The 57,543-nt window shown below is 54.1% G+C and carries 57 protein-coding genes and 2 riboswitches; of the genes, 11 read left to right on the plus strand and 46 right to left on the minus strand.

Going from position 1 to position 57,543, the window contains the following annotated elements; translation table 11 throughout:
- Positions 1-306: 306 nt before the first annotated feature.
- Both NR121_RS18240 and NR121_RS18245 read right to left on the minus strand, forming a co-directional pair.
- Entirely contained in the window at positions 307-681 is a 375-nt protein-coding gene (locus tag NR121_RS18240; protein ID WP_309144126.1) for an XdhC family protein, read from the minus strand.
- Entirely contained in the window at positions 639-794 is a 156-nt protein-coding gene (locus tag NR121_RS18245; RefSeq protein WP_256831665.1) for a hypothetical protein, read from the minus strand. The genes NR121_RS18240 and NR121_RS18245 overlap by 43 nt, the downstream gene beginning before the upstream one ends.
- 384 nt (positions 795-1,178) lie before the next feature.
- On the opposite strand from NR121_RS18245, the gene NR121_RS18250 reads away from it, so the two are divergent.
- Positions 1,179-1,403 carry a hypothetical protein gene (locus NR121_RS18250; RefSeq protein ID WP_054818689.1) on the plus strand — a complete coding sequence of 75 codons (225 nt, stop codon included), beginning with the start codon at positions 1,179-1,181 and terminating at the stop codon, positions 1,401-1,403.
- Between the two features lie 39 nt (positions 1,404-1,442).
- Positions 1,443-2,327 (plus strand): 5'-3' exonuclease, encoded by an 885-nt coding sequence (locus tag NR121_RS18255; protein WP_256831666.1) that lies wholly within the window; start codon positions 1,443-1,445, stop codon positions 2,325-2,327.
- Between the two features lie 68 nt (positions 2,328-2,395).
- On the opposite strand, the gene NR121_RS18260 is transcribed toward NR121_RS18255, so the two are convergent.
- On the minus strand, positions 2,396-2,587 hold the full coding sequence (locus NR121_RS18260) for a hypothetical protein (RefSeq protein WP_054818688.1): 192 nt from the start codon (positions 2,585-2,587) through the stop codon (positions 2,396-2,398).
- A gap of 57 nt (positions 2,588-2,644) precedes the next feature.
- Here NR121_RS18260 and NR121_RS18265 point away from each other — a divergent pair, with 57 nt between their 5' ends.
- Together NR121_RS18265 and NR121_RS18270 are read left to right on the plus strand one after the other, a co-directional pair.
- On the plus strand, positions 2,645-2,905 hold the full coding sequence (locus NR121_RS18265; RefSeq protein WP_054818687.1) for a hypothetical protein: 261 nt from the start codon (positions 2,645-2,647) through the stop codon (positions 2,903-2,905).
- Between the two features lie 165 nt (positions 2,906-3,070).
- A complete protein-coding gene (locus NR121_RS18270; RefSeq protein ID WP_256831669.1) occupies positions 3,071-3,349 on the plus strand; it encodes a hypothetical protein in 279 nt (92 codons plus the stop codon).
- A 91-nt stretch (positions 3,350-3,440) separates the two neighbouring features.
- Here NR121_RS18270 and NR121_RS18275 read toward each other — a convergent pair whose 3' ends face one another.
- The 3 genes from NR121_RS18275 to NR121_RS18285 all read right to left on the minus strand — a co-directional run bounded on the left by NR121_RS18275 (position 3,441) and on the right by NR121_RS18285 (position 6,166).
- A complete protein-coding gene (locus tag NR121_RS18275) occupies positions 3,441-4,625 on the minus strand; it encodes an aminotransferase class I/II-fold pyridoxal phosphate-dependent enzyme (RefSeq protein ID WP_074728853.1) in 1,185 nt (394 codons plus the stop codon).
- 65 nt (positions 4,626-4,690) lie between these two features.
- Positions 4,691-5,767 carry a site-2 protease family protein gene (locus NR121_RS18280; RefSeq protein WP_054818685.1) on the minus strand — a complete coding sequence of 359 codons (1,077 nt, stop codon included), beginning with the start codon at positions 5,765-5,767 and terminating at the stop codon, positions 4,691-4,693.
- 18 nt (positions 5,768-5,785) lie between these two features.
- A complete protein-coding gene (locus tag NR121_RS18285) occupies positions 5,786-6,166 on the minus strand; it encodes an arsenate reductase family protein (protein WP_054818684.1) in 381 nt (126 codons plus the stop codon).
- A 215-nt stretch (positions 6,167-6,381) separates the two neighbouring features.
- On the opposite strand from NR121_RS18285, the gene NR121_RS18290 reads away from it, so the two are divergent.
- Entirely contained in the window at positions 6,382-7,128 is a 747-nt protein-coding gene (locus NR121_RS18290; protein ID WP_256831672.1) for a YdcF family protein, read from the plus strand.
- A gap of 56 nt (positions 7,129-7,184) precedes the next feature.
- Here the strand turns inward: NR121_RS18290 and NR121_RS18295 are convergent, their stop codons facing one another.
- The 22 genes from NR121_RS18295 to NR121_RS18405 all read right to left on the minus strand — a co-directional run bounded on the left by NR121_RS18295 (position 7,185) and on the right by NR121_RS18405 (position 28,584).
- Positions 7,185-8,117 carry an RluA family pseudouridine synthase gene (locus NR121_RS18295; protein WP_054818683.1) on the minus strand — a complete coding sequence of 311 codons (933 nt, stop codon included), beginning with the start codon at positions 8,115-8,117 and terminating at the stop codon, positions 7,185-7,187.
- Positions 8,114-8,680: a cob(I)yrinic acid a,c-diamide adenosyltransferase gene (locus NR121_RS18300; RefSeq protein ID WP_054818682.1), complete on the minus strand. Its 567-nt coding sequence runs from the start codon at positions 8,678-8,680 to the stop codon at positions 8,114-8,116. The genes NR121_RS18295 and NR121_RS18300 overlap by 4 nt, the downstream gene beginning before the upstream one ends.
- A 3-nt stretch (positions 8,681-8,683) precedes the next feature.
- Positions 8,684-11,353: a cobyric acid synthase gene (locus tag NR121_RS25195; protein ID WP_174351672.1), complete on the minus strand. Its 2,670-nt coding sequence runs from the start codon at positions 11,351-11,353 to the stop codon at positions 8,684-8,686.
- Positions 11,354-11,357: 4 nt separating this feature from the next.
- The gene (gene cobS / locus NR121_RS18315) at positions 11,358-12,188 is read right to left on the minus strand and encodes an adenosylcobinamide-GDP ribazoletransferase (protein ID WP_137671156.1); all 831 of its coding nucleotides are present in this window, start codon (positions 12,186-12,188) and stop codon (positions 11,358-11,360) included.
- Complete coding sequence (cbiB, locus tag NR121_RS18320; protein ID WP_256831674.1) at positions 12,161-13,168, minus strand: adenosylcobinamide-phosphate synthase CbiB; 1,008 nt, start codon at positions 13,166-13,168, stop codon at positions 12,161-12,163. The genes cobS and cbiB overlap by 28 nt, the downstream gene beginning before the upstream one ends.
- A gap of 20 nt (positions 13,169-13,188) precedes the next feature.
- Positions 13,189-13,755, minus strand: coding sequence for a bifunctional adenosylcobinamide kinase/adenosylcobinamide-phosphate guanylyltransferase (cobU, locus tag NR121_RS18325; RefSeq protein ID WP_054818681.1), 567 nt, complete (start codon positions 13,753-13,755; stop codon positions 13,189-13,191).
- Entirely contained in the window at positions 13,752-14,831 is a 1,080-nt protein-coding gene (cobT, locus tag NR121_RS18330; RefSeq protein ID WP_174351707.1) for a nicotinate-nucleotide--dimethylbenzimidazole phosphoribosyltransferase, read from the minus strand. Before cobT ends, cobU begins: the two co-directional genes overlap by 4 nt.
- A complete protein-coding gene (locus tag NR121_RS18335) occupies positions 14,831-15,616 on the minus strand; it encodes an ABC transporter ATP-binding protein (protein WP_174351675.1) in 786 nt (261 codons plus the stop codon). Before NR121_RS18335 ends, cobT begins: the two co-directional genes overlap by 1 nt.
- A gap of 15 nt (positions 15,617-15,631) precedes the next feature.
- Positions 15,632-16,669 carry a FecCD family ABC transporter permease gene (locus tag NR121_RS18340; RefSeq protein ID WP_062409430.1) on the minus strand — a complete coding sequence of 346 codons (1,038 nt, stop codon included), beginning with the start codon at positions 16,667-16,669 and terminating at the stop codon, positions 15,632-15,634.
- Positions 16,670-17,692 carry an ABC transporter substrate-binding protein gene (locus tag NR121_RS18345; RefSeq protein WP_256831676.1) on the minus strand — a complete coding sequence of 341 codons (1,023 nt, stop codon included), beginning with the start codon at positions 17,690-17,692 and terminating at the stop codon, positions 16,670-16,672.
- A gap of 160 nt (positions 17,693-17,852) precedes the next feature.
- A riboswitch (cobalamin riboswitch) is annotated at positions 17,853-18,060 on the minus strand.
- A 25-nt stretch (positions 18,061-18,085) separates the two neighbouring features.
- Positions 18,086-18,613 carry a hypothetical protein gene (locus tag NR121_RS18350; RefSeq protein ID WP_256831679.1) on the minus strand — a complete coding sequence of 176 codons (528 nt, stop codon included), beginning with the start codon at positions 18,611-18,613 and terminating at the stop codon, positions 18,086-18,088.
- 221 nt (positions 18,614-18,834) lie between these two features.
- Entirely contained in the window at positions 18,835-19,104 is a 270-nt protein-coding gene (locus NR121_RS18355) for an aspartyl-phosphate phosphatase Spo0E family protein (RefSeq protein WP_054818679.1), read from the minus strand.
- A 129-nt stretch (positions 19,105-19,233) separates the two neighbouring features.
- A complete protein-coding gene (locus NR121_RS18360) occupies positions 19,234-20,439 on the minus strand; it encodes an aminotransferase class I/II-fold pyridoxal phosphate-dependent enzyme (protein WP_062409433.1) in 1,206 nt (401 codons plus the stop codon).
- Positions 20,440-20,453: 14 nt separating this feature from the next.
- On the minus strand, positions 20,454-20,945 hold the full coding sequence (locus NR121_RS18365; protein ID WP_062409434.1) for an Lrp/AsnC family transcriptional regulator: 492 nt from the start codon (positions 20,943-20,945) through the stop codon (positions 20,454-20,456).
- A gap of 262 nt (positions 20,946-21,207) precedes the next feature.
- Complete coding sequence (locus NR121_RS18370) at positions 21,208-21,495, minus strand: GNAT family N-acetyltransferase (RefSeq protein WP_054818678.1); 288 nt, start codon at positions 21,493-21,495, stop codon at positions 21,208-21,210.
- A 185-nt stretch (positions 21,496-21,680) separates the two neighbouring features.
- The gene (gene cysK, locus NR121_RS18375; protein ID WP_054818677.1) at positions 21,681-22,607 is read right to left on the minus strand and encodes a cysteine synthase A; all 927 of its coding nucleotides are present in this window, start codon (positions 22,605-22,607) and stop codon (positions 21,681-21,683) included.
- Between the two features lie 116 nt (positions 22,608-22,723).
- Positions 22,724-24,046, minus strand: a complete 1,323-nt coding sequence (locus tag NR121_RS18380; RefSeq protein WP_256831682.1) for an MFS transporter — start codon at positions 24,044-24,046, stop codon at positions 22,724-22,726.
- 140 nt (positions 24,047-24,186) lie between these two features.
- Complete coding sequence (locus tag NR121_RS18385) at positions 24,187-24,684, minus strand: hypothetical protein (protein ID WP_062409437.1); 498 nt, start codon at positions 24,682-24,684, stop codon at positions 24,187-24,189.
- 24 nt (positions 24,685-24,708) lie between these two features.
- Positions 24,709-24,834, minus strand: a complete 126-nt coding sequence (locus NR121_RS18390; protein WP_256380563.1) for a hypothetical protein — start codon at positions 24,832-24,834, stop codon at positions 24,709-24,711.
- Positions 24,834-25,253, minus strand: coding sequence for a DUF350 domain-containing protein (locus NR121_RS18395; protein ID WP_256831721.1), 420 nt, complete (start codon positions 25,251-25,253; stop codon positions 24,834-24,836). The genes NR121_RS18390 and NR121_RS18395 overlap by 1 nt, the downstream gene beginning before the upstream one ends.
- Before the next feature lie 99 nt (positions 25,254-25,352).
- Complete coding sequence (locus tag NR121_RS18400) at positions 25,353-26,033, minus strand: PspA/IM30 family protein (RefSeq protein WP_054818675.1); 681 nt, start codon at positions 26,031-26,033, stop codon at positions 25,353-25,355.
- Positions 26,034-26,199: 166 nt separating this feature from the next.
- Positions 26,200-28,584 carry an endonuclease MutS2 gene (locus tag NR121_RS18405; protein ID WP_256831691.1) on the minus strand — a complete coding sequence of 795 codons (2,385 nt, stop codon included), beginning with the start codon at positions 28,582-28,584 and terminating at the stop codon, positions 26,200-26,202.
- A gap of 196 nt (positions 28,585-28,780) precedes the next feature.
- Here NR121_RS18405 and NR121_RS18410 point away from each other — a divergent pair, with 196 nt between their 5' ends.
- Together NR121_RS18410 and NR121_RS18415 are read left to right on the plus strand one after the other, a co-directional pair.
- Entirely contained in the window at positions 28,781-29,146 is a 366-nt protein-coding gene (locus tag NR121_RS18410) for a phage holin family protein (RefSeq protein ID WP_054818674.1), read from the plus strand.
- Positions 29,147-29,356: 210 nt separating this feature from the next.
- On the plus strand, positions 29,357-29,758 hold the full coding sequence (locus NR121_RS18415; protein ID WP_174351677.1) for a cupredoxin domain-containing protein: 402 nt from the start codon (positions 29,357-29,359) through the stop codon (positions 29,756-29,758).
- A 122-nt stretch (positions 29,759-29,880) separates the two neighbouring features.
- On the opposite strand, the gene NR121_RS18420 is transcribed toward NR121_RS18415, so the two are convergent.
- The 16 genes from NR121_RS18420 to cobJ all read right to left on the minus strand — a co-directional run bounded on the left by NR121_RS18420 (position 29,881) and on the right by cobJ (position 48,330).
- A complete protein-coding gene (locus NR121_RS18420; protein WP_054818673.1) occupies positions 29,881-30,453 on the minus strand; it encodes a CvpA family protein in 573 nt (190 codons plus the stop codon).
- 4 nt (positions 30,454-30,457) lie between these two features.
- Positions 30,458-32,596: a cell division protein ZapA gene (gene zapA, locus NR121_RS18425; RefSeq protein ID WP_256831693.1), complete on the minus strand. Its 2,139-nt coding sequence runs from the start codon at positions 32,594-32,596 to the stop codon at positions 30,458-30,460.
- A 119-nt stretch (positions 32,597-32,715) separates the two neighbouring features.
- Positions 32,716-35,166, minus strand: coding sequence for a phenylalanine--tRNA ligase subunit beta (gene pheT / locus NR121_RS18430; RefSeq protein WP_054818671.1), 2,451 nt, complete (start codon positions 35,164-35,166; stop codon positions 32,716-32,718).
- A gap of 22 nt (positions 35,167-35,188) precedes the next feature.
- A complete protein-coding gene (pheS, locus tag NR121_RS18435) occupies positions 35,189-36,223 on the minus strand; it encodes a phenylalanine--tRNA ligase subunit alpha (RefSeq protein WP_054818670.1) in 1,035 nt (344 codons plus the stop codon).
- Between the two features lie 446 nt (positions 36,224-36,669).
- Positions 36,670-37,173 carry a ferritin gene (locus NR121_RS18440; RefSeq protein ID WP_074728835.1) on the minus strand — a complete coding sequence of 168 codons (504 nt, stop codon included), beginning with the start codon at positions 37,171-37,173 and terminating at the stop codon, positions 36,670-36,672.
- Positions 37,174-37,288: 115 nt separating this feature from the next.
- Positions 37,289-37,516 carry a DUF1450 domain-containing protein gene (locus NR121_RS18445; protein WP_054818668.1) on the minus strand — a complete coding sequence of 76 codons (228 nt, stop codon included), beginning with the start codon at positions 37,514-37,516 and terminating at the stop codon, positions 37,289-37,291.
- Between the two features lie 280 nt (positions 37,517-37,796).
- Positions 37,797-39,215: a cobyrinic acid a,c-diamide synthase CobB gene (locus NR121_RS18450; RefSeq protein WP_054818666.1), complete on the minus strand. Its 1,419-nt coding sequence runs from the start codon at positions 39,213-39,215 to the stop codon at positions 37,797-37,799.
- Entirely contained in the window at positions 39,212-40,369 is a 1,158-nt protein-coding gene (locus NR121_RS18455) for a cobalt-precorrin 5A hydrolase (protein WP_256831695.1), read from the minus strand. The genes NR121_RS18450 and NR121_RS18455 overlap by 4 nt, the downstream gene beginning before the upstream one ends.
- Positions 40,369-41,145 (minus strand): precorrin-4 C(11)-methyltransferase, encoded by a 777-nt coding sequence (gene cobM / locus NR121_RS18460; protein ID WP_062409449.1) that lies wholly within the window; start codon positions 41,143-41,145, stop codon positions 40,369-40,371. The genes NR121_RS18455 and cobM overlap by 1 nt, the downstream gene beginning before the upstream one ends.
- Positions 41,142-41,852 (minus strand): precorrin-2 C(20)-methyltransferase, encoded by a 711-nt coding sequence (cobI, locus tag NR121_RS18465; protein WP_256831696.1) that lies wholly within the window; start codon positions 41,850-41,852, stop codon positions 41,142-41,144. Before cobI ends, cobM begins: the two co-directional genes overlap by 4 nt.
- On the minus strand, positions 41,845-43,104 hold the full coding sequence (cbiE, locus tag NR121_RS18470; RefSeq protein WP_256831697.1) for a precorrin-6y C5,15-methyltransferase (decarboxylating) subunit CbiE: 1,260 nt from the start codon (positions 43,102-43,104) through the stop codon (positions 41,845-41,847). The genes cobI and cbiE overlap by 8 nt, the downstream gene beginning before the upstream one ends.
- Positions 43,105-44,250, minus strand: coding sequence for a cobalt-precorrin-5B (C(1))-methyltransferase (locus NR121_RS18475; RefSeq protein ID WP_062409452.1), 1,146 nt, complete (start codon positions 44,248-44,250; stop codon positions 43,105-43,107).
- Positions 44,251-44,255: 5 nt separating this feature from the next.
- Positions 44,256-44,906: a precorrin-8X methylmutase gene (locus tag NR121_RS18480; protein ID WP_062409453.1), complete on the minus strand. Its 651-nt coding sequence runs from the start codon at positions 44,904-44,906 to the stop codon at positions 44,256-44,258.
- A gap of 3 nt (positions 44,907-44,909) precedes the next feature.
- A complete protein-coding gene (gene cobK / locus NR121_RS18485) occupies positions 44,910-45,686 on the minus strand; it encodes a precorrin-6A reductase (RefSeq protein WP_054818665.1) in 777 nt (258 codons plus the stop codon).
- A complete protein-coding gene (locus NR121_RS18490) occupies positions 45,683-46,642 on the minus strand; it encodes a sirohydrochlorin chelatase (protein WP_054818664.1) in 960 nt (319 codons plus the stop codon). The genes cobK and NR121_RS18490 overlap by 4 nt, the downstream gene beginning before the upstream one ends.
- Positions 46,643-46,683: 41 nt before the next feature.
- Complete coding sequence (gene cobJ, locus NR121_RS18495) at positions 46,684-48,330, minus strand: precorrin-3B C(17)-methyltransferase (RefSeq protein ID WP_256831698.1); 1,647 nt, start codon at positions 48,328-48,330, stop codon at positions 46,684-46,686.
- A gap of 430 nt (positions 48,331-48,760) precedes the next feature.
- On the opposite strand from cobJ, the gene NR121_RS18500 reads away from it, so the two are divergent.
- From NR121_RS18500 to NR121_RS18510, 3 genes are all read left to right on the plus strand, one after another.
- Positions 48,761-48,910 (plus strand): hypothetical protein, encoded by a 150-nt coding sequence (locus tag NR121_RS18500; protein ID WP_171006028.1) that lies wholly within the window; start codon positions 48,761-48,763, stop codon positions 48,908-48,910.
- Between the two features lie 35 nt (positions 48,911-48,945).
- A riboswitch (cobalamin riboswitch) is annotated at positions 48,946-49,147 on the minus strand.
- 258 nt (positions 49,148-49,405) lie between these two features.
- A complete protein-coding gene (locus NR121_RS18505) occupies positions 49,406-49,765 on the plus strand; it encodes an MmcQ/YjbR family DNA-binding protein (protein ID WP_062411012.1) in 360 nt (119 codons plus the stop codon).
- A gap of 227 nt (positions 49,766-49,992) precedes the next feature.
- On the plus strand, positions 49,993-50,931 hold the full coding sequence (locus NR121_RS18510) for an aldo/keto reductase (RefSeq protein ID WP_054818662.1): 939 nt from the start codon (positions 49,993-49,995) through the stop codon (positions 50,929-50,931).
- 332 nt (positions 50,932-51,263) lie between these two features.
- Here the strand turns inward: NR121_RS18510 and NR121_RS18515 are convergent, their stop codons facing one another.
- Both NR121_RS18515 and NR121_RS18520 read right to left on the minus strand, forming a co-directional pair.
- Positions 51,264-53,015 (minus strand): putative bifunctional diguanylate cyclase/phosphodiesterase, encoded by a 1,752-nt coding sequence (locus NR121_RS18515; RefSeq protein ID WP_256831702.1) that lies wholly within the window; start codon positions 53,013-53,015, stop codon positions 51,264-51,266.
- Between the two features lie 112 nt (positions 53,016-53,127).
- Positions 53,128-54,792 (minus strand): copper resistance CopC/CopD family protein, encoded by a 1,665-nt coding sequence (locus tag NR121_RS18520; RefSeq protein WP_074728817.1) that lies wholly within the window; start codon positions 54,790-54,792, stop codon positions 53,128-53,130.
- Between the two features lie 472 nt (positions 54,793-55,264).
- Here NR121_RS18520 and NR121_RS18525 point away from each other — a divergent pair, with 472 nt between their 5' ends.
- Positions 55,265-57,490, plus strand: a complete 2,226-nt coding sequence (locus NR121_RS18525) for a ribonucleoside-diphosphate reductase subunit alpha (RefSeq protein WP_062409460.1) — start codon at positions 55,265-55,267, stop codon at positions 57,488-57,490.
- Positions 57,491-57,543: the final 53 nt, after the last annotated feature.

Genomic DNA, 57,543 nt, shown 5'->3' on the forward strand with positions numbered 1-57,543 from the left:
TCGGAGTCACGGTTTAATAATCTATCATATTCGATTTCGTTTTGCAAGTCTTTTGTTTTCCATGCTTGGGATCGTCCGCAAGCTCAGAGAAACCGTCTGACTTGTACCCTGTCTGCCTCGCAGCAGCTCAGGATTAGTAATTTATCATACTTACTATCCCGATGCAACAGTTATATTTTCCAACCTAGATATTTGTATCATATTATCCAATGTTTTGGTGCTCGTTCAAAATAAAAAAGCACCGCATAGGTGCTCTGCTCTCCGTTCCGTCGGACGATGCGGCGAATCATGCTCTCCTCCGAGCGCCTAAAAGGATCCTGGGTGTACGCACACGTCGCTATGTCCCGAGGCCGTATAATCATTTATATCACTGCATGCAGTGCCTTCGCCCCTTACGGTCACCGGCATAAGCGCCAAAAGGTTCCGCGATGTCCCTGCCGCCTCACGCAAGAAACCGCCGCTTCTTCTGCGGCGATGTGCCACCAATTCTCCCATGATGCTCAGCGTGATTTCTTCCGGCGTCCCGGCCCCGATATCCAAACCGATGGGGGAAAACAGCCTGTTCAATCTCTCTTGCGTCAATGTCACATCGTCGGACCGGAGGCTCTTTACGATTTTGCGGATGCGGCTTCCCGAGCTTAAACCCCCAAGATAGGCGATGTCTTCATGACTTTTTCCGATACAATAATCTTGCCGTCGTCAATGGCAACCGCCCTATCCTTGTAAATCCGCCTGTCCCGGTCTACGGTGATCACATAATCCGCATGAACAATCAACAACGAAACTTGCTGCAATCTTCATCTCATTCGCAATGGCAATCAACCCAAAACAAAAACCGGACTCACCAGAAATCAACATTCATGTTGACTCCGGCTGTCCGGTCGATTCTTTCCAACGTTAAAGTGATTCGGTTATTCGATTTTTCTCCTGTCATTCCAACTGATGATCTAAGAGATATTAATATAATAAAAAGGAATAATTGTCATTTTTTTGTTTTCATCTGATGAGACGACAGATTTCGTTTTCCGGCCGGCGGATGGAGTGAAGGCTATTCGCCGGTCATGCGGCAGGGCGTCCAAACCTGCGCAGCTTCCCAAAAACGCAGCAAAGATACTTTCATAATCCTTAAGAGGAATTACTTATTTCTACGTCGAATATTGTAGATTGAGGTGAAAACAATGTCAGATACCAGAGCTCTTTATTCCGATACGGAACTATTCGCTGCATCATTGTTTCAGTTGAAAGTATCCGTCTGGGAACGTACCGCTGATGATATTCCGGTGAGAGTCGAGGACGGCGGAACCATTGAACGGATTACGCCGATTAGCGTTAAAATAAACGGGACCAACTATGTGCGAAGCGACTGCGAATTTCGAGTTTCCATGAGCGATATTAGATCGTAAGGTTCAGCTTCAATTTAAGATAAAGGATGTGGCGAAAAGATGACAGGACAATCTTTATTATTAATCGACGGATTTAACTTGTTGAGCAGAGCGCATTTTGCCACCTCATATAACCGAACCGATGACCAGTTAAAAAATAGCAAAGGCATGTACACCAATGCATTAAGGGTGTTTTACCAGAAAATATTCAACCTGATCAGGGACCACAGGATTACTCACCTCTCCGTGGTTTGGGACGTGAAAAGGGACGAAACCGCAAGAAGGAAAAAGTATCCGTTTTACAAGGCCACACGGTTTGAACTCCCCGAACCTTTGATCCATCAGTATGAGACGTGCAAAGCAGCATCGGATGCGATAGGGATTCATCAGATTTCATTGTCGCCTTACGAAGCCGATGACCTGATGGGGGCTCTGTCGAAAAAGTGGTCTGGCGGAGATTGCTACATATACAGCAATGACCATGATTTGTTTCAATTATTGAGTGAAACGACCTCGCAAATTATTGCGGGCAAACAAGGAGAATATGTTTACTCCTTGAGCCATTTTCAAGCGGATTATGGAATCGCTCCTGAACAATGGGTAGATGTCAAAGCGCTGCTTGGCGACAGCAGCGACAATATTCCCGGTTGCCCGGGGATTGGCGAAAAATCTGCTCTGCCGCTGATTCAGCATTATGGATCGCTGGAGCGAATCTATGAAAATATCGAACAACTGGAGCCCGGCCTGTCCCGGCATAAAAAGAAATTGATTCAAGGCAAGGAAACCGCTCTTTTAAGCAGGGAGCTGTCGCAAATCACCTGCGATATTGCAGAGCTTGATCCGTTGTTGATGGATGATCTGAAAGTAAGCATACGTAAAGATGTCCTTGGCGAATGGCTGCAGCAAATGGAACTGAAAATCAGAATAGATTCGTATGGCGCTTAGTAGCGCCCGGGCTTTGGGAATAAACAAGAGCTGTCCGCCGGCCATTTTCATGGCGACAGCCCCGCAGCTTATTGTTTAATCGACCATTCGTTTACATCATAATGCATGCCGTAGATGGTGCCGCCTCGCCCTTCGATGGCTTTATTCAGCGCAATCAGATTTTTTTCGGAGTAGATGGTGACAAGCGGAACATCTTCCTGAATCAGGTTTTGCAGCTCTTTATATATGACAAACCGTTTGTCCTTATCGATTTCCTTCATGCCAAGCGCTATGTCGGCAACAATACCGGGCTGGCGATCGGAGCGTGCTTGGGAGGTTTGATCGCCTCGATTTCGTTTCCGTTGACTTATGCCGTAACGTCAATGCCGACATTCGCTTTTGCCGTGTTCCTGTTCTTCTTCATGACATTCTCCGCGCAGGATGAGATTCCTGCGGAAAACGCTGCGGCGGCGCATGCCAAAAGTGAAAGCCCGCTGCGTGATTTGACCCGTTTCCACATATATTTGTTCTTGGACTCGGCGCGTTGTTTTATTATATGTCATTTACGTTCTGGAGCAACGTCATCGCGCCTTATTTAACGGAGCAAGGATATCCCTTGGCCATGTACAGTTTATTGTGAAGCGTAAACGGAATTGTCATTTTCGCCGGACAGCCGGTAACCACCCTGATCAAATCCACGATGGCCAGTGCGGTCTGTTATACGTTGGGGCTGGGCTTCATTTTAATTTTTTCACGAGACCTACGTGTTTCTGGTTTTCGGCATGATCGTGTGCACGATCGGAGAAATGCTGCTGCTTCCTGCGATTCCGACCTTTTTCTCCGAACGCACGGGCAAATCCGCGCCTTTCTATATGGGGTTGTCCGACGGTTTCGGCAATGTGGGCAGAATGACCAGACCTACCATCTACGGCAATGTGTATGATCATTGGGGGCGTCCTGCCGGTGATTGTGATCGGGACCCTCACTTCAGCCGTTTCGCTATTGTTTTTTTTGATGCACGCTTCGCTGCACAAACAAAGTAAGGAAAACGTCAGCAAAGGGCAAGTCGCGACCTATTGATTCCATACCGTTAAGAAAAAAATTCCTTGCCGGAACGAACCGGCAAGGAATCGCCTATGTCAAACCTCTTGTTTTTAAAAAATGTCCGATCCGGCGAACAGCCTCGATCAGCCGCTCCTCTTCTTGAACCAAGGCTATGCGTACATAACCTTCTCCTTCTTTGCCGAACGCATCGCCCGGAATGACCGCAACACCGGCCGAATACAGAATTTCCCGGGAAATTTGTCGAGAAGTCCATCCGTCGGGAATCCGTGCCCAAATGAACATGGTCGCTTTCGGTCTGGCAATATCCCAGCCTGCCTCGCGCAAACCGTCAATGACGATGTCTCTCCGTTTCTCATACATTTCCGCAACCGAACGTCTATCCGGGCTCATGTCCTCCTCCAAAGCGGCAATGCCCGCTTGCTGCACCGCCAAAAACACGCCATAATCGATATTCGATTTCAGCACGCGCAGCGCCCGAACCGTATCGGACTGTCCGACCATGAATGCAATGCGGCATCCGGCCATATTAAAGCTTTTGGATAGGGAATGGAACTCCACGGCCACGTCTTTCGCGCCCTCGACTTCCAGAATGCTGGGCGGTCTGAATCCGTCAAAAGCCATCTCGGAATAAGCCAGATCCTGGACAATCAGCAGATCGTGCTTTTTTGCGTAATCTACCAGCCGTTCAAAGAACGGGAGCGTTGCAACGGCAGACAACGGATTGCTCGGGTAATTCAGCAGCATAAATTTGGCCTTCTTTGCCGTTTCCTCAGGGATATCCTCCAATTTGGGGAGGAAGCCGTTCTTTTCACGAAGCGGCATAAAGCAAGGCTGTACGCCAGCCAATACCAGGCTCGCCCCATAAATGGGGTAACCCGGATCGGGAACCAGCACGGTATCTCCCGGATCGGTCACCGCCATGGCAAGATGGGCGAGGCCGTCCTGCGAGCCCATAAGGGTGACGATCTCGCTTTCCGGATCCAGCGTCACGTTGAAGCGGTGTTTGTACCATTGCGCAACCTTCCGCCTGAACTCGGGGCTTCCTTCCGATGTCGGGTACCCATAAAGCTTAGGGTCTGCCACAGCATCCGCAAGCGCCTGCATCACCCTTGCCGAAGGAGGACGATCCGGACTTCCGATGCCCAAGTCGATCACATCGACGCCGCGGGCTGCCACCTCTTTTTTCCACTGTGCCACTTCAGAAAAAATAGCCGAACCCAGTTCGGCCAAACGTTTCGATTCCAGTCGTTTCATACGGAAAACCTCTTTTGGTATAAGAATAGATCTAAACATGTTAGCCTCGATCAAGCAAATGACCTTTAAACCGTCAGGCCGGAAAACCGATGCACAAGCGACATCATGGCGATCAGAAACGCGGCAAGCAGCACATATGCAATACCGAATTTCCAGCGGGAAGCGGCGGGCACTTCGTAATATTTGTCATTTTCATAATGTGTGTAATCGATCCGGCAGTGGATCATCAGATGCAGCCCGTCTTCCTTCTGAAGATGCTCCAGCCGCGTCACGTACGCCCTCTGGATGATGCCTTGGCTCATCATCGGCACCGTACCTTGAAAATCAAGGCTGTCCCAAAGCACCTTCACGTACTGCTGCCCATCCTCCAGACTGGAATACGTGATGAAAGGAAGTTCCCTTTTGTGCTCCGTTCCGGGAATGATGTATCCCTGGGCAATTAACGGCTCTGCCGGAACGGAAAAGCTCGCGGTCACCATGCGCTCCTCGCCCCGGTTGCGGTTTTTGACATACTTTTTGTAAAGGTCGTAGGCGAACATCGCCCAGATGATGAAAAATAAAATCGAACGCAAATAGATGATAATGACCAATCCGCCGATCAATCCGACCAGCCAAAGCCAACGGGTAACGGCCGTGGCGATGCGTCCTCCGTCTAACGGATGGATCGGCAGCAAGTTGATCAGATTCAGGAAAAACCCGACGTAGGCCACAGTATAGAGCAGCGGATGATCCAGCGCATAAGCCGCTCCAAACACGGCAACAGCCCCGAGCGTCCCGAGCGTCGGACCGCCAATCGCTACATAAGCCTCCGTCTCCGCATCTCTCGGGTGTCTTTTCATATTGATCAATGCGCCGAGAAAAGGAATAAATACGGGGGCCGTCACCGGTAAGCCTTTGCGCTTGGCGGCCCATACATGACCCAACTCGTGGACAAGGAGCAAAAGCACCACGCCTATGGCAAAGCCCCAAGGGTAGATCAAAGCATAGGCTCCAACAGAGATGAACATAGAAACCAACGCCCCGCCGGCTTTACCGAATTTCAGCAGCGAAAGCAGGCCTTTGCCTTTGGTCAGAAGGAACGCCGCCGCGGCCCCGATATACCACAGCCAATTACCTTTGTTTGTATTACGACTGGGCTGCAATCCTCGATCACCCTCCTTTTATGCTTCCGCCCGGCCCCACACCTCGGCATACATTTCCGGTTTGAACCCGACCGTTACTTTGGAACCGTCGGTCACTACCGGGCGCTTGATCAGCTTGCCGTTGGACGCCAGCAGCGCGATCTTCTCCTCGTCGCTCATGGAGGGAAGCTTGTCTTTCAGTTGCATTTCCTTGTAGACTTCTCCCGATACGTTGAACCACTTCTTGATCTCCAGGCCGCTTAAAGGAATCATTTCCTGCAGTTGCGATACGGTCGGAGGCCGCTCTACGATGTGAATGGCTTCCACATCCCATCCTTGCTCCTTCAGCCACTTTAATGCGTTGCGGCATGTGCCGCATTGCGGATATTGATATACGGTTAACTTGTGCTTGCTGCTCATCTGCTCCATCCTCGTCCCATGGTATAGATTTTCTTTACTTTACATTATACCGATGTTGGCAGCCCGCCTGCAAATCAGCGGCGGCAAGCCCGTAGTTGAAATCAGACGACGCAATACCGATAATGGAAAAGAATACCGCAACTTTCCCGGATTCATTATCTGCGTCCTGCCCGGTTATTCAGCCGTTCTTACGAATTTCCAAAAGGAGATACGACATGATTATTTATTTTATCAAACTGGTTTACAGCCTGCTCATTCCGCCCGGCATCTTTGTGCTTTTATTAGGGCTTGCCGCATTATGGCTGTATTATCGCTGCGGCCGCAGATCGTGGCTTATTCCATTGGCCCTCGCTTTCCTGCTGTACTTGTCATCGATCCCGCTGATCGGCGAAGCGGCCCTTCGGTCGCTGGAAGATCGCTATGCCCCGCCCGCATCCATAGAAGGAGACACCTACGTCGTACTCACCGGAGGAGCCATCGCAGGAACCCCGGACATCGACGGTACAGGACATCTGAACGGCTACACTCTGCATCGGGTCGTATCGGCTGCGGAGCTGTACGCCCGGCATCCGCTGCCGGTTCTCATTTCCGGCGGCCAAGTGTTCGCCGATACCCCTAACGAAGGTCAGCTGGCAAAGCGCAAGCTGATCGCCTTGGGCGTGCCCGAACAGGCCATCCTGCTGGAGGATCGGAGCCGAACGACGCAGGAAAATGCCCGGAACGCCAAAGAGCTTCTGGAACGGCAGGGATTGACCCGCCCTGTACTGATCACCTCCGCTTTTCACATGTCAAGGTCCATCAAACACTTTAAGGAGCAGCAGGTGGAGGTTATTCCTTACCCGGTTAACTATCTGGCAGGCAATACCGGCGGCGGGTTATCGGGCCGGTTATTCGTACCGTCCTCTGCCGCAATGAATCAATTGCAATTAGTGGTGAAAGAGTACTTGGGCATGCTGCAGTAGCTTTTGCGGTACGCAAAAAACCGCCGGTTCTTTACGAAGAACGGCGGTTTTGGGCTTTATTCGTTTGATTCCAGTCTATCCAGGCACTGCTGTATGTCCGACGGCAGCGGAGCATGAAATTCCATCCATTTACGGGATATCGGATGGGTTAACCCGAGCACAGCGGCATGCAGCGCATGACGGCCGATGAAGACAGACGTTGACGGTTCCTCCGCTTCTTCCAAACCATAGAGCTTATCACCAAAGAGCGGGTGTCCCAGATGCTTCATATGAACGCGGATCTGATGGGTACGGCCTGTCTCCAGCCATAGACGAACCCACGTCGCATTCCGGAAGCGGCGTTCTACGCGATAGTGCGTTACAGACGGGTAACCGGTGTCGGTGACGATACGAAGATGCGGCGACAGCGGGTCGCGATCGATCGGCGCATCGACGGTTCCTTCATCGAGCGCCAGCACACCATGCACCAAGGCGACATACTCTTTTTTCAACCCGGTGGTCTGCATTTGTTCGGAAATTTGCTGGTGTACATACGCGTTTTTGGCAACGGCCAGCACCCCCGACGTTTCCTGGTCGAGACGGTGAACGGGACGGAAACGGAACCTTTCCCCTTTTTCCAACCAATAGTGAACCACGCCGTTGGCCAGCGTTTCCGTGTAATGTCCGTGCGTCGGATGAACGATTCGGCCGGCCTCTTTGTTCAGCACCAGCAGCTCCTCGTCCTCATAAAGTATGTCGAGCGGGATCGGTTGGGGTAATATGTCATCTGACGTTTCCACTTCCATGCGGGCTTCCACCCTGTCGCCCGCCCGTACTTTGACATCGATATACCTGCGCTCTCCGTTGAGCAGAATGCCCTGCTCCGTCATCTTCAGCCGGGACAACAGCTTGCGGGAAATCCCCATCCTTTGCTGCAAAACCGTCCGGAGCAACATGCCGTCATCCTCCGGCGGCACGATGTACTGAAGAGGTTTGTAATAGCTTGTCATTTTCGGCGGAACACCTTGGCGCTGCGCGCATATTCCACATCGGGAATCCCTGCGCGGCTGTTGGCCGCCCGGGCCACGGTAAAGAACAAATCCGACAATCGGTTCAAATAGCGGCGCACTTCTTCATTGATTGGCTGTGTACGGGCCAGCGTCACCACCCGGCGCTCTGCCCTGCGGCAGACGGTCCGGCATACATGCAGCGCGGAGGAAGCCCGGCTTCCCCCGGGCAGAATAAACCGCTGAATCTCCGGGGCCTCCGCATCGTACTTGTCGATCCATGTCTCCAGACGGTCCACCATCTCCGCCGTCACCTTATAAGGACGCAGCTCCTGCTTGAGCAGAGCCAAATCCGAGCCGCAGTCGAACAGCTCATGCTGAATTTCAAGCAAATCGGCAAGCAAATCCTGATCCCGCTCCGGGTCAAGGAAACCCATCGCCTGTCCGACAAAGCAGTTCAGCTCATCGACCGTACCGTAAGCCTCCACCCTTGCGTCATCTTTATCCACGCGTCCTCCGATCACGCCGGTTTGACCCGCATCGCCCGTCCTCGTATATATTCTCATCCGCTATCCCTCCTTGCGATCTATCATCTCATACAACCGGTCCATATCCAAGTGCTGCCTTACATGCGCCGCCAGCCTGTCAAATGCGGCTTCACGACGCTCCTGAAAGCGAAGCTCCGCCGGCACCGGCTCCAGCCCTTTACTTTCACGAATCCGGTTTAACCAGGCCCTGCGGAAATCGTCATTATGCAAAATACCGTGCACATACGTGCCGAATCGGCGGCCGTCTCCGTTCACGACCCCATCCGCGGCAGGCTCCGTATCATCAGCGGCCGGCAGCAGCAAAAAAGGATGCTCGACCGGTTCAAGAAACGAAGTTTGGCCCATATGTATTTCGTAACCCGTAATAGGAAACCGCTGTCCCTGCCGGGCGTACAGACCCGTTGTTCCTTGAGCTTGCACCGTTCTCTTCTCCCGGGCAAAGACGGTTTCCGTCGGAAACAGGCCCAGTCCCCTCAGCTCCGGCTGATTCGATTCCACCAGTTCCGGATCCAGCAGCCTGCAGCCGAGCATCTGATAGCCTGCGCAAATGCCGACGATCCACCCGCCGTTCTCGGCAAAATCCACCAGCTTCCGTTCCAGTCCCCCGTTTCGCAAATAAAGAAGGTCGTCGACCGTGTTTTTGCTTCCCGGCACGATCACTGCATCCGGTTCGCCGAACTGTTCCGGCGTCTCCACGAACCGCAAGCGAACGTCCCTCTCGTACTCCAGCGGATCTACATCCGTGAAATTGGATATGCGCGGCAGGCGAAGCACCGCAATGTCCAGCATGCCGGGCTGCTTCTCCCCGATCTGACGTTCCGCCAGCCTCCGGTCCAATGATGCGGAATCTTCATCTTCAAGTTCAAGCTGGGGCAGATAAGGAATCACGCCCAACACGGGCTTCCCCGTCCGTCGCTCAAGCCAATCCAGTCCGGGCTTCAGCAGGCTAATATCCCCGCGGAATTTATTGATGATAAATCCTTTGACACGCGATCTTTCTTCCGGAGTGAAGATCTCGAGCGTGCCTACAATCGAAGCGAATACCCCTCCGCGGTCGATATCCGCCACCAGGAGCACAGGCGCATCCGCCCAGCCCGCCAGCCGCATGTTGACGATATCGCGGTTTTTCAGATTGATCTCGGCGGGGCTTCCCGCCCCCTCAATGAGGACAACGTCGAAATCCCTGCGCAGCCGGGTCAGCGCTTCCTTTACAACCCTTTCCGCCTCAGGCAGGTATTTTTCCCGGTACGTCCTGGCGTCAAGATCGCGGAAAGGCTTGCCGTGCACGACGACTTGGGAGATCATGTCCTTTTTCGGCTTCAACAGGATCGGATTCATATCCGTCGTCGCGGGAATGCGGCAGGCATCGGCCTGCATCCCCTGCGCCCTGCCGATTTCTTTGCCATCCGGCGTGACGTAGGAGTTCAGCGACATGTTTTGCGATTTAAACGGCGCGACGCGCCGGCCATCCTGCAGCAGGATACGGCACAGCGCAGCCGTCAGCAGGCTTTTGCCCGCATCCGAAGACGTGCCTTGGATCATGAGTGTAGGAGCAAGCCCGCGATCAGGAGTTCCCACCGCGGCAGGCACAGCATCCTCGGTCTCCGCCGAGCCCTGCAGAACGCTCAAAGCTTCGGTTAAACCGGCCAACAGCTTTTCGTTTTGTTCCCTCAGCTTGACCGCTACTCTGCACCAGGTTTCGTCCAATCCGGCAAAAAGCGACGCATCGCGCACCAGAATCCCTCTTCGTCCCATCTCGGCTTGAAGCGCCTGAACCGTAAGGCCGAGCGGCCGAAGCGAGAAGAGAATAAAATTGGCGTCGCTGTCAATCACCCGGAGCCCCAGTTTCCGGAGTTTTCCGGTAAGAACCTCCCGCTCTTCCTTCAGCCATTCCAGCGTGCGCACCGCGTATTCCCGCTCCTCCAGCACACTGCTGCCGATCCACTGCGCCAAAGCATTCACGCTCCACGGTACCTGCAGCCGCTTCATCAGGCGAATCCGTTCGGGATTCGCTACAATATAGCCGAGCCGGATACCGGGGATCGAATAAAATTTGGTCATGGAACGAATGACCATCAGGCTGGAGCTCTCTGCTGCCGTACGCGTCAGCGTAAGCTCCTCCTCGCGGGGACTAAAGTCAAGAAACGCTTCATCAATAATGGCCGGAATGCCGCCTGCCGCCAGCCAGGACACGATTTCCCCAGGCAGCAGCCGCCCCGTAGGGTTGTTCGGATGCCCCAGAAACAGCAAGTCGCACAGGCTTGCCGCCTCTTTTACATCGGAAAGCTTAAGTTCATATCCCGATGCCTCGGATAGCGGAATATCGTACACCCGCCCGCCGATTTTTGCCACAGCTTCTTCATATTCTCCAAAAGACGGCCTCGCAAGCCCTGTCAGGCCGGGACGCAGCACCCGTACGGCCAGATCGATCAGCTCCGCCGCCCCGTTGCCCACCAGAATGCAGTCCTCGTCCACCTTATGCTTTGCCGCCAGCTTGCGCGTCAGCTCTCTCACAGCCGGATCGGGATAGTTCACGACTTCCTTCCACCTGCTGCTGAAGATGAATCCCACCGTTTCCGGAGGCCCAAGCGGATTCATGTTCGAGCTGAAATCGAGAAACTGATCCTTGGGCATCCCAAAGGTTTCCGCCGCCGTCCATAAATCACCGCCGTGTCCGTATCGCTCCAGCATCCATTCATTCCCCCTGTCCCGTCATCAACACAAGCAAAAGAAGCAGCAGCACCTCCAGCAGCTCGTTCATAGCCCCATAGGTATCTCCGGTCAAACCGCCCAGCTTGCGATGAATGTACTCGCTCATCAGATAACCGCCGCCAAGAGTCAATCCCGCAAATGCCAGCATAGGCCACAGCCCCCCTGCCAAGTGCAGACCCAGCGCCCGTGCGGTCAGGAGCACAGCTGCGGATAATAGTGCAGCCAGCGCACTATGGGCCGCAATGTGCTTCCATCCGACGCCGCGGTAAAAACTCCCCATACCGCCGCCTTTTTCCTGCCTCGCATAGGGCCAGCCGGCAATCGCAACCACCATATACCACCGGCTCCACAGCAAAACCATCGGCAGCAGCAGCCAGCTCAGCGTCCCGGTGCGAAAAAGCTCCTGCAGCAAAGACCATTTCAGAAGCAGCACCAGCGCGCATACTACGACGCCCATAGCGCCGACCCGGCTGTCCTTCATGATCTCCAGCATCCGCTCGCGCGAACGGTGGCTCAATATGCCGTCCGCCATATCCATCAGGCCGTCCAGATGCAGCGCTCCGGTCAGCAGCACCCAGGCCGAAAGCAGCAGTGCGGCGGCGGGAAGCGGAGGCAAAGCCATATACAGCAGCTTCCCCGCACCCATCAGAAGAACTCCGAGCACCAAGCCGACCAAAGGATAAAAAACGACGCTTCGGCGAAACAAAGCGTCATTGTAATCAAGCTTCACCGGCACGGGAAGACGGGTCAGAAATTGAAAAGCAGCCGCACAGGCCGACCCCCACGTTATCCATAAAGCCAAAAAAGCCCGCACAGCAATCCCCCCGCAACCAGATAACTGACACCGTACAATATCCCGACGGTTCGACGGATGTCCTCTCGCTCCCGTTCTCTGAGCGGCCACCCCATCCGTGCCCGCTCGCTCGTGCGGCCGTGGTAAACGTTCACTCCGCCAAGCTCGATACCCAGTGCTCCAGCGACGGCCGATTCCGGAATGCCGCTGTTCGGACTCGGGTGAAGCCGGGCAAAGCGCACAATCGAACGCGCGGCTCTTCCTGCACGAAGCCCGGGGCTGAACCACGCAACCATCACGATCAGCAGACCCGCCAGCCTTGCGGGAATCCAGTTCATCACATCGTCCCAGCGGGCCGAAGCCCATCCGAAATGAATATATTTTTCATTCTTGTAGCCCACCATCGAGTCGAGCGTATTGGAAGCGCGGTACAGCATCGCCAATGGAGCGCCTCCCGCCAAGGCATAGCAAACCGGAGAAATAAATGCATCCACAATGTTCTCGGCTACGGTCTCGACCGCGGCCCGCGTAATTTCAGGCTCGTCGAGCTGCGAAGTGTTCCTTCCGACAATGAAGCCGACCTGCTCTCTTGCCTCATCGATACGTCCTTCGCTTAAAGGTTTATATACCGCCATCGCCGCGTCCTTCAGCCCCTTGACGGCGATCGTAGTCGAGATAAACCAGGTGCTGGCGGCATAACCAACCCATAGATGTACTTGATCCGCCAGCCATACCATAAGCCAAATGCTTCCGGCAGACAGACCGATCGTCAAGAAGGCCAGTACCGCTCCGCGCAAACGGGCACGGCGCGCCTCTGCGGCCGATTCACTCTCCTGTTTCACCGGAATCGGATACAGGCGGTTTTCCAAATATGCAATCAACCGCCCGATCCAAACGACCGGGTGTGTCAACCAACGCCATGCGGGGTCCCCGATGACCCAGTCGATCACTATCGCCGCAAGCACCATCCACATCAACTCTTGCAAACTATAAAACAGCAAGTCCGTTCCTCCGCACCGTACTAATAGTGAAACGCCCGGCTTTTCAGTTCCACCGGAATTCCCGCCGTGACCAGAAACACTTGGTCGGCTATGCGGGCCAGCCGCTGATTCATTCGCCCGGACAGATCCCGAAACACCCGACCGAGCTTATATTCAGGCACCAGACCGCTGCCTACCTCATTGGTAACCAGAACGACCGGACGGTCGAGCGAACCGAATACCTCCGCCAGCTCGTCAATTTTGGCCTCAAGCCCGTCCAACCGCCCGGTCTCCGGCTCTTGTTCCAGCCTCAGCAGCCAATTGGACAGCCACAGCGTCAGGCAATCGACAAGCACGACGGGCGATTTCGCCCTAAGAAGCGCCCCGGCGAGATCATACGGCTCCTCCGCCGTAATCCACGGAAACCCTCGTTCATCCCGTTCCCGGCGGTGCATCGCGATGCGTTCCTTCATTTCATCGTCATAGGCTTGCGACGTGGCGATGTAAAGACCTTGTGCGCCAAGTGTTGCCGCATAGCTTTCCGCAAAAGAGCTCTTCCCGCTGCGGGCCCCGCCCGTTACAAGCACCTTCAGTCCCCGCCGGCTCATCCTTGCAGCTGCTCCGCAGGAAGCGCACCGGAAACACCCGCATTGGCGAAGGTCGCCATTTCTTTCATGATCTTGACCGCAGCCTCAATCAGCGGAAAAGCAAGGACGGCGCCCGTACCCTCGCCAAGCCGCATGTCCATCACAAGCATCGGTGTCAGTCCGATTTCTTCGAGCAGACGCGCGTGTCCCTGTTCCTGCGAAAGGTGCGAGGCGATCATATACCGTACGCTGAGCGGTGCCAATCGGGCTGCGACCAAAGCGGCAGCCGAGGAGATGAACCCGTCGATGACGACCGGACAGCGGTGCTTGGCCGCCCCCAGGATGACGCCGGCCAAGCCGGCGATCTCAAGCCCCCCCACTTTGGACAGCACGTCCATCGGATCGGCTGCATCCGGACGATTGAGCTCGATCGCTTGGCGAATCACAGCCTGCTTGTGCCGCAGGCGCTCGTCATCGATTCCGGTGCCTCGCCCTGCGGCTTCGGCCGCATCCGTACCCCCAAGTACGGTCAAGATGGCCGAGCTGGCCGTCGTGTTGCCGATGCCCATATCTCCGGTGGCGATCAAGCCGTAGCCATCCCGCACCAATTCAGCGGCTATCTCCGCACCGACCAGAACCGCTTCCTCCGCTTCCTCCCGCGTCATCGCGGGCCCCTTAGCCATATTGGCCGTGCCCATGCGAATTTTATGAGACCTTAGCCGTGAATCGGAAAGCTCCGCGTTCACACCAATATCGACACACAGAACGTCGGCTCCGGCGTGGCGCGAAAGCACGTTCACCGCCGCGCCCCCATTCAGAAAGTTAAGCACCATCTGCGGCGTGACCTCGGCCGGATAGGCGCTGACGCCTTCTTCGCATACGCCGTGATCCGCAGCCATGACGACGACCGCCTTTTTCCCCAGATCCGGTATCGGCTCCCCGCGGATTCCCGCAAGCTGCTTGGCCACCTCCTCCAGTCTGCCCAAGCTTCCCGGCGGCTTGGTCAGCTGATCGAGATGACGCGCCGCCTCCTCTATACTCCGTTTATCCAAAGGGGCGATACCCGCAATGATTTGTTCCAATCGGTTATTGCTCATCATCTTGTTCCCTTTCCCAGTAAGATTTGCGGAACACCGCTGTCCGGATGCGCAAGAATGTGAGGCCGCGTTCCGTACACCTGCTCCAGCAGATCGGCACGAAGCACCTCTTCAGCCGTACCGATTCCCGCCGTCGCTCCTTCATGCAGCAGAAGGAGACGGTCGCAGTATTGAGCGGCCAAATTCAGATCGTGCAGCACCGAAATGACCGTCATCCCCCATTCCTGCTGCCATTTGCGAACCATATCCATCATTTCGACCTGGTACCCGATATCCAGAAATGTTGTCGGTTCATCCAGCAGCAGCAGCTTGGGCTCTTGCGCCATTGCTTTCCCCAAGGCTACACGCTGACGTTCACCGCCGCTCAAATGATCGATGGTTCGCTCCCGCAGGGAGTCCAGCTTCAGCCAAGCGATAATCCGCTCTACCAGCGCAGCGGCATCCGCCGTTTCGTCTCCCAGCCAGTTTTGATACGGGTAGCGTCCCATTTCGATCACCTCTTGCACCGTGAAGCCGAGCGGCGGCAGCGCATCCTGCTCCAGCACCGCGATCTGCCGCGCCAAGGCTTTCCTTGAGCAGGATGCCACAGGCTTGCCATCCAGCCGCACATTTCCCGCAGTCGCCGGCTCCAGGCCGGTAATCAGATGAAGCAGCGTCGATTTCCCGCTTCCGTTGGGTCCCAGAATACCGAACCATTCACCGGGCTTCACCCGAAAGCGGACTCCCCGGAGCACCTCCCGCGCTCCGAATGCCTTGGACACCTCTTCCACATCTACTTGAATCATCGCGCCGGCCTCCTTTCACTCACGCACCATCCGTTTTTTCCGCCGAAGCAAATAAGCAAAAAATGGAGCCCCCATAAACGCCGTCACGACCCCGAGTGGAATCTCCGTCGGACTAAGCAGCGTTCGGGCCAGCGTATCTGCGAGCAGCACATAAATCGCGCCGCCAATTAGAGACAGGGGGAGCAGCAAGCGGTAATCCGGTCCGATCATCAGCCGAAGCAAATGCGGCACCAGAAGCCCGACAAAAGCAATCACCCCCGACACGGATACGGCCGCCGCAGTGATCAAAGTAGACGCCATCAGGACAATCAGCTTGGTCCTCTCGATATGGACGCCTAGATGCGCCGCTTGCCGCTCCCCGAGCGCAAACAAATTCATCGACCGGCCGTAACAGAGCAGCACTGCGGAGCCTGCAGCCAAATACGGCAGCAGCACCAGCGAATAAGTCCAGCCCCGCAGCGCCAGGCTTCCCATCAGCCAGAAGATGATTTCGTTGATCACCTGATCCGACATCGCCACCATTAACGAGACGAAGGCGCCCAGGAACGCCTGCATTACGACACCCGACAGAATGACGGTTTCCTTACGCAGCTTGCCGTCGGTCCGTGCCAGCAAAAGCACCGTACAGAGCGACAGTACTCCGGTCAAGAACGCTACCGCCGGTACCGTCCACTCCCCAAAGAGCGTATACTGCAGACCGAACAAGATCAAAAAAGCCGCGCCCACCGATGCTCCGGACGAAACGCCCAGCGTGTACGGATCGGCAAGCGGATTGCGGAGTACGCCCTGAAAGGCCGCGCCGGCCAACCCCAGGGCGGCACCGACCAGAATGCCCAGCACTACCCTTGGCAGCCTGACCCTCCATACGATTTGTTCCGAAGCTTCGCTCCAATCCCCCTGGATTCGTTCACCGATCCAAGGCAGCTGATGAAGTACGATTCCCCAGACATGACCGAACGGAATTCGGACCGAACCGATCGATACTGCCGCAGAAACGGCGAATACAAGCAGGGCCAAGGCGGCTCCGCCCCAAATCCACAGCTTACGCTTCATCTATTTCACCAGTTCCGGGTATATTCCTTTGGCTACTTCCGTCAATGCCTGTGTAATCCGGGGACCCGGACGGCTCATAATGTCCTTGTCCAACCCGACCAACCGGTTCGACTTCACCGCTTCAATCCGGTCCCAGCCGCTGCGCTCGCGAATCAACTGATCCATCGGCTTATTGCTCTTCTCGTCGATGATCCCCGTCGGATAAAGAATAATCTGCGGATTGTCCGCGATCACCTTCTCCTCGCTAAGCTTTACGTAACCTTTCTCGCCGCCCGCCACATTGATTCCTCCGGCCAGGCTGATCAGCTCGTCAATATACTCGCCTTTACCGACCGTCCAGCCGGGGGAAAACTCGACAAATACCTTTTTCTTCTGCTCAGGCTTCAGATCCTTCACCGCATCCAGTACCTTTTGGCGTTCGGCCTTCATCGAATCGACCAGCTTCTCCGCCTGCTCCTGGCGGTCGAAGATTTGCCCCATGAGCAGAATATTGCTCATCACATCGTCTAACGTTTTGGGCTCGACCTTAAACAGATTCACCTTCAGTCCGCGAAGCTTCTCCACTACGGTCATATTCATGGATACCCCCGTCATGACCAAATCGGCGTTGGCCGCAACGAGCGCTTCCTCGTTCGGCTTGATGATGCTGCCGACTTTCGGCTTCGCCGCCGCTTCGGCTGGATAGTTGCAGAAATCCGATACGCCCACTACCTGATCTCCGAGCCCCAAAGCAAAGAGCGTTTCCGTTTCACTCGGTGAAGTGGAAACGATGCGCTCCGGAGCTTTCTCAAAAACAAATTCTTTACCCGTAGCGTCTTTGACGGTGAGCGGATACGTCGTCCGTTTGGCCGATGTGACCGTCCCTTCCTGCCTGGCGTCGCCCGCCTTCGGCGATTCCGCCTGCTGACCTTGCCCCGGCGCTGGCGCAGTGCTTCCGCATCCTGCCAGCGTTCCCGCCAAAGCCAGGCTCAGAACGGCTGCAAGCAGCCTTTTTTTTATGCGAGTCGTCTTATCCCAATACATAGGTCCATCTCCTTATCATCATTCAAAAAACGAAAAGACCCCTGCTTTCGGATCGTCTCCGAAGCAGAGGCACACTCTGACAAACCTGGCGGCCGCAGTCGACATCAAGTCGATATGCCGCCGGCAGGCTGCGCGTCTGCCCCTTTTCCTCGAAAGGCTGCATCGAATGCATGTTCAGGCAGGTTTCCTGACTTACGGGCTGCTTCGCTGAGCCAGAGCTCTTCGCCTTCCCGTCTGCTCCAGACAGTGACTTCATGAAGAGCATTTACCCGTATACAGTGGCGGGACCGCGCCGGATTCACACCGGCTTCCCTTTTAACCCGCAAGCGTTGATTGGCTGTGCGGGCACCTGAACCGCTATGTTGTTGTCCGCTGCATGACTGGCATGCACAATTATTTCTCGGCAATTATTTTCATGACCTGCTTCGCTTTCTCTTTGTCCGGCGCATTGGCCGGAATGAACGCGAACAGATTTTTGCCGTCGAATTCGAGCTCCGTAAACCATTTGGTTTGATCCATCGGGATGCCGTACAGATGCTTTTGTTTCTTGCCGTCTTCCGTAACTTCCAGAACGCCCTCAGGAAAATCCTCCGCTTTGGCCACATCGTCCAGCGGAACATAACCGCCCTGCTCGCCCATCGCTTTAAAATGATTCTCCGGAATCATCAGAATGCCGTTCTGACCGGCCGCTATTTCGACGATCAGCTTCTCCATTGAAAATATAGGCGCCGCCAATACTTGCACACTGGGCGATTCACCTATTTCACTTTGCAGCGAGGCTTGCAACTTTTCTCCCGCTTCATTCGGGATCCCGTTGGATCCTATCATGAAAATTGACACATCCGCCTTCGATCCTCCGCCGCAGCCTGCAGCAAGTACGAACATCATCAGCAGCAGGCAGAGCAGCCCATTCCTTCTCACGCCGGTTTCTCCCCTCGTGTTTTTCCCTCTCTACCCCGATTCTCCAACATATCCTTTATGATGTTAACATAAAAGACCTGCTCTTTCAAAGCTTTTAAGAATAAGGAGGAAGCACGAAAAACCTGACTGCTGCGCTGAAAATCATCCTTACAGCTGACCATTTGACGTTTTGGCACTCTGCTGCTCACTTACACTTCTTTCGATCTCATAAAAGAAGCCGGTCAAGACCGGCCCTTTTGATGAAGATTCATATATTCATTTATTTTGAGATCAAGCTCCATACTGATTTTCACTACTTCCGGTGATGTCAGGTCATTTCCGTTTTGTACAAGGCGCTCCAGTTCGCGTCTTAAAAGGTAAATATGATCTTCTAAAGATAAGGCAGACGAAGCACGTTTTCCTGTTCCAAAAATCCACTTGGCTTTCTGATCATTCTCGCGAATCCAGCCGTTATTCATGTATTGCCGAAGCTGATATTCCGGAAAAGCCATTCTTCATCCCTCCCGCTTCATATCTTTAGACCTATAAAGAAAAAGATTCATATTCTATGAAAATATGAATCTTTAATACATCTAATATACCAGTTTTTGGGAGGCTTGAAAATGGATAATATTGTTTAATTAAAGCTTTTTGATGAAATTGCCTATTCGATCAATCGCTTCAATCAGCTGATTAACCGAAGTCGCGTAAGAACAGCGGACAAATCCTTCTCCACCCTTGCCAAATACATTGCCGGGTACTGCTGCGACCTTCGCCTCACGAATCAAGCGCTCGGCAAATTCCTCGGAGCTTAGCCCCGTTGCCTGAATGGAAGGGAAGGCATAGAATGCGCCCTGAGGCTCATGACACTGCAGTCCGATGTCCCGGAAACCCTGTACGACAAGACGACGGCGCTGGTTGTAGGACTCTACCATGCGGTCTTTTTCCTCCATGCCGTGCTTGAGCGCCTCCAGGGCAGCAACCTGTCCCATGGACGGCGCACACATGACCGTGTACTGGTGGATTTTGAGCATGGCCGATATGAGGTCGGGATGCCCGCAAGCGTATCCCATCCGCCAGCCGGTCATCGCAAACGCCTTGGAAAAGCCGCTCACAAGAATCGTCCGGTCGCGCATGCCCGGAATCGAAGCGAAGCTGACGTGCTTCTGTTCATAGGTCAATTCCGCATAAATCTCGTCCGAGATAACGATCAGATCGTGCTCCTCAACGACTTTGGCAATCGGCAGCCAATCCTCATAGGTCATGATGCCCCCGGTCGGGTTGCTTGGATAGCACAGAATCAACACTTTGGAACGGGGCGTGATCGCCGCCTTGAGCGATTCCGCCGTCAGCTTGAAGCCGTCTTTGGCAAAAGTCTCGATGCCTACGGGAATGCCGCCGCCGATCCGGGTAATCGGGCTGTAAGAAATGTAGCAGGGCTCCGGAATAAGAATCTCATCGCCCGGGGTAACCAAGGCGCGCAGCGCCAGATCGATGGCTTCGCTTCCGCCAACGGTGACGATCACCTCTTCGGAAGGCTCATACGGGACGTGAAACGACTCGTACAAGTATTCGGCAATCGCTTCCCGCAGCTCAGGCAGCCCGGAGTTGGGCGTATACTTGGTATTTCCGCGTTCAAGCGAATAAACGCACGCTTCTCTGACATGCCACGGGGTGCTAAAGTCAGGTTCCCCTACTCCAAGGGATATAATATCCTTGCTGCCGCTCACCAGATCAAAAAACTTACGGATGCCTGATGGCGGAATTTCACGCACGAGCGGAGCCAGATAGCCGCTCATCGACTTCGTCTGCAGCGGTTGCTGTTGGGCCTGTTTATGCTCTATCATCTTCTCAGCGTCCTTTACGGTGAGATCAAGAGGCGGCGATCATCTTCATGATCTTCGAAGGTAATCCCGTCCTGCTTGTACTTTTTCAATATAAAATGCGTCTTCGTCGACAATACCCGATCAATCGGGGAAAGCTTATTGGAAACGAACGACGCCACCTCTTTGAGCGTTTTGCCTTCGATCTCCACGAGCAGATCATATGCGCCCGACATCAAATAGACCGATTTCACTTCAGGATATAAGTAAATGCGTTCGGCAATCGCGTCAAAGCCGCGTCCGCGTTCCGGCGTAATTTGCACTTCAATGAGGGCAGTGACTTTCTCGCTGTCCACTTTGGCCCAATTAACGACCGTAGCGTATTTTACGATCACATTCGCTTCTTCCAGCTCTTGAATCGCCTCCGCCACTTCCGCCTCGGAAGCCCCGAGCATGGTTGCGATCAAGGCCGGCGTGCGGCGTGCATCTTCTTTGAGCAGCTCAATGATTTTCATTTTGAATTGTTCCATGGATGCGCCCTCCTACAAAGCTTAAAATGACAGAAAAGAAGTTCGATGAAAATCAAACCTTTCTGTATCCATAAAATTCCGGCTTTACCATGGTATCCATTCTTCGGCTGGCTTCGACCGGAAGCTTTTATTATTACTACATATTACACCTATCGCCCGTCATTTGGCAAAGCAAAATTACAAAGAGCATGACATGCAGCCGGAAATGGACGACAAAAAACCCCCACAGTAATGGAGGCTGATCATCGACTTATGAAGCAGACTAGCTATGGCAGAAGCTGTGAGCTGTAAGAAGTTTACGCATATATCCTTCAATTTCCCGCCCTTGGTACCCGGGAAGCACTGTAATTTCAATCCTGCTCTGATCGGCATCCACGAGACGACCCAGTCCGACAAGCCGTCCTTGATCGTAAGCGGCTATAACACGATCACTATGAGAGTACGATTCGTATGAAAATTCTCCGCTCTGGCCAGAATGTGCGGAAACGGAATCGATCAACTGCTGAAACTGCGCCTCGCCCGGAAGCTCATTATGCAGTGCGATTTTCATGAAAGGTTCCCCTCTCCAGTAAGATGTTCAAAAATCAGAAGGACCGGTTTCCCGCTCCCTTGTTTATTATTATACATAATAATGCATATTTATGCAACCTTTTTTCCGCACACTTTCTCTATACAAAAAAGCGGCGGGAGCTGTCCGCCCTGGACTGTCCCGCCGCTTCCCCTATGCCGCTGCCATCAAAATATGTCCATGCTCAAATACCGTTCTCCCGTATCCGGCGCAATGCACAGCACACGTTTGCCGCGGCCAAGCTTGCGAGCTACCTGCAGACCGGTCCATACCGCCGCTCCCGCAGACGGGCCGACCAGGATACCTTCAAGCCTCGCCAAGTCACGCGTCGTTTGCAGTGCGTCCTCGTCAGCGACCTGCACGATCTCATCGTAAACATCCGTGTTCAGAATCGAAGGCACAAAGCCCGGGCTGGTGCCGACCAGCTTATGGGGCCCGGGCTGTCCGCCCGACAGAACCGGCGATCCTTTAGGCTCAACGACAAAAATACTGATCCCCGGAAGCTTCTCACGGAGCACTTCCCCGGTACCGGTAATCGTCCCTCCGGTGCCCGAGGTGGCGATAAAGGCGTCCAGCCGCCCATCCATCTGCTCAATGATCTCCAGAGCCGTCGTTACTCTGTGAATATCCGGATTCGCCTTATTCTCAAACTGCTGGGGAATAAAGCTGTTCGGTATTTGCTCCTGCAGCTCAAGCGCCTTCTTGATGGCGCCCGGCATGCGTTCCGCAGCGGGAGTAAGTACGACTTCCGCTCCGTAAGCCTTCAGCAGATTGATCCGCTCCTTGGTCATATTGTCCGGCATAACCAAAATCGCTTTATACCCTTTTGCCGCCGCGTTCATCGCCAGCCCGATTCCGGTATTTCCGCTTGTCGGCTCGATGATCGTAGCGCCCGGACGAATCCGGCCATCCTTTTCCGCCTGAGCGATCAGATTGAACGCCGCACGATCCTTGACACTTCCGCTTGGATTGAAATATTCAAGCTTCACGTAAAGCTCCGCATCATCCTGGCCTACGAGACGGTTGACCCGGACGGCCGGCGTATCCCCGATCAGCTCTGTGATGCTGTTTACCATCTTTTTACTTGAACCCATGCTGCAGCCTCCCTTAACGTACAGAAACCTCCAGCTTCCGTACTACCAATCCTCTGTCCCCTTATTTTAGCGGGAGGGAATGTTTTGTCAAGCTGGCACGCGCTTACAACCATGCCTTAAGCTTTATCTGCCTTCACTTTACGCATCCAATACCAAGCCGCGATCGGCGAGCTGCCAATGGCGAGCAGCAGCCAGTTCATGGCTGCCGGGGACCGGGTCAGGGATACCACCGTAATGAATACCGCCGTACCCAGCAGACGTCCCGCATTGAGCGCAAGCTCCCTCATCACGATATATTCCTCCCGGCGCTTCACACTTTCTTCATCGCCTCCGATCAGATCAAAAACGATCGATGTCATGGGTATGGCATATAGCGGGTAGAATACGGCCGCTCCAATACCGAACATCAGGAGCGTAACAAAATCAACCTTCCAGAAAAAAGGAAAAATAATCAGCACCAGCATAACCGCCCCGATCAGTAAAGCTTTAGGCCGGTATTCCGGACGCAGCCATCGGCCCGCAAGCATAAAACTGATCAACGCCGCGGCCGAGGTCAGAAGCGAAAAATTGCCCAGCTTCATCTCGCTGCCGGTATGGACGAAAACGAGCAGGGCGATGAAAAAGCCGAACACGCCCTCCCGTACGCCTTGCGCCATCAAAGCCAGACCGACCTTGCGCCATGCCGTATCCTTTTGCCGTAAACATCGCCAGGTCAGGAACCACTCATAATTTCCCGAGGTTTTTCGTTTTTTCAGGAAAAAACTGACGATCACGCCGATGCAAAATACGATAAGGGACAATGTAAAAATAAGGCGGTACCCGTTGGTCTCCTGCATGCGGACAATAAGAAACCCCGATATCCAGGGGGCGATCATCCCCGCTCCCGATCCGAGCAGTCCTGCTGCACCGTTAAACCGGTCGCGGTTGTCCGGATCCGTCACCTCAAAATAAACGACATTAAAAGCCAACCAGAACAAACCGGATGACAGTCCCTGGACAGCCCCAAGGAGCACATAATAATCCGCCGACTGCTCGCCAAACCACAGCACAAGCAAATAAAACAGCGCGGCAACCGCCACTCCCGTTCGCAAACAGTTCATTTTATTATGTTCTTTCACCCATTTGCCAGCCAGCCAGAACGTCAAAGCCATCGAGAGGTGATGTACTAATGTAAACCAACCAATGACCGAAAAATCGTGCTTAGCCTTCCAGAGATATACATTCACGAAGACCCCGGATAAAGCGTTGGCGGCGGCAAATAATCCGTTGACTGTCAGCAGCAGGCGCGATTGTCCCGTTAACGGAGCGCTTTTCCCCGATCCCTCACGGCCCCCGCCTCCCGGGACTTCCCTGCGGACCTGCCGCCACTCATGACCTGCTCCGCTTTTGCTGCTTTTACGAGTCCAATGGTCTGGAAAATGTTTAGTTCCGGTATGCATTCGCTCACCTAATCCCATGTAATGTCTTAGTTAAGCTTCCCAAAAAGACAAAAAACATGAGCGATGCCGGCATATGACAAACCTTTGAATCCCCGGTTAAAGAGAAAGCGGGGAAAGGCGCGAACGCCTCCCCCCGCGATTTATGACGATGATTTGCCGTTTGAACGGAGCAACTCGATCATGGCAAGCCGATCCTCCTCGGCCAAGGAATACTCTACCTTGAAGCAGGAAGGACAAACATAAACCTGTGACGAAAAAGACGCTTTGAGCAGGGGCTGCTTCAAGTTCCCGTGCACAAACGGCGCGAACCCTTGTGATCCGTTTTGCGTTCCGGCATACAGCATCAAGCTGTGGCATGCCGCGCATTCGGGAGCATCCTCCTGACTGTCCAGCACCCGCTGCACACCCTCTTCATACTCATCTATCAGCTCCAGGTCTTCGTCGGACAGATCGTAATCGTCCTCTTCTTCGTCATCGTACGTGATCTGCTGATCCGACGGCTTGACGGTAATATTTATACTCCGGTAATCTCCCAGCTCGTTGAAGCAGTGCGGACACGTTTCTTCCGGGCCGATCTCCGGATCCCAGACAATTTCGGTATGGCACCAAGGGCATAGAGAGTCATAGGATTGCGGCAAACAATATTCCTCCCTTTATTCAACTCATGCATGATTAATAAAATAGTAAACGCCCGCGCCCAAAAACACAAGCGCAAGCGCCAACAAGGTGCCCCATAAATATTTCACAGGACGTTCCTCCTTCAAATCGAACAACGATCCGGATTCCATCAGGTGACGCTGGCGCCTACAACGTAAGAAAGCGATATCGAAATAATCATGGATAAAAAGCCGACCGCCCGGTTATCCTGCTGGATCTGTTCGTCAATTTTGAAATACGGTGTCAAAAACTCAAATATAAAGTAAGCGATCAGCAGCAGCAGGAATCCGAAGCCGGCCCAGATCAGCGAGTGCCAGATCGTGTCATTATTGAGAATGGAAAAACGAAATATATTACAAATCCCGAAAATTTTGCCGCCGGTCGCCATCGCTACGGAAAGATTGCCCTTCTTGATTTCGTCCCAATCCTTGTACTTCGTTACAAGTTCAAACAATGCCAGAAAAACGATTAATGCCAGCACGGCGACAGAAAAAAATGCCAACGTTTCCATGTATGGATTTGTCATCATGCGTCCCACCTCTTCATTCATCATGGTCGATTCTCCCCGCCTTTTCCTTGAAGCGCAAAGACAACAATCGAAGAGACTGAAAGTGCCATCCTTTCAGTCTCCGCTTTGCTTGTGAATCTTTTACTCCGCTTGCTTTCTCGCTGCGAGTTTCGCCTTCAACGCGGCCAATTCATCGTCTACACCGTCATTTTTGCCGAGAGCGGCTAATTCGTCGTCCAGGCTTTTCCCTCTGGAGTTCAGCTCACCGCTGGCCTCCGCTTCCGCTTCCAGCTGGAGCACCTTTTCGCTCATCCGGTCGAATCCCTTGGCGGCGTTGTCTGTGCCGAATCCGGACATCGCCTGGTTGATCTGCTTCTGCGCTTTGGCAGCTTCAGCACGGGCTACAAGAATATCCTTCTTGTTCTTCATCTTGGCGAATTCATCCTTCATTTCGGCAAGCTGGCTGCGCAGGCGGTCGGCATTAGCCTTGGCCGTTTCGAACTGCCCCTTCATCTCATCATGGCGCTGCTGGTGCTCTTTCTTATCCTGAAGCGCGCGGCGGGCAAGATCTTCATTCCCCGCTTCCAGAGCCTTGAGCGCTTGTTCTTCCCGCTTCTGAACCATTTCAAGCGCTTCTTCATATTGCTGCTTGAATTTCTTCTCAATGGCAATTTGCTTCGCAACGGCAACTTCGGCCTCACGAATATCCTCTTCCATATCGCGCAAAAATTGGTTGAGCATTTTTACCGGGTCTTCCGCCTTGTCGAGCAAATCGTTGATCGAAGCCATCGTCAAATCGCGCAGTCTCTTAAAAATCCCCATATCGGAGCCCTCCTGAAATATGAAATGGTTATGTTTTTAGCCTGCAGAGCTTGTGGAACATCGATGCTTTACTCTTATATACGACAATCTTCTCACGGAGTTTCAAAAGTAAAGAAAAATTAAGAATCAGTTCCCGGGCCGGGAAAACGGATGGTTGCGGCCGGTATTATTTCAGCTCCGCGACCGTCACCCCGGCGCCCCCTTCATTATACGCACCCATCCGGAAGCTTTTCACATGCTTGTGCTTGCGCAAAAATTCCTGAATCCCCGACCGCAGAACGCCGGTTCCCTTGCCGTGAATAATATACACTTGTCCGAAATTGGCCAGATAGGATTCATCCAGAAACCGGTCCACCTCAATGATCGCTTCCTCGACATTTGCCCCCCGCAAATCAAGCTCCATCTTTGCGTTATCCTCCCTGGTCCGCTTCAGGCTTGAAGTTGCCTTCGGAGGCGCTTTCGTCTGTGAGGAAGCCTTTTTCACAAGCTGCAGATCGTCCTGCTTCACCTTCATTTTGAGGATACCCAGCTGCACATTCGCTTCCTGAGCGTTCACGATGTCCACCACATGCCCTCTTTGACCAAGGCTTGTGACGATGACTTCGTCTCCCGGTCCGATGGCCTCCGGCTTTTTCTTCGGAGCCTTGGACGCCTGCTTTGACTTCAGCTCCGGCGCAGCATTGTTCAGCCGGCTCTTGAGCTCGCTCAGCTTATGGTCCTTTACGCCGCTTCCTTCTTCCCGCTGCAGTCTGCGCAACTCCTTGATGACCTCATCGGCCTCGCGCCGGGCTTTAGCCACCGCCTCGCGCGCCTCAAGCTCGGCCCGCTCAAGCAGCTTGTCGCGCTGCTCCTCGAAGCGCCGTCGCTCGCTCGCCAGCTGCTCTTTGAGCGCTTCGACCTCGAGGCGAAGCTGCTCCGCCGTGGTACGCTCCGCCTCCGCCTTCAGCCGGTTCTCTTCGAGCGTCGCAATCATCGACTCGACGCGCTGATCCTCCTCGCCGACCTGCCCCCGGGCATGATCGATGATCGGCTTGGCCAGACCGAGCCGCTCGGCGATGGCAAAAGCGTTGCTTCGCCCCGGCACGCCCACCAAAAGCCGGTAAGTCGGCTTCAACGTTTGGACATCGAACTCCATGCTGGCATTGATGACGCCCTGGCGATCGAAGGCGTATGCCTTTAACTCGCTGTAATGCGTCGTGGCTACGATGCGGCAGCCCATCCGGTGAATATAATCCAGAATGGATATCGCAAGCGCCGAGCCTTCGGCCGGATCCGTACCCGCTCCAAGCTCATCAAGCAGCACCAGGCTCTTGGGCGTCATTTCCTTCAAGATGCGAATGATATTGGTCATATGGCTGGAGAACGTACTTAAGTTTTGCTCGATGCTTTGCTCATCCCCGATATCCGCATAAATCGCATCAAAGACGCAAAGCTGGCTGCCCTCCTCGGCGGGCACGAACAATCCGGCCATGGCCATGAGCGACAGAAGGCCGATCGTCTTGAGCGAGACGGTCTTGCCCCCTGTGTTCGGGCCCGTAACGATGATGGCCGAATAGCGGTTGCCCAGCTCCACATCGATCGGTACGACGCTGTCCGGTGAAATCAGCGGATGACGGCCGCGCTTCAGCTTGATGAACCCGCGGTCGTTCAAGATCGGCAGCGTCGCTTTCATCTCACGGGCAAGCCCGGCTTTGGCAAAGATGAAATCCAGCTCCGCCAATGCCTCCACATTCACCAAAAGCGGATCAGCCGCTTCTGCGACAAGCGCGGAGAGCATGCGCAAAATTTTCTCAATCTCCGCTTCTTCCTTCAGCTTCAGCTCCCGAACGCGATTGTTCATCTGTACCACAACTTCAGGCTCGATAAACAGCGTTGCTCCCGATGCGGATTGATCGTGAATCATTCCGCCGAAGTGGCCGCGGTATTCCTGTTTTACCGGAATGACGTAGCGGTCGTTACGCATCGTTACCAGATTTTCCTGGAGCATCTTCTGGATCGACGGCGTCCGTATCATCTGCTCAAGACGCTCTCGGGCTTTCGATTCGCTGCCGCGCAGCTCTTGACGTATCCTTGCAAGCTCAGGAGTAGCGGAATCGGCCACATTCGCATTTTCATCGATGCACGCCCGGATCCGGTCCTCCATCGCTTTATGATCGGTCATCGGCTCCGTCAGTTCGATCAGCAGCGGTATCGGATAATCCTCATGCAGGGCTTCCAGAAACTTCTTCAGCCGTCTGCCGGCCTGTGATGTCAGCAGGATATCCAACAGCTCCGCCGGATTCAGCATACCGCCGATCCGGGCGCGGTGAACCGCTGCGCGAATATCGCGTATACCGCCAAATGGAGCCCCGCCCTTAAGGCGTTCCACATTCACGGCTTCATCGGTAGCCTGCAGCCTGCGTTTCACCTCGGAAAATACACCGCTCGGCTCAAGCGAAAGGACGCGTTCCTGCCCCATAGATGTGGAAGCGTGCTGCGAACAACGCTGAAGCACGGCGTGAAAATCGAGGGTGGACAATATTTTTTGATTGTATGATGAATTTGTTTTCATTGGAATTGGTTATAAACCTGCCTTTCTTGAGAACCGAAAAAGCTATTCGCTATACTATTATATCCAAGTCGGAGCCGTTAAGCTATGGATACCCTAAGGATTGCCACTTATAAAGCGTTTTGTCCGCGGTAAAGCTAATTTCAAGCCCGCGAAGCTCAAGCGTCGCGACTAACGTATTTTAAGGAGGAATCTGCAGATGCATTTGCTTGGCCATCTCGTCAGATTTGTCGTTTCCGCCATCATGCTGCTGGTGGTAAGCTGGATTGTTCCCGGATTTTCCGTTGGGGGATTCTGGAGCGCCTTCTTTCTGGCACTGGTAATCGCCATTGCGGCGTGGATCATCGAAGGAGTTTTCGGCAGAAAAATTACGCCATTTGGACGGGGGGTCGTAGGCTTCATTACGAGCGCCCTTATCATCTGGCTGGCGCAGTTTATCGTAACCGGAGTATCGACCAGCATCATCGGCGCCATTTTGGCCGCCTTGGTGATCGGGATCATCGATTTGTTTATTCCGGTCAAGACTCCCTTTGAACACGCATCGAAACGCGAAGGCGCCAAGTAACAAAGGAACTGTCCCGGTCATGGGGCAGTTCTTTTCTTTTTGCAGCACATACAGGATTAACCGGATACCATTTTTGTTTTGATGCACACGGGCTTCGGTCACGATCTTTTCACATGTCTGTCACGGCCCTGACACAGCCAAACGAAGCCGATATTGGTAATATATATACATAAACAATTCTTTAATCAACCGGGTGGGGGGAATGATCATATGAAAAAGTGGATGATCAGTATTGTGGCTGTCGGCCTTATATTTGCACTGTCTGCCTGCGGTACAAAACCGCAAGCTTCGCAGCCTGCTGCCAATGAAAACACAGCAGGAGGAGCGGCAGGAAGCTCCGCATCGTCCCAGGAAGTCAAGCTGATTGCCACCAATTTTGCTTTTGACCAAAAAGAATATAAGGTGAAAAAAGGACAAGAAGTTACCTTTACGCTGGAAAACAAAGAAGGGCTTCACGGGATCGCCATTAACGGACTGAAAGTGAATCTGGACAATAATAAAAAATCGGCGACGGTGATCGTCGACAAAGAAGGCTCTTATGATATCATTTGCTCCATTCCATGCGGCTCCGGCCATATGGCTATGAGAGCCAAGCTAATCGTTGAAGCATAAGCTCATATACAAGCAGCCTCATCCCGTACGGCAATGGCGGGTGGGGCTGTTTTTTTCGTATTCGGTTATCGTGTGCCTTAGAGCCGGAACTTATTTTCCGATTAACGACAGCATCGATCAAATCAACCGGACTGTCCGGCCGCCTGATCCCCATCCGCCCGGCTCTTCCACAGCTCCTGAAGCTTCTCCGTGATGACCGGTGTCCGCTCCAGGATATAAGGAGCCAAAGCGGATTGTTTCAACAGCCGCTGAGACGTGTCGTTGGGAAGCACGGTCATGATGTGGACGGCAATTACGGCAATCAACGCAGCTTCAATAAAGCCTAATGTCGCACCGCTAAACTGGTTAATTTGCTTGAGTCCCGGTGCCGCCGTCAACAGGTTTAACAGACGTCCGGCCATGCTGAAAGCGAATTTGGCTCCAAACAGCAGGAGAGCGAAAGCAAGCGCATTATACACGTAAGTATCCAGATGCAGCTCTTGTGTGAGGAACGCATCATTTGAGTAAGTTTCATGTCCCGAATATCCGAGCATTCCTTGAAACCATGGCGCTGCATCATCGTAGAATGCAAATGCAATCAGGTAAGCCGCGAACAAGCCGGCGATCGAGAGGAGCTGGGCAATGAACCCACGTGAATAGCCGAGCACGATCCCGACAGCCAAGATCACCAGTACTCCCCAATCCAATCCGTTCATTCTTCTATTCCTTCTCCACGAGCTCAATCCACTCGTTATATTCGATTTGCAGCTTTTCGTATTCGGATCTCAAGGTCTCCAGTTCCTGATATACCTGTTCCGCCTTCTCCAGCTGCTGTCCGTATTCGGCCTGCAGCGCTTTATGCTGCTGCACCTGTGCGTTCAACTGTTCCTGCAGCTCATTATACAGCTCTATCTGCAGCTCAAGCTCTTCCTGCTGCTCCGTCAAATCACGCCCCAGCTTCTTTGCCAGTTCGGCTTGCGACTCCAGCTCAACAATGCGGGCTTCCTGTGCGGCAAGCCGCTGCTGGAGCACATCCCGCTCGCTCTGCGCGGAGATCTGCCGTTCTTCGAGCGCAGCGCACTGTTCTACCAGCGCCCTGCTAAGCTCTTCTGCCGCCTCGCGTTCGCGGCGCAGCTCGGCTAATTCGCTTTCGCGTTCAGCCAGCTTGCTTTCCAGTTCCGCCCGATACGCTTCATGCCTTTCCGCCGTTTGCCGAGCCTGCGCTTCCTGGGAAACGACGCGCTTCTGAAGCTCGTCATACTGTCCCTGCAGTTCGTCATACAGTTCCTGCTGCAGCTCAAGCTCTTCCTGCTGCTCATGAAGCTTGGCGCGAAGCTCGTCGGCATAAGCCGCCTGCGACTCGCTGCGCTGCTGCCACTGGCTGCTGCTTTCCTGCAGCTGCAGATTGTACGCCTGCTGCTGCGCGAGCTGCCGTTCCAGCTCCGCCCGGCGCGCCTCCAACCCGTCGGCTGTCTGCTTCCACTCCGCTTCGCGCTCGGACAGCTTCCGCTCGAGCTCCGCCAGAGCCGCTTCCTGCTCCGCAGCTTCCTCGCGGGCGCGATTGCGCACGGCCGCCAGCTCCCCGGCGTGCCGCTTCTCTTGATCCGCCAGCTGCCGCTGCAGCTCTGCTTCGCGCAAACTGCTTTGATCCCGCAGTCCTTCAAGCTCTGTTTCCAGCTCACGGTAGAGTTCCTCCTGCAGCCCGAGCTCTTCCTGCTTCTCATGATGCTCGCGACGCAGCGCCTCGAGCTCCGATTGCAGCTTGTCATTAAGCTGCTGCAGTTCCCGGCCTTTCTCCAGCTGTTCGCCCAGCTGCATCTGCAGCCGCCGCTTTTGCTCCAACTGCTCTGCCAGCTCCGCTTCACGCTGCTGCGCCTGCACACGCTCTTCCGCTGCCTGCTGCTGCAGCTCGTTGTAGAGCGTTACCTGCAGCTCAATCTCCTGCTCCCGTCTGGCAACCTGCTCCTGGAGCAGGTCCAGCTGATCGCTGAGCTCAGCATACTGCCGCTCCCTCGTCGCAAGCTGCTCAACCAGCTTGTCCCGCTCGGCCTGTACGGTCTGCAAACGCTGCTCCAGCTCGCGGACGCGAGCCTCCTGTGCAGAGAGGCGCTGTCCCGTTTGCTTTGCCGCCTCCGCCTGCTTGACGAGCTGCGCTTCCAGCGAGGCCGCACGGCCTTGCAGGCCGTCTTTCTCTTTCTCCAGCTCAGATATACGCCGCTCCAGTCCCTGCTTCGCCTGCTCCAGTTCCCGCAGCTGCTTTTCGCGGCGCTCCGCTTCCTGCGCATCCGAATGAACACGCTCTTCAAGCTCCCACGTTCGCCCGACTGCTTCCGTCAGCTGCCGTTCCAGCTCTCCGGTCAGCTCCAATTGACCGTCCAGACGCTCCCGTCCCTCCGCCAGTTCCGTTTCCAGCTTCTGCCGCAGGTCCTCCAGCTGATTCAGCTCCGCACGAAGTGCAGCCGACTCCAGCTCGGCTTGCTTGAATGCGGATTGCTGCGCATCCCGCTCCGCCGTTACGGCGGCCAACCGCTCGTTTACGGCAGACAGCTCCTCCTGCTGCTGCGCATGAATCCCACGGAGCTCCGCCAGATCATCCTGCGCTTTTTCAAGCTGCCGCACCTTGGCGAGCGTGCTTTCCAGCTCCTTCTGTATGCGTGTCCATTCATCCGCCATGTTCACCGCCGCCAGCACGGCGATTTTGGGCAAATCCAGCCGGGGACTGCTTTCGGCAATTCGATGCATTTGATCATTGACGAGCGCCGCAACGCTCTTTATATAAGAAGGACTCGACCTTGAAATCAGCTTATATTGAGTGCCATAGATGTCTACGGTCATCCGGACTTTATCTTCACCGCTCACGAAACGCTGCTCCCCTTTCCAGAACAAACAAAAAAATTCTCCGTATCCTAGAAACATTCGATACGGAGAATCGCTTTTCCTGCTACAGTTCTCAACCTTTTGTCAGAAGAGATGAACCATTATTTCCTCAGCACGGCGGCGAAAGCCGATTCCAGCTCGGCCACAACGCGGCCATGCAATTCGCTTACCTCATTGTCGGTCAATGTACGGTCCGGCGTCCGATACACAAGGGAAATGGCGACGCTTTTCTTATCCGCTCCAAGCCGTTCACCCGTGTAAACATCGAATACCTGAATCGACTCTAGCAGAGAACCCGCCGTCTCCCTGGCTTTATCCAGCAAATCGCCCACGGCTACGCCGCGGTCCACCACCAGCGCCATGTCGCGGATAATGGCCGGGTAACGAGGCAGCGGGTCATAGGTGAAGCGTTCACCCGCAAGCTCCGTGAGCGCGTCCATTTCCACTTCTAATACGTATGTGTCGGCAAGGTCTTTCTGCTGCTGCAGTGCCGGGTGCAGCTGTCCGAGCGTTCCGATGATTTTGCGGACTCCATCACGCTCTACTTCCACTTGCGCGCAGCGCCCCGGATGGAAGCCTTCCGGACCTGCCGCTACGTACCGGACGCCTTCTATACCCAGATACTGGACGAGCCCTTCAAAGATCCCCTTCAAATCATAGAAGTCCACGTCCCCCGGTTTTCCCGTCCAATGCACATCGCTCCGCTTGCCCGTCAGCAGGATCGCGAGCATAAGCTTCTCCTCCGGCAGCCGGCTGAGCGTTTCTTCATCCGAGAGGAACACGCGGCCAATCTCAAAAACAGCCACATCGTTGATGTTCCGGTTGCGATTATATGCAGCCACGTCCAGCAGATGAGGCACCAGGCTCGTGCGTAGCACGCTGCGTTCTTCGCTCATCGGCATCGCCAGGGCTACCGGCTTCGTTTCGCGGTGAGCGCCAGGGAAGCTGTGAATCTGCTCCGGATGGGTGAACGAATACGTAATGGCCTCATGAAGGCCGCTGTTCGTCAGAAGCGTCCGGACCACGCGGCGGATCGACTGCTCTCTTGTGAGTGCGCCCGGCGTCGTTACTACGTTCATCAGCGTTGTCGGAATATGATCGTAGCCGTGAAGGCGCGCCACTTCCTCAATGAGGTCGACCGCTCTCGTGATATCACCGCGTCTGCTGGGCACATGCACCCGGAAGCCATCCCGATCAAGCGGCTCAACGGCAAAATTCAACCGCCCGAAAATGGCTTTCACTTCCTCGGCAGACAACTCGGTACCAAGGTAGCTGTTGATGCGGCCTACGGTGATCTCGATCTTCACCGGCCGATGCTCGCCGCTTACAGCCTCTACCACACCCGATGCCACTTGTCCGCCGGCCAGCTCCGCAATCAGTGACGCCGCACGGTTCAAAGCCGGAATGACCGCTTCCGGATTCACTTCCTTCTCAAACCGCAAAGACGCCTCGGAACGGAGCCCGAGCTGACGCGACGTTTTGCGGACGGAGCCGCCGTCGAATTTGGCCGATTCCAGCACAATCCGGGTCGTTCCCTCGGTGACCTCGGAATTCGCGCCCCCCATTACGCCTGCAATCGCGACCGGCTTCGTACCGTCCGTAATCAGCAGCATGTGAGGCTCAAGCGTTCTCTCCACATCGTCGAGCGTTACAAGCTTCTCGCCTTCGCGGGCCAGCCTTACGTCAATATGGCCGTTGGCCAGCTTATCCGCATCAAACGCATGCAGCGGCTGTCCAAATTCCAGCATCACGTAGTTGGTAATGTCGACGATATTATTGATGGGCCGAATTCCGGCCGCCATCAGACGATTTTGCAGCCACAAAGGTGACTTTCCGATTCGTACGCCTTCGATCAAGCGCGCCGCATAATGCGAGCACAAATCTTTTGCGGAAATTTCGACCGATATCTTATCCTCCGCCTTTATTCCGCTTGTATTCTTACGGAGTCCCGACTCGGCGTCAGGCAGCTTGACTTCCCGGCCGAGAATGGCGCCGATCTCATAAGCCGTACCCAGCATACTCAAGCAATCCGAACGGTTCGGCGTCAGATCCAGATCCATTACCTCATCGTTTAGAGCGAGCACATCCAGAATGCTTGCACCCACCTCCGTGTCCTCAGGCAGAACAAGAATGCCTTCCTGAATCTCCTTGGGCAGCAGCTTGTCGTTTAAGCCCAGCTCCTTGGCCGAGCAAATCATTCCCTGCGACTCCACGCCGCGCAGCTTCGAGCGTTTGATCGACAATCCGCCCGGCAGCTTCGCGCCTATTAGCGCGACAGGCACCTTCTGGCCTGCAGCCACATTTTTCGCTCCGCAAACGATTTGCAGATCTTCGCCTTGGCCCGCATCGACGATGCATACGCTCAGCTTGTCGGCATCCGGATGCTTCTCTCGCGACTTGACAAAGCCGACGACGACCTTTTCCACACCCTTGTTCCGGTTTTCCACAATATCGACTTCAATCCCGCTTCTAGTCAGCTTTTCAGCCAATTCGGCCGCTGTATTACCGCTTATATCCACATACTGGGATAACCAATCATACGATACCTTCATTTCCCCAGGTCACGCTCCCCTCTTAAATATGCACGAACTGCTTCAGGAACCGCAGATCGTTCGTATAGAAATGGCGAATATCTTCAATGTCATATTTCAGCATCGCGATTCTTTCCACGCCAAGACCGAAGGCAAATCCGCTGTATTCCTGCGGATCATAGCCTGCCATCTCAAGCACGCGCGGATGCACCATGCCGGAGCCAAGGATTTCGAGCCATCCTGTCTGCTTGCACACCCGGCAGCCGTGACCGCCGCACATCGCACAGGTGACATCCACCTCCGCACTGGGCTCCGTGAACGGGAAGAAGCTCGGCCGCATCCGGATTTGCGTTTGCTTGCCGAACAGCTCCTGAACGAATTGAAGCAAAGTCCCCTTGAGGTCGCTCATACGAATGCCCTTGTCGATGACAAGTCCTTCAATTTGCGTGAACATATGGGAATGCGTCGCATCATCGTCGTCACGGCGGTATACCCGGCCGGGGCAGATGATTTTGACCGGCACATGGCCTTTCATTTTCTCCATAGTCCGTACTTGTACCGGAGAGGTATGCGTCCGCATCAGAATGTCTTCTGTTACATAGAACGAATCCTGCATGTCGCGCGCCGGGTGGTTTTTCGGCAAATTCAGCGCTTCGAAATTGTAGTAATCCTGTTCCACCTCAGGGCCTTCGGCCACCGAATAACCCATGCCGATAAAAATATCCTCGATCTCCTGAATCACCTTGCTGATCGGATGCACCGCGCCCCGTGCAACGGGCCGCCCCGGGAGTGTCACGTCAATCGTTTCAGCCGCCAGGCGCGCCTGCGTTTCCGCTTGGTTGTATTCTGCCTGCTTGGCTTCAATCACTTCCTCGATCGCAGCGCGCACTTCATTGGCCACTTGACCGATAACCGGACGCTCTTCCGCGCTCAAAGCGCCCATACCGCGCAAAATTTCGGTGAGCGGGCCCTTTTTCCCTAAATACTTGATACGAAGGTCGCTGAGCTGCTGCTGGTTTTCCACACGAGCGAGCTCGTTAAGCGCCTCTTCCTTTAATGCAAGCAATCGTTCTTTCATCGCCATGCCGCCTCCTTAATCGTTGTTTCATTATGTGCCTTAAGTGCCTCCCGGTTTCGCTCAACGCAAAAAAGGCTTTTCCGTCCGATAAGGGACGAAAAAGCCGCGGTACCACCCTTGTTGGAAAAACCTTTCTTATGCTGCATAGCATAGGCACGAAGAAACGGTTCCTCCCACTTCGTTGAACGTAACGGTTCATGAACCACAATTCGCGGTTCGACACCGGTTCCTTCTACTTGCCGATACAGACGTCCGTACGGTTTCAAAGGACTGCTCAGGAGCGAACTTGGGCAGCCTGATTCCTCGGACACGCTCTCAATCGCCGGCGTATCCTCCCTGTGAAGAAGCACTGCTTACTTTTCTCCGTCAACGCATTTATCATTATGGATTTATCAAGTATTATATGCAAACGATGCGCCGGATGCAAGTGCCCTCCGCCTATCCGGTTACTGGGCCGGTGGCGTAAAGGTGCGTGCAAGAAACTCGGTATCGAGCATAAAAAAGGCATTGCTGTCTTTATCGATGCGCTTCAGCTTTTGAATAATGCTGTCAAACAGCGCCTCTTCCTCAACCTGCTCGTCAATAAACCACTTCAAAAAATGAATGGTGGCATGCTCGCGATCGTTCATGGCAATGTCGGACAAGTCATAGAACCGTTTGGTCACAACTTTCTCATGCTCATAGGCATGCTGATAAGCATCCAGTACGGACTTGTAATTATTATTCGGCGTATCCATGCCGGATACGGTGACGCGTTCGCCGCGATCGTTCAAATACTTGTATATTTTCATCGCATGGAACCTTTCTTCCTCGGCCTGCACAATGAAGAAATTCGCAAACCCGTCCAGGCTCTCCGAAGAACAGTAGGCCGCCATGGCCAAGTAGACTTGAGCCGAATAAAACTCAAAATTCATTTGGTCGTTCAACGCTTTGCTCAACGCTTCATTCATGAAATCACATCCTAAATATGTAGTCATATATCCCTATAATATACCATTGTGCGTCAAGGAAAGCGATTGTGAAATGTGAACATGATATGTCATTTCCTGCCGCCAAGCCGGAAGATCAACTGATCTTGTTCTTCAATTTTTCAAATAACATTTCGGCATTCGGGGCAGATACCAGCTTCTTGGATTTTCCTACAACGGCAAAGCATTCTTTGGAGCAAAGCTTGCAGTTACCCAGGCAGTCCCTTTTCTTCTGCTTTACTTTAGGATAGTCGCCTTTAATGCTTTTATACACTTTTTTGGTGCCTCTTTTAAAATTTTTGCAGCAGTATCTGATCTTTTTCATAAAGATGATGTCCCGCCTTCCGCCGCTGATTCAAGCTTTATACCCGAATGATAATAGTTATCATTATCAATGTCAATCCTGCAGAAAACCGGTTGTTTCCGCTCGTTGCCGCTGCGATCGCGCTTCACCCCTCTCACGCGGGCCACTGCGCTGAAATTCATCCTTACGGCGGGGTTTTTGGCCTCTCCGCTCTCTATTGCGCTGATTTTCAACGTTACAGACTGCTGCATACTAAAAAGCAGTAGAGATGGGATGACCCTTGCTCTACTGCTCCTCTACTTCACGGCTGCACTATTGGCAGACGATATTCCTCGCATTCCTTGAGCCATCGTACTACAAGCTCCGGATTGGAAGCAAAATGCAAATGCGTATAACCTGCCACCGTCCGGTACAGCAGGCAGCCGTCCTTTTTCGTGCCCCGCAGACCCTTGGTTTCATAGGCCGGTGCCGGCTCTACCGCCTCCGCCGGTACATAGGTGGAATAATGGAACTCGTGCCCGCGCGCGATGTCCCCGTCCCGAAACAGAAAATTGTCCGGCGTGCCTGTGATTTCCCTGAGTCCTAGTGCAGCGAGCTTCGGCTGCATGACAACTTTGCCGGGGATAAGCCCCAGCATGGGATAACTTCGGCCCTGTGTATCTTCAATCGCCTGTGTCAAATACATAAAGCCTCCGCATTCGGCCAGTGTCGGCAATCCGCTTTCCAAGGCTTTTCGTATGGACCCGGCAACCGCCTCCTCCCGGCTCAGCGCATCGGCGAATTCTTCGGGGAAGCCCCCGCCAATATAAAGCCCCTGCACCCCTTCCGGAAGCGGTTCTCCCGCCAGCGGGGAGAAGTAGACCAGCTTTGCTCCGTAATGCTCCAGAAGCTCCAAATTTTCAGAATAATAGAAATGGAAAGCCGCATCGTACGCTACAGCCATTCTGACTTGATATAACCGGGCCGGAGGCGCAAAAAGCTTCGGCGGCTCTACAGCCGGCGGTTCAGCGGCGGAAGCAAGCTCCAGCAGTCTATCCAGATCGGTATTCTGCTCCAGACGATCGGCCAATTCCTCGAAGAAACCGCCCATCTCCCCACGTTCAATGGAAGGTACGAGTCCGAGATGACGCTCGGGCAAGGCCAGCTGATCTTCCCTCTTCAAAAAGCCGATGACCGGAATGCCGCATTCCTGCTCGATCGCTTGTTTGACAATGCGGTAGTGTCCGTCACTGCCGACCTTGTTGGCGAAAACGGCGGCAATGCGCACATTCGGCTCCAGAAGCTGAAAGCCTTTCACGATCGCGGCCGCGCTCCGCGCCATGCTCTGACAGTTTACCACCAGCAGAACAGGCAGCTGCAGCAGCATGCCGATCTCGGCTGTGCTTCCTGTGTTGGACAGCGGATCTTTCCCGTCGTACAGCCCCATTACACCTTCAATGACCGATACATCGGCATCCTTGGAGGCGCGTCCGTATATTTCTTTCACCGTCTCGGACGTCAGCATCCAGCTGTCCAAATTGCGCGAAGGCCTGCCGGTCACCGCCTTATGATAAGTCGGATCGATGTAATCCGGGCCGCATTTAAATCCCTGCACCGTCAAGCCTCTGCGGCGCAAAGCCGCCATGAGACCAAGGGTAACGGTCGTTTTGCCTGCACCGCTGCCGGTCCCGGCGATGACGACGCTTCGATGAACCGCTTGTCCGTTCACCCCTATGCTCATAAGCTGCCGCTTCCCTTCTCAAAATCCATTATGCCAACGGATATCGTTACGTTGCCGCTTTTTTTCTTTACCAGCGCAAGACGTTTCGCTCCCGTAAAGCGTTTGGCGGCAGGTTCGCTGACGCCGTACGCGCCGGTATATTTATATACGGTCTCGGACGGTTCCTCGATCGGTATTTCATTAAGCTCCCCGGGCGTATAGCAAACCAGCGGCCAGCCGTTCTCTTCACATACGGCGAGCAGGCCTTCCTCGTCTTTTTTCAAATCGATAGTGCAAACCGCCTTCACGCTACGAATTGAAAACCGAAGCTCCTCCAGCGTTTCCCGGATAACTGCCGCAATTTCCTCGGAGGAGGTGCCCCGATTGCATCCGATGCCGAGTGCGATCACTTTGGGACGGTACAACACGCCGTTTTTCAGAATGGGCTCTTCTTCAGGCGTGAGGATACGATGAGTCACGACCAGCGCAGCCTGCGGCTCATCGCCTAGAGCGGTCGGGATATCCTTGTAAACGCGGATGTTGTGCGGGAGCGGAGACGGATAAGTCCACCAATCCGGTTCCCCGGATTCCTGAATAATAGCGATTCGTTCCTCATTTACGACGGATGCGCTCACCGGCGTCAGCTTGTCCGCCGATTCCCAAGTCCATCCGTAACGTCGTCCGAACAAATCGACGGCAATCGTCTTCTGCACGTCCGACGCCGTGGTAATCACCGGCACTGCGCCAAGTACCGCCGCAACCTCGCGCGCGAGCTCGTTCGCTCCGCCCAAATGGCCGGACAGCACGCTGATGACATGCTCGCCTTTGTCGTCAATGACGACGATACCGGGATCCGTCTTTTTATCCTTCAATAAGGGAGCGATCATGCGAACGACGGCCCCAAGAGAAATGATGCAAATGATTCCGTCGTAAGCGGGAAACAGCGCCGGAAACAGCAGGCGCACGCTTCCTTCAAACAGCTGGATATTCCTTCCGGATTCGTCTCCACGGGCGAACTTGGACATATAATACACATCCGCATGGTCAAACGACCGCTGCAGCCGGCGTGCTAGCTCCACCCCGTGCTTTGTGATGGCAATCAACGCATAATTGCCCGATTTCCGGATATCCGGGATCGTCCCTTCCTGCAGCGTAATGACTTCCGGTTCCCCCATCAGTCCTTCACCCCTTTGCGGTAGCCGTGCGTGAACGATTTATCGTACAGCTTCGAACGGTACTCCTCATGAGTACCGATTTCCGGGTCGAGCGCCCATCCGGCCAAAATCATCGCATGCTTGCGAATTCCGTTCACGCGCATATCCTCATCCAACCGGGCAAGCGTAGTCCGCACGATGATTTGATCCGGCCAGGACGCTCGTTGAACGACGGCAACCGGGGTTTCGGGACTCCATCCGGCCTCTGTCAGCTCGCGCACCACTTTTTTCGTCAGCGTTGCGCTCAGAAACAACGCCAGCGTACAGTGATGGGCCGCCAAATCTTTGAGCTGCTCGCGATCCGGCACCGGAGTGCGTCCTTCGGCCCGTGTCAGAATGACCGTTTGGGTCAGCTCCGGAATCGTAAGCTCAGCCCCTACCGCAGCCGCAGCCGCAAACACGGAACTGACACCCGGTACGATCTCGCATGCGATTCCTTCCTTGGCCAGCAGCGCCTTCTGTTCCATGATGGCCCCGAAAACGGCCGGATCTCCCGTATGGACACGGGCTACAAGCTTGCCTGCTTTGACGCGGTCCGCCATGATGGCCACCATTTCCTCCAGACTCATCCCCGCGCTTTTGAGCACTTCCGCTTCAGGCTTTGCCCGTGCAATCAGTTCGTCGTTCACAAGAGAGTCCGTGTAAAGCACGACATCGGCCTCCTGGAGGATGCGCAGTCCCTTCACCGTAATCAAATCCGGGTCTCCCGGGCCTGCGCCGATAATATAAAGCTTCATTTTCTCACCACCATTAACGTCAAATACTCCAGCTCGCGACCGGCCAGCTCTTCGATATTGCGCCAAATTTGCTCCTCGCCCGAGGTCACCTTAGTCAGTACCGACGCCTTGTCCGTCAGCCCCAGATCCCGCAGCACCGACAGCATCAGATCGATGACCTTCGCTACCTTGATGAACACGACGCAATCATGCGTTTCCAAAGCCCGGCGCATCTGCCCATAATCATTCGTAGCCGGTACGATCGCCATCTGCTCGTCACCGTCGGCAAGCGGTAACCCGAGTCTGGATGCCGCAGCGTTGACGGAGGATATGCCGGGAACCGAAATGGCCTCCACCTCCGGGTGCCTTTCTTTCATCAGGCGCATCAAATGGATATAAGTACTGTACAGCATCGGATCGCCTTCGGTGACGAACACGACAATTTTCCCCTGCTCAAGGTGGCTCCAGACCGTATCTACTGTCTTGTTCCACTGTTTTTCCAGCGCTTCTTTATCTTTCGTCATCGGGAAGGTCAGGGCGAGCATCTCCTTTTCCCGGGTGTCTACATACATTTCTACAATGGTCAGGGCGTAGCTCTTGGCGCCCGATTTTTTGCGCGGATAGGCGATCACCGGCGATTCCTTGAGCAAACGAAACGCCTTGACCGTAATGAGCTCCGGATCTCCCGGGCCTACGCCCACGCCGTATAATGTGCCGATCTTACTCATCCGTTTGTCCTCCTGTCGTCGGACTGTCTTTTTGATGCCGTCTTGCTGCAATGATATACACGGGGTTCAAGCTTTCAAACCGCGTCATGTCCAGAATCGGCTTGCTGCGGCTGATTTGGGCGAGCGTTATATCCGCTGCGAAGCCTTCTTCGGCAAAAGCTTTGGTTGCGGCCGACAGGTTCTCGATCGTTGCAGCGTTCAGCACAATGGTACCTCCCGGTCTCAAACGATTGCAGCAGATCGAAAGCAGTTCCCTCAGCTCTCCCCCGCTGCCTCCAATAAACACCGCATCCGGATCGGGAAACTGATCGAGTCCCTCCGGCGCTTTGGCATGAATTCCCGTAATGTCAGTCCGGAATTTGCGGATATTTTCACGGAAGTTCGCCAAGTCCCCTTCATTTTTCTCGACCGCATACACAGCCCCGTCACGGCATATCCGGGCCGCTTCAATCGCTACGGAGCCTGTGCATGTACCGATATCCCATACGATGCTGTCCCGTCTTAAATGAAGGGCCGCCAAGCTGAGGACGCGAACCTCTTTTTTCGTGATCAGCCCTTTGTCGGGCTTGCGCTGTGCAAACTCGGCGTCATCAATGCCGAGCGGCCAATCCGGCGACGCTGTCCCCGGCCGCCTCCGCAGAATCACGATATTCAGCGGTGAGAAGCCCGATTCACCGGAGGCGGCAAGCTCTTCGAGCCCGTACCAGCCGGTACGCTCCTTCGTACCTCCGAGATGCTCGCCGACAAAGACGCGGTATTCGGTCATGCCGAATTCCAGCAAATAGCGGGCGATTGCACCCGGATGGTTCTTCTCATCCGTCAGCAGCGCTACTTTGGCTTGTCCGTCGATCCGCTGCGCAAGCCCCTTCAGGCTGCGGCCGTGCGCGCTTTCGATATATGCATCCTGCCAGCTCTCGCCGATTCGCGCAAAGGCGAGCTGAAGCGAGCTCACCTGCGGATATACCTCCACCCGCCCGGGAAGCTTGCCCGCCAAATAACCGCCTATACCGTAAAATAGCGGATCGCCGGATGCCAGCACCACGGTCCTCCGGTGCTCTGCCTGAAGCTTCTCCGTCAGCTCGCCCAGACCACCCTTAATCAGGATCGTTTCTCCCCGAAAATCCGGGAAAAACTCCAGCTGCCGTTCTCCTCCGACAAGCACCTCGGCCTGCCTGATCCGATCTATGTACAATTCAGGCAAACCCGCCGTTCCGTCATCACCGATCCCTATGACGGCAATCGTTTCTTTCATCTAAAAATCCCCTTCCTGCCTGACGCTATATCCGCCGCTTTCCTTGGTCATGCTCATCCTTCCCAACAGCTCGGCCTTCATCGAGATAATGACCGTTTCCACCTCAAAGCCTGAGCTGCTGCTTCCCCCTGCTTCTTGAAGCAAAGAACGGCAGCAGTACGCGCACATCACATCGAAAAATAATCTGCATCCCAGCTCATGCATCATATCTCCCACCTGAGAAGCGGTGTTCGCTTCGGCAATCTTACGGACCACCGTCTCAGAAGCTCCGGCCTCCTCCGCCATACGGGCAAGAAAGCCGAAATCAACGGGGGCGCTCTTGGAATGTACCATCATCACCCCTTGCGCGACTTTGGAAAACTTGCCCATCATTCCGACCAGCGTCACCTTGCGAATGCCTTGTCTCGCACATTGTTGAAGCGCGAACCCGACAAAATCCCCCATTTCGACGAACGCTTCCTCCGGCAGCTTCGGATACATCTCCATCCCGAACTTTTCGGTCCGTCCTCCGGTAGAAAGAACAACATGGCTGCAGCCGCCCTTGACCGCTACTCGGATAGCTTGGGCTACGCTGGCTTTATACGCTGCCGTCGAGAACGGGACGACGATCCCCCGCGTACCCAGAATCGAGATGCCGCCTACTATGCCGAGTCTGGCATTCAGCGTCTTCTTCGCGATTTCTTCTCCATCGGGAACGGAAACAACCACCCTTACCCCCCGATTCAGCTCATACCGGTTTAATACCGCCTCGACCGCTTCGCGGATCATCTTCCGGGGGACCGGATTAATCGCCGCCTGACCAACCTCTACCGGAAGTCCGGGCTTTGTTACCCGACCTACGCCGACGCCGCCGTCCAGCTCGATGCCGGGCGTTTCCCGCCAGGAAACCTCGCAAATGATTCTTGCTCCATGAGTCGCATCCGGGTCGTCGCCGCCATCCTTAATAATTTCAGCGGAAGCCCGGTGCTCCTCCACCTCGCATGCGACGATCTCGAAGGTGACGTCCTGACCGATCGGCAGCCGGATGGTCGACTGCCGCTGCGGCTCCTGCACAATCAGCGCCTCAAGCGCCGCCTGCGCCGCAGCGGTCGCGCAGGCGCCCGTCGTATATCCATGACGCAGCGGCTTGGACTCCTTCGCATCCATGCCGCTTATCCTTCGCGCTCTGCAAGCAGCGACAGCGCATTAACGGATGCCACTGCAACAGGGCTGCCGCCCTTCCGGCCGATATTCGTAATGAAAGGCACATCAAGCTTGAGCAGCTCTTCTTTGGATTCCGCCGCAGAAACGAAGCCGACAGGCACGCCGATGATCAGACCCGGCTTCGCCTGGCCTTCCTTGACCAGACGAATCAGTTCCAGCAGCGCCGTCGGCGCATTGCCGATCGCATAGATCGCTCCGTCCGCCTCACGGGCCGCTTTACGGATCGAGATGATCGCCCGCGTCGTATTCAGACGCTTCGCTTCCTCCATAACATCCGGATCCGATATGTATACCCGAACGTCGCCGCCGTACTTTTGAATTCTCGGCTTGCTGATGCCCACCTGCACCATTTGCACATCGGCTACGATCGGCTTGCCGCTTCGGATGGCGTCGATACCGGCGCGGATGGCATCCGGATGGAACACCAGGCTGCGCCCCAATTCAAAATCCGCCGATGCGTGAATGACCCGCTGCACCACCTTGTACTGCTCCTCGGTAAAGGAATGCTCGCCAAGCTCCTCGGTAATCATTGCAAAGCTTTTCTCCTCAATTTCCTGCGGCTGTACCGTCAGCGGTTTAAACTCCGTCCGAAAATCCATAATTTATCGCGCCTCCCGTAACGTGTGATTTAATTCGTCCAGCACTCCGTCAAACTCCGAATACACAACGCCGTAATCCAGCTGCGGGCGTCCGATGACGATCGTATCAATGTTCATTTCCAGCGCTGCCGCAAGCTTTTCCTCGACCGCCCCGATTTTGCCGCTTTCCTTTGTGATGACCGTCGTGACCCCGTAATGCCGATACAGCGCTTGATTCAATTCCTTGGAAAAGGGCCCCTGCATGGCCACAATATTTTTCTGTTCGATGCCCAGCTGCTCGCACTTCTCCATGTTATCCTTACGGGGCAGCATACGGGCAACCAACGTCGTATCCGGGAGCCCGATCAGCCGCTCGGCAAAAATATGCAGCGTCTTGCTGCCCGTCGTGAGCATAATCACGCCGCGTCTGCTCGCGGCAAGCTCCGCTGCTTGCTCATAGTCGTCCACGAACAAAAGCCGCTGATGCCCTTCATAGGTTCCCCGCTCCCGCTCATAACGGATATACGGCACGCCCGTCTGAAGAGCGGCCGCCATAGCCTGCCGCGAAGCTTCCTCGGCAAACGGATGACTCGCATCCACGACTGTCCGAAACCCGCGGCTGCGGATCAGCTCGGCCATACCGGCTGCGTCAAGCCGGCCGGTTTGCACCGGAATCCCCGCCTCCTCCAGACTTTTCGCGGCACTCTCGGTCACAACCGTAGCAAGCAGTTCATACCCTGCGCCCTTAATGCGCACCGCCAATTCACGCGCATCGCTCGTTCCTGCCAGCATGAGAATCATAAGTACACCTCTTTGCTCTTAACAGTCGGCTTCTGCCGTTCATGTTCATGATCGTGGTCATGGTGGTCGTCATGTTCGTGATTATGATCATGATGGTGGTCGTGATGCTCGTGATTATGATGGTGGTCGTGATCATGGTGATGATGGTGATCCATGTGCTTCGCCGCCTCAAGCCGAAAATGACACATATCACAGTTCATGCGAACTTCTCCATAGAGCGCCTCGTTGGCCCGCTCCTTCAAAATTTCGCTCAGCTTCGGATGAAAGCCAAAGTAGTCCGCCAAAACGAACGACCGGTCCGGATGCTTTTTAGCAAACTCGCCTTTCATTTGCTCCAAGCGTTTGATCAGCACGCCCGTAAACAGAAAATAAGGCAGCATCACAATCCGTTTGGCGCCGAGCTTCACGCAGCGCTCTACGCCTTCGTCCGCGAGCGGGGCCGTTACCCCAATGAAGGCAGTTTCCACCCATTTCACCTTCAGCCGCTCCCACAATAGCCGCGATATTTTATATAAATCGCTGTTGGCGTCCGCATCGCTGCTGCCGCGTCCGATCACAAGCAGCGCCGTATCCTCCGCGTTCTCTTCAAGATCGATCCCCGCTTCTTCCAAGCGTGAAGACAAAATATCAAGCGCCAGCTCATGAACGCCGATCGGCCGGCTGTAAACAAACAGAACGTCCGGATACTTCTGCTTCGCCGCATCTATGGCAGCCGGAATATGCAGCTTCGCATGCCCCGCCGCAAACAGCGTGATCGGCACAACCGCAACCAAGGTCGCTCCCCGGTCTACGCAGGTCTGAATGCCTTGAGCGATCGTAGGTGACTCAAACTCCAAAAAGCACGTTTCCACGATCGGCTCCCCCAGCATTTTTGCCACCGAAGCTACAAAAATGCGTACCTCCTCATTTCCTTCCGGATCCCGGCTGCCGTGCCCTACAAACAATACCGCATTCATGCTCCGTCCCCCTTCTTTACCCATTATTGTCCTTATCGGCCTTATGAATCGCCGCACACCGCATTTTCGATCTGAAAGACCGGCAGATCCTGATGCCGGTACCCTTCCAGCTCCTTCACGCGGCCGAAAAATTTATGGAACCGCTCGTTCGGGTAACCTTCATTGGCGTAACGGGAGACGATTCTCTCCACCGTCTCCACCAACCGCTCCGGCTCGATGCCCTCAGCGACAGGCTGCCCCGGGCGGGCATTTCTTCCGACCGTTTTGCCTCCCAGGAACAGATCGAACTTTTCTCTGCGGTACACGATCCCGATATCCTCCTTCACAGCTCCGTAGCACGCCATACCGCAGCCGTTGAAGCCGATCTTCAGCTCCTTCGGCACGCGCATACCACCCAAGCGGCGATGGAGTTCTTCCATATAAGGCACCGAATCGGCCTTGTCCATGTTGCAGAAATCGCAGGCTTTCAACTGCGCCACATCGCCAATCGGGGCAACGAGCAGCCCTGCGTCCGTTAATCTTGAGGTCACCGCATCGGGATCCGATGTCCGGAGACGCACCAGCATTTGATGATGCGGGGTATATTCCATCGTCCCGTCTTCGCCAACGATCTCGGCAAGCAGCGCAAGCTGGGCGGCGGTCAGCCGTTTCTCGGCAAGCCCCGGACTCACGGCAAATTCAAGGATGGCTTCCTGGCGGAATAGGCCTGTGTCAAGGCTGCCGGATTCGGGCCGGGCCAATCCGGAGCTGTGCGCATCGGCAAGCTGCAGTGCTTCCAGTGCCAGCTCATACGCGGATACCGGCTTCTCAGATTTCCCCTCCGCTTTATATTCCGCCGCCGGACCATCCGGCTCCGTCTGTTCCCCCAGAGCCCAGGGCTCCGCTTCTTTCTGCAGCCTTTGATGCGGCTTTAGGGGCTGTACTTCTGATCCGAGCGTATACTTGCGCTGATAGCCGCGCGGTGTCACCATGAGCCCGTCATAAACTACCGTGGTCGAGTTGCCGATAATCACCGTCGTCAGCATCCCGATGTCGTGCTCCAGCATCTCTTCAAGCGTAGTGATGACGATGTCTTCACGCTCGCGGTAAGCGCTCTTGACGATCCCTACCGGCGTCTGCGGCGAGCGATGCTTCAGCAGCACCCGCTGCGTTTCCACGATTTGCCTTGTGCGTCTGCCGCTTCGCGGATTATACAGTGCAATGACAAAATCGGCCTGCGCCGCCGCTTCCACGCGCTTGATGATCAGCTCCCATGGCGTCAAATGGTCGCTCAGACTAATCGTGCAGGCATCGTGCATGATAGGCGCCCCAAGCAAGGAAGCCGTCGAGTTGATCGCCGATATGCCGGGAATCACTTCGACCTCTACGCCTTTGCCGCGCCGCCAGCCTTTTTCCATCAGCACCTCATAGATCAGCCCGGCCATGCCGTATACACCGGCGTCCCCGCTGGAAATGACAGCCACCCGATGTCCGGCCTCCGCTTGGCGAACCGCCTCCTGCGCCCGGCTCACCTCTTCAGTCATCCCCGTGCGCACCACCTGCTGCCCGTTTAACAAACCTCTCACCAAATCTACGTATGTATTGTATCCGATCACAACGTCGCTTTCCTGAATTGCATCTCTCGCTCTCTGGGTCATATGTTCATAGCTGCCTGGTCCAAAACCAATCACAGACAATTTCCCTTTCATACTTCATCCCTCCTTGACTTCCTAATCAATTGATCAGCATGGTCATACCTTCTATAAGGAATATGCCTCGTCCCTTCGCAAACTGCCTTCAACAATAAAATCTGCTTCCACTAGAGTGATGTTCAGCGCAGTGGCACTCCTTCTGGCAATGAGCCCTCTTTTGGGGCTGCTGTTAGACTGATTTTCAGCTCAGCAGCACAACGTGGTCCAATCGCGACCCATACAGCAAGCTCGTGAGGCAGCTGGCAGGAGGTGCCGTACGAATCCCGCAAGCTTCTGCGTCCATCCGGATTCATCGGGATTCTCCTCTGTCCGGTGAAAAAAACTGCTGTCCAACCGATATTCGGCACCCGAACATCGGCGAGCACTGCAAACCGGATGGACTCGCTCCGCATGCCAAAAATACAAAAAAGCATCTTCCTCCCGGAAGATGCTTGACGACAATGGATGGGGAACCAGCAGCACGGCTTTATTTTACGCATGGGCTGTCGCCCGTTTGGCTGCGCTCAATAAAGACGGTCGTGCCTGCATGGCTTCTACCGCTCTCGTACACCATCCTATCCGCGTAGGTATCGGGTGACTTCGTTGACAGCCGCCATCACAACATCGGATGGAACGGCCTCAACAGAACAGGCAGGTCTCCTGACTTGCGTCTCAACGCTTTTCCGCAGCCTTCCCATCATTCGACAGTGGCGTCATTCAAGCAGAAAAGCTTCTCGCTTACAGTGGCGGGACCGTGCCGGACTTGCACCGGCTTCCCTTTTAAACCGAGACCGTCTTTACGAACGGAATCGGTACCTGTTCGATAAAATGATGACTATTGCTGATTAGGGTAAAATCGAGTTAATGATAGCATGGTTGTCCGCTTAATGTCCACATCAGTTTTCACTTTTCACGGGACCCCGAAAAGGTTATGATGGAATCGACAGGGCATAAGAAAAGCTTCTGCTAAGAAGCCTGTTCGATGAAGAACCGTTCGTGTGTTAAGATGAAGCTTTTCCGTAATACCGGAATCGTGATCCTCCGGATCGAAGCCGTACATTCTGATATTAATAAAAAAGGAGATCTGCCGCCGATGGATCATCAACAGCTGATCAACTATGGATTGAAGAAAACCGGCGCCGACTTGCGTTATCCGTTTGATCCTGAAACGCCGGTATTGTTCGTCGCCAATAAAATGTTTGCACTTTTCGGCTCATTTCAAGGTACCCCCAGCGTGAACCTGAAGGCCGACCCCGACACCGTATGGCTGACGAGACAAACCTATCCGAAGTCCGTCTACCCCGGCTATCACATGAACAAGCGCCATTGGAATACCGTCCTGCTGGACGGGTCGATCGGCGACAGCGAAATATTGGACATGCTGGACGAATCTTATCAGCTGGTTTGCAGCAAGCTGCCCAAGTCGGAAAAACAGCGCTTGTCTCTCCAGTAAACGATGTTTCAACTTGCGGCTTACCCGTTAAGCGCTCTTGCTATACCATACATCGTAAGCCGTCATTTCATCGTTTGGCATCTCCCATCCACGGCCTCGCCTTTGAGATTCCTCGCTCGTTTTCTTCAAAAGCGGGTTTGAATAGGGCCACCCGTTTTTGTACAATCGGGTACAGGCTGGACAGTTAGAATCACATCCCGAAAGCACTCATCCAAGGAGGAATGTCCATGAAATATCGCAAGCTCGGTGCAACGAATTTGAAGGTTTCCGTCATCGGCGTAGGGACTTGGCAGTTCGGAGGAGAATGGGGCAAGCCTTTCACGCAAGCCGAAGTGGACGGCATTCTCGATCAGGCCAAGGATAGCGGCATCAATCTGATCGATACTGCGGAATGCTACGGCGACCATACGTCCGAGTCGCTGATCGGCAGCTACGTCTCCCGCGGACGCCGGGAAGATTGGGTGATCGCCACCAAGTTTGGCCATCGCTTCCACGCGCATATGGATCGTACACAGCACTGGTCCCCGCAAGAGGTGCTTCAACAACTGGACGCTTCCTTAAAGGCTCTTCAAACGGATTACATAGACCTGTACCAATTTCATTCGGGAACAGACGAGGCGTTTGATCAGGACGACTTATGGACTATGCTGGACAAACAGGTGCAAGCGGGTAAAATCCGCCATCTCGGAACGTCCATCGGGAGCAACGATAACCTGCATCAAACCGAAGCTTCCTCACGCGTCGGCTCAAAGGTCATTCAAGTCGTTTATAACCGGCTGGACCGCGCGCCGGAGGAGCGGGTATTTCCTTCCTGCGAGCGGCAGGGGCTTGGCGTATTGGCGCGCGTGCCTCTGGCAAGCGGATACTTGAGCGGCAAATATAAGCCGGGAGCTGTGTTTGCCGACAACGACGTCCGGCAGCGGCACGATCCCGAGCAAACGCGCCTCAAGCTTGAAGAGGTCGAACGCATTAAGGAGAAGGAGCTGCCCGCCGGTATGGATATGGCCACTTGGGCATTAGCCTGGTGCCTCAAGCACCCTGCGGTTACTGCCGTCATTCCCGGCTGCAAAAGCCCGGAGCAGGTTATCGCCAACGCCGCAGCGGCAAATTACGTGGGGGACGGCCACCCTCAAAGCTGGAAGCAGCAACCCAATGACCAAGCATAAAATGGTTTTGAGTTAAGAATGCCAAGGACGCGGCAGGAGCACTCCTCACCGGAATTCCGGTCGCTTTTTCACTTGCGGTAGTGCTTTGCCATGTGATAGTCCGTCTGCCGGCCGATTCCACCTGCCGGTATCAGGCGGAATCGATGCCACCCGCCGCGGCTCTTCCGCCCAAGCGGACATCCCGGCAGTCTGGTTCAGGCGCAGCGTAACTTTTACAAAAAAAAAATCGCCCCCTCGCCTTAAATGAACTGTGACCCACAATAGGGTCACTTTTTTTCAAAGTGTCCTTCATTAGGGGTCACAGTTCAAAAGTGTGATGGGGGCCGCTTGGTTTACGCCACCATGTTCCTCTTCAGCAAATCGTAAAACTCATCTGCCGGAACCGGTTTGCTGTATATGTACCCTTGAATTTCCCTGCATTTGACCTCCAGCAGAAACGAAAGCTGATCTTCCGTCTCCACCCCTTCCGCAATGACATTCAGGTTCAAGCTTTGCGCCATCGCCATGATCGCCTGAACGATCGCGGCATCATCCGGGTCATCGGTAACATCTCTAACGAATTGCTGTGCGATTTTCAGCTTATCGATGGGAAATTTTTTCAAATAATTCAGTGAGGAAAAACCTGTCCCGAAATCGTCAATCGAAATATGTACTCCCAGCTCGCGCAACGTGTTAAGCTTGTCTACCACTTGGTCCAGCTGATACATCGCTATGCCTTCCGTAATTTCGAGCTCCAGGTATTGCGGCTCCAATCCGCTTTCCTGAAGCGCTTCTAATACAACCTGTACAAAGTCGTCCTGGTAAAATTGGACCGGTGAGATGTTGACTGCCATCTTCAACGGCGGGAACCCCTCAAGCTGCCATGCTTTATTTTGCATACAGGCCGTTCGCAGCACCCACTTCCCGATGGGAATAATCAATCCCGTTTCTTCCGCAAGAGGAATGAAATCACCCGGAGAAATAACGCCGAGCCGCGGATGATTCCATCGAAGAAGAGCCTCCATCCCGTTTAAACGATGATCGAATATATCCACTTGAGGCTGAAAATACAGCACGAATTCATCCTGCTCCAGCGCTTTGTTCATCCACTCCTCCAGAACCAGCTTCTGGATGACCGCATCGTTCATCTCGGCGGTATAAAAGCGGTAGCCGTTCGTACCGTAATCCTTAGCCCTGGACATGGCCGTGGCCGCATTCTTCATCAGCGTAATCGGATCGTCTCCGTCCTGTGGATATCTCGCTATGCCGATACTGCAGCCCACGCGAAGCTCGTGACCGTCAATGGAAAACGGCTTGCTGAACAGATGAACGATCTTTTGCGCAGCCAGCTCGACATCCGAAGACGGCTCCGCCTCCTCAATCGTTACGGTGAACTTGTCTCCCTCCTGCCTCGATACGCTCGCACCGCTGTTTAGTCCGTTCTTCAGTCGTTCCGCCGCTTCCATGAGCAACCGGTCGCCGAACGTGTGTCCGAACGTATCATTGATATTTTTGAACCTATCGAGATTGATGAACAGGACAGCCAGCGTGGATCTGGCTATTCGGGTCGCCTCAATGGAAGCCTCAAGGGATTGCTGGAATTTCTCCCTATTCGGCAGCCCGGTAAGCTGGTCATGAAAGGATAAATCATGTAAACGCCGTTCCGTCGCATCCCTGTTCCGGAGATCGGCAATAACAAAATACAACAAAGGGACCGCCAGCAGCATCGTTCCTGCCGCATCCGCCAAGTGGACTAACCAGCCGTTCCATTCTGCATAGATGTAACGGGTCGCCATCTCCGCACATTCCGCCAGCAGCAGCAAAGTCAATGCGGCATACCAGGCAGCCCTCAGTTGATTTGCTTTTTTCTTTAAAGACAAATAAAGAACCGGCCCGGCAGCAATCAAGATGAATCCGGGCGCGACCCAATCCGCTTGATCATAGGGAAGACCGAGCACTCCTTTTATCGAGATCAGCCCGGCTTGCGTTCCGATCAAAGTAAACCACAGACGCAGAAATGAAGCATGCTGCAGAAACCCGTCCCCTTGCAATGGCCTACTTGTCCCGGACGCTCCCGCAGGACTTCGTAGTTTATGCCTGTTCATCCTCCGCTACCTCCTGAAGGGTATATTTCTATTCTAATTCCCCTGTTTCAAAAGGACAAGAATTTTCAGTCGGGAAGTCCTGCGCATTTGGGCATTTTGTCATATTTAGAGATCAAAATATTCTTATTTCCTTTTCATAGACCGTTTCGTCATCGTTGCTGTCCATGACCCGAACCTCCAACTTCCAGCGTCCGGGATACGGCAGGTAGGCCCCCCGGGCCTTGTAGCTGTGCCTTTTCATACCAAATGATTCTTCAAAGCTCGGATCCTCAAAAGATTCCAGAGGAACCATCAGCGGAGCGATCTCCGGACTGTCGACCGATTGAAGCTTCATAATGACTTGCTTCGGTTTGCCGAGCTTCTCGGGCAGCCACACCTTCGCCGTAAAATCGTTGACTCCCGGAGCGTTGGGACTGATCTGCGCCGTCATGTGTATCTTTTCGCCCATCACATGCCAATTCAGCGGTTCATTCGCAGGAGCCGGCAGTAAATAGGTAAAAACACCGGCAATCCCCAAAATAAGGGACATCAGCAGCACATCCGCACGAATCAGGCGTCCAGTTGTCCGTTCATGATTCCGCCGGTAAAAATAACGGATCAAGGATGCGGTAACGACCACCGCCAGCACCAGCGCCGTCTTGACGATCAGCAGCTTGCCCCACAGTGTTTCCACGATATAACGGATATCCGGCAGGAATATGAAGGTCATCAGCACCCCCGACGCGATCAGCACCAGAATACTGATCATCGCAGCCATAGAAAAAAAAGGGTACAGCCGCCTTGCTTGCTCCCTCTCATGGCGCCACAGCAGCAATAACGTCAGCAGCCCTCCAACCCAAACGGAAGAAGCGGCAAGATGCATAAAGTCCAATGTCAATGTATCTTTGGCGGGCTGGAAGGCGGCCGCATGCCCCAGCATGCTTTTGGCAACCCAGACGGCAGCAACCCATGCATAGTCCAGCAGAGCATTTCGGTACAGCATGACAAATGAAAGCAGAGCCAGCAAAAGCCCTCCGAGCCATGCATAGCCGATGGTCGTTTGCGAGAACAACCGCAGCAGCGCACCCGCCCCGGCATCGCCGATTAAATCGCCCATATGGGCCCACATGAACAAAATATAAACAATGAGGTAAAACTGCTGCCAGCGCTCTGCGTTTCGGCGCAGCCGATTCTTCGTCTCCAACGGACTGCCCGTCCCGAACCAGCGAAGCCACAGCAGCAATCCCGTAAAGCCCAGCATTGTAACGTAGAAAGCGATACGCGAAGCAAACTGCAGCACATCCTTCACTCCAAAGCGATCGAATGGTCCACTGTCGTGATAGTGAAGATGCTCCATGTCGGCCCTGATCCCGTCTGCGGGCGCCTGCCCGCTCAGGCTCTCGCCTACGGCGAACAGATACGTTCCGTTCACCGGATGTCCATCCGCTGAAATGACATGATATGTCACCAAATAAGTCCCTTGTCCAAGCTGCGGCAAATCCAGCTTAATCGCTGTTTGATTATCGCTCATCACCGGCCCCTGCTGCGTGACGAGCCGTTTGTCCTTATCATATACCCTTAATTGGTACAGCTCTTTTTCCAACGGTTCATTAAAGGTAAGAACAACCTGTTCAGGAGCTTGTACAAGCTCGCTGCCTGCTGCAGGTACGGCTTCAACCAAGCTGGCATGAGCGTCTGCGCGTGGCGCCCATCCAAGTGCAAAGACCAGCATCCAACATACTATCAAGAAATAAACCGGACGCCGAATCATCCGACTTACGGAAAATTTAAAAAACATGATAAAACCTCCTTCAAGTAGGTCCTCACTAAATGTAGCATAAATGACTCACATAAACCAATTACAAAACAATGAATATGGAATACTCACATATTTGTCGGATATTGTGTGAAATCATACATTGACAATCGGCGCGATAATGAGTTAATCTCATACTATCGCTCATCAAACAACTACATATGGTATTAGCAAACAGCTTTAGCCACGATATATTGTGGGATATTAAAAAGAAAGGCGGTTTGGTTCTGAACCGTACCGCCGATTTAAGCAGGAGCCAGTCGGCCGGATTCGCCATCTTTCGACTCGGAAAACAGCAGGGAAGAACTGCTTTTCCGAGACGCAGACCTGCCCGCTTCTTTGGTACGATTACCCGATGGCAGACAGGGGTGTGCCTTCCGGGACGCAGCAGGCATGCTTCGTTTGCGGGAACGGCGGCGGCATGCTTTTTACTTGATGAAAGGGAGCTGTTAACATGATTATCGTCAAAAGAGACGGCACGAAGGAAGAACTCGTATTCTCCAAAATGAAAAAAGTCATTGACTTCGCTTGCGAGACATATCCCGATTGTGATCCATTGGAGCTTGAAACCGCCTTGCTGCCGTTATTCCGCAATGAAATTTCGACCAAGGAAATACAGCGTCTGCTGATTCAAGTTGCCGTAGAGAAAACCAGTGTGGAACAGCCTAATTGGCAGTATGTGGCTGCCAAATTATTGACCTATGATTTATATAAAGAAGCGCAGTTAAACCGTAAATACGGCCATTTCGGATATGGCGATCTTTATTCCCTGATCACCTATCTGACACAAATCGGCCTGTACGGCGAGTACATTCTTGAACACTATACTAAAGAAGAGATCCGGGAGCTCGGCAGCTACATCAAACCGGAAAGGGACTATCTGCTAAACTACATCGGTCTGAAGACACTTACGGACCGATACCTGATCAAAGGGCTAAATAAAGAAATCCTGGAGCTGCCGCAGGAGCTGTTCATGGGCGTTGCCATGCATCTGGCCATGAAAGAATCGGACAAGCTTTACTGGGCCAAACGATTCTACGATGTGCTGAGCAATCTGGAAATGACGGTGGCCACCCCAACGCTTGCCAATGCCCGCAAGCCGCTGCATCAGCTGTCCAGCTGCTTTATCGACACGGTGCCGGATAACCTGTGGGGCATCTACAACGTAGACCAAAGCTTCGCGCAAGTATCCAAGCATGGCGGCGGGATGGGAATTTATGTAGGTAAAGTCCGCAGCCGCGGCTCCAACATTCGGGGCTTCAAGGGAGTGGCCGGGGGCGTCATTCCATGGATTAAAAACTACAACAACACAGCGGTTGCTGTCGACCAGCTTGGTGTCCGCTCCGGAGCGGTGGCGATTTATCTGGACGTATGGCATAAAGACATCCTGGACTTCCTGAACCTGAAAACGAACAACGGGGACGACCGGATGAAAGCCCACGATATTTTCCCGGGTGTATGTATTCCCGATTTGTTCATGAAGACGGTGGAGGAACGCGGCAGCTGGTATTTATTCGATCCGCATGAGGTGCGCAAAGTCAAGGGGTACTCCATTGAGGATGCTTACGGTGAGGAGTGGGAACGCCGTTATTGGGAATGCGTGAATGACGACAAAATCTCGAAGGACGAAATTCCGGCGATCGACATCATGAAGCGCATCCTGACGAGCGCTTTTGAGACGGGTACTCCGTTCATGTTCTTCCGCGACACGGTCAACCGGGCCAACCCGAACAAACATAAGGGCATGATTTACTGCTCGAATTTATGTACGGAAATATGCCAGAACATGAGCCCTACGGAATTGATCCAGACGCAGCACGAAGACGGCATCATCACCTCGCAGGTAAAGAGCGGTGATTTCGTCGTTTGCAATCTGTCGTCTACCAACCTGGGCCGCGTGTATACAAAAGAAGACATTGAACGTGTCGTAACAACGCAAATGCGGATGATGGACAACGTCATCGATTTGAACTACTATCCGATCCCTCAGGCGGAAATTACCAACAAAAAATATCGTGCCGTAGGCCTTGGCTCCAGCGGCTACCACCAAATGCTGGCTCAGCTCCAGATTCAGTGGGAATCCGAAGAGCATGTGCAAAAAGCAGACGAAGTTTATGAATGGATGAACTACTATGCCATTAAAGCTTCTATGGAAATCGCCAAGGAAAAAGGCGCGTATCCGGCATTCGAGGGAAGTGAATGGCAGACCGGAGAGTACTTCGAATCGCGCGGCTACAACAGTCCCGAGTGGCTGGAGCTCAAAGAGCAGGTAGCCAAGTACGGCGTTCGCAACGGCTGGATGTTCGCCATCGCGCCGACGGCGTCCACTTCCCTGATCGCCGGTTCGACTGCGGGCATCGATCCGATTTTCAACAAATTTTTCGTTGAGGAGAAGAAAAACGCCGTCGTGCCGCAGACCGCGCCGAACCTGAATCCGGACACGATGTGGTATTACAAGGAAGCGCACCGGATCGACCAGCACTGGAGCATCCGCGCTGCCGGCGTACGCCAACGGCATATCGACCAGTCGCAATCGTTCAATCTGTACATCACGCCGGAGCTGTCCGCTCGCGAATTCCTTGAGCTGTATATGGCAGCCTGGAAGAACGGGCTAAAAACCGTTTACTATGTCCGCAACCAGAGCCTCGAGGTAGAGGACTGCGTTAGCTGCAGCGCCTAATATCAACCACGAAGCTTAATGAACGGATCGCAGGTATGATCATGCCTGGCGAT

This window comes from Paenibacillus sp. Pae15, assembly GCF_024519685.1.
Classification (GTDB): domain Bacteria; phylum Bacillota; class Bacilli; order Paenibacillales; family NBRC-103111; genus Paenibacillus_G; species Paenibacillus_G naphthalenovorans.

Bases quoted from the DNA above. Each gene is read 5' to 3' on its own strand.
- cobT (WP_174351707.1), bottom strand. From the start codon at position 14,831: ATGAGCAATAACCGATTGGAACAAATCATTGCGGGTATCGCCCCTTTG.
- NR121_RS18480 (WP_062409453.1), bottom strand. From the start codon at position 44,906: ATGGATTTTCGGACGGAGTTTAAACCGCTGACGGTACAGCCGCAGGAA.
- NR121_RS18415 (WP_174351677.1), top strand. From the start codon at position 29,357: ATGAAAAAGTGGATGATCAGTATTGTGGCTGTCGGCCTTATATTTGCA.
- NR121_RS18420 (WP_054818673.1), bottom strand. From the start codon at position 30,453: ATGAACGGATTGGATTGGGGAGTACTGGTGATCTTGGCTGTCGGGATC.
- pheT (WP_054818671.1), bottom strand. From the start codon at position 35,166: ATGAAGGTATCGTATGATTGGTTATCCCAGTATGTGGATATAAGCGGT.
- NR121_RS18340 (WP_062409430.1), bottom strand. From the start codon at position 16,669: ATGAAGCGTAAGCTGTGGATTTGGGGCGGAGCCGCCTTGGCCCTGCTT.
- NR121_RS18450 (WP_054818666.1), bottom strand. From the start codon at position 39,215: ATGAGCATAGGGGTGAACGGACAAGCGGTTCATCGAAGCGTCGTCATC.
- NR121_RS18255 (WP_256831666.1), top strand. From the start codon at position 1,443: ATGACAGGACAATCTTTATTATTAATCGACGGATTTAACTTGTTGAGC.
- NR121_RS18520 (WP_074728817.1), bottom strand. From the start codon at position 54,792: ATGTTTTTTAAATTTTCCGTAAGTCGGATGATTCGGCGTCCGGTTTAT.
- NR121_RS18365 (WP_062409434.1), bottom strand. From the start codon at position 20,945: ATGGAACAATTCAAAATGAAAATCATTGAGCTGCTCAAAGAAGATGCA.
- NR121_RS18490 (WP_054818664.1), bottom strand. From the start codon at position 46,642: ATGAATGCGGTATTGTTTGTAGGGCACGGCAGCCGGGATCCGGAAGGA.
- NR121_RS18510 (WP_054818662.1), top strand. From the start codon at position 49,993: ATGAAATATCGCAAGCTCGGTGCAACGAATTTGAAGGTTTCCGTCATC.
- NR121_RS18260 (WP_054818688.1), bottom strand. From the start codon at position 2,587: ATGAAGGAAATCGATAAGGACAAACGGTTTGTCATATATAAAGAGCTG.
- NR121_RS18445 (WP_054818668.1), bottom strand. From the start codon at position 37,516: ATGAAAAAGATCAGATACTGCTGCAAAAATTTTAAAAGAGGCACCAAA.
- NR121_RS18380 (WP_256831682.1), bottom strand. From the start codon at position 24,046: ATGCATACCGGAACTAAACATTTTCCAGACCATTGGACTCGTAAAAGC.
- NR121_RS18345 (WP_256831676.1), bottom strand. From the start codon at position 17,692: ATGTATTGGGATAAGACGACTCGCATAAAAAAAAGGCTGCTTGCAGCC.
- cysK (WP_054818677.1), bottom strand. From the start codon at position 22,607: ATGGGTTCAAGTAAAAAGATGGTAAACAGCATCACAGAGCTGATCGGG.
- NR121_RS18440 (WP_074728835.1), bottom strand. From the start codon at position 37,173: ATGAATGAAGCGTTGAGCAAAGCGTTGAACGACCAAATGAATTTTGAG.
- NR121_RS18395 (WP_256831721.1), bottom strand. From the start codon at position 25,253: ATGAATGAAGAGGTGGGACGCATGATGACAAATCCATACATGGAAACG.
- NR121_RS18515 (WP_256831702.1), bottom strand. From the start codon at position 53,015: ATGAACAGGCATAAACTACGAAGTCCTGCGGGAGCGTCCGGGACAAGT.
- NR121_RS18505 (WP_062411012.1), top strand. From the start codon at position 49,406: ATGGATCATCAACAGCTGATCAACTATGGATTGAAGAAAACCGGCGCC.
- cobU (WP_054818681.1), bottom strand. From the start codon at position 13,755: ATGAGCCGGCGGGGACTGAAGGTGCTTGTAACGGGCGGGGCCCGCAGC.
- NR121_RS18475 (WP_062409452.1), bottom strand. From the start codon at position 44,250: ATGGATGCGAAGGAGTCCAAGCCGCTGCGTCATGGATATACGACGGGC.
- NR121_RS18285 (WP_054818684.1), bottom strand. From the start codon at position 6,166: ATGAGCAGCAAGCACAAGTTAACCGTATATCAATATCCGCAATGCGGC.
- NR121_RS18250 (WP_054818689.1), top strand. From the start codon at position 1,179: ATGTCAGATACCAGAGCTCTTTATTCCGATACGGAACTATTCGCTGCA.
- NR121_RS25195 (WP_174351672.1), bottom strand. From the start codon at position 11,353: ATGCTGGAGCGATACGGACACGGCGGTGATTTATGGACGGCGGCGGAA.
- NR121_RS18290 (WP_256831672.1), top strand. From the start codon at position 6,382: ATGATTATTTATTTTATCAAACTGGTTTACAGCCTGCTCATTCCGCCC.
- cobM (WP_062409449.1), bottom strand. From the start codon at position 41,145: ATGAAGCTTTATATTATCGGCGCAGGCCCGGGAGACCCGGATTTGATT.
- NR121_RS18405 (WP_256831691.1), bottom strand. From the start codon at position 28,584: ATGAAAACAAATTCATCATACAATCAAAAAATATTGTCCACCCTCGAT.
- NR121_RS18500 (WP_171006028.1), top strand. From the start codon at position 48,761: ATGCTTGACGACAATGGATGGGGAACCAGCAGCACGGCTTTATTTTAC.
- cobK (WP_054818665.1), bottom strand. From the start codon at position 45,686: ATGATTCTCATGCTGGCAGGAACGAGCGATGCGCGTGAATTGGCGGTG.
- NR121_RS18275 (WP_074728853.1), bottom strand. From the start codon at position 4,625: ATGAAACGACTGGAATCGAAACGTTTGGCCGAACTGGGTTCGGCTATT.
- NR121_RS18335 (WP_174351675.1), bottom strand. From the start codon at position 15,616: ATGATTCAAGTAGATGTGGAAGAGGTGTCCAAGGCATTCGGAGCGCGG.
- NR121_RS18455 (WP_256831695.1), bottom strand. From the start codon at position 40,369: ATGGGGGAACCGGAAGTCATTACGCTGCAGGAAGGGACGATCCCGGAT.
- cbiE (WP_256831697.1), bottom strand. From the start codon at position 43,104: ATGAAAGAAACGATTGCCGTCATAGGGATCGGTGATGACGGAACGGCG.
- NR121_RS18295 (WP_054818683.1), bottom strand. From the start codon at position 8,117: ATGACAAGCTATTACAAACCTCTTCAGTACATCGTGCCGCCGGAGGAT.
- NR121_RS18390 (WP_256380563.1), bottom strand. From the start codon at position 24,834: ATGGAATCCGGATCGTTGTTCGATTTGAAGGAGGAACGTCCTGTGAAA.
- NR121_RS18370 (WP_054818678.1), bottom strand. From the start codon at position 21,495: ATGAAAATCGCACTGCATAATGAGCTTCCGGGCGAGGCGCAGTTTCAG.
- NR121_RS18360 (WP_062409433.1), bottom strand. From the start codon at position 20,439: ATGATAGAGCATAAACAGGCCCAACAGCAACCGCTGCAGACGAAGTCG.
- NR121_RS18400 (WP_054818675.1), bottom strand. From the start codon at position 26,033: ATGGGGATTTTTAAGAGACTGCGCGATTTGACGATGGCTTCGATCAAC.
- NR121_RS18355 (WP_054818679.1), bottom strand. From the start codon at position 19,104: ATGGCTTTTCCGGAATATCAGCTTCGGCAATACATGAATAACGGCTGG.
- pheS (WP_054818670.1), bottom strand. From the start codon at position 36,223: ATGAAAGAACGATTGCTTGCATTAAAGGAAGAGGCGCTTAACGAGCTC.
- NR121_RS18410 (WP_054818674.1), top strand. From the start codon at position 28,781: ATGCATTTGCTTGGCCATCTCGTCAGATTTGTCGTTTCCGCCATCATG.
- cobI (WP_256831696.1), bottom strand. From the start codon at position 41,852: ATGAGTAAGATCGGCACATTATACGGCGTGGGCGTAGGCCCGGGAGAT.
- cobJ (WP_256831698.1), bottom strand. From the start codon at position 48,330: ATGAAAGGGAAATTGTCTGTGATTGGTTTTGGACCAGGCAGCTATGAA.
- NR121_RS18525 (WP_062409460.1), top strand. From the start codon at position 55,265: ATGATTATCGTCAAAAGAGACGGCACGAAGGAAGAACTCGTATTCTCC.
- NR121_RS18300 (WP_054818682.1), bottom strand. From the start codon at position 8,680: ATGAGAATATATACGAGGACGGGCGATGCGGGTCAAACCGGCGTGATC.